General features: G+C 51.7%; 60 protein-coding genes and 3 tRNA genes (2 of these 63 cut by a window edge). 55 read left to right on the forward strand and 8 right to left on the reverse strand.

Annotated elements, in window-relative coordinates; all coding sequences use genetic code 11:
• Nucleotides 1-821: the 5' portion of a magnesium/cobalt transporter CorA gene (gene corA / locus AC6RNO_RS20880; protein ID WP_497106606.1), read on the reverse strand. The gene continues 109 nt to the left of window position 1, outside the view; 821 of the gene's 930 nt are visible here — the first part of the coding sequence; its start codon is at nt 819-821; its stop codon lies beyond the left edge, outside the window.
• A 149-nt stretch (nt 822-970) separates the two neighbouring features.
• Between corA and AC6RNO_RS20885 the strand changes: the two genes are divergently transcribed.
• The 3 genes from AC6RNO_RS20885 to AC6RNO_RS20895 all read left to right on the forward strand — a co-directional run bounded on the left by AC6RNO_RS20885 (nt 971) and on the right by AC6RNO_RS20895 (nt 1256).
• Nucleotides 971-1045 (forward strand) — tRNA-Glu (locus tag AC6RNO_RS20885).
• 20 nt (nt 1046-1065) lie between these two features.
• Nucleotides 1066-1138 (forward strand) — tRNA-Lys (locus AC6RNO_RS20890).
• Nucleotides 1139-1174: 36 nt separating this feature from the next.
• A tRNA-Leu gene (locus AC6RNO_RS20895) sits at nt 1175-1256 on the forward strand.
• A gap of 229 nt (nt 1257-1485) precedes the next feature.
• Here the strand turns inward: AC6RNO_RS20895 and AC6RNO_RS20900 are convergent.
• Nucleotides 1486-1572, reverse strand: a complete 87-nt coding sequence (locus AC6RNO_RS20900; RefSeq protein ID WP_474684110.1) for a putative holin-like toxin — start codon at nt 1570-1572, stop codon at nt 1486-1488.
• Nucleotides 1573-1895: 323 nt separating this feature from the next.
• On the opposite strand from AC6RNO_RS20900, the gene AC6RNO_RS20905 reads away from it, so the two are divergent.
• Complete coding sequence (locus AC6RNO_RS20905) at nt 1896-2096, forward strand: hypothetical protein (protein ID WP_497106607.1); 201 nt, start codon at nt 1896-1898, stop codon at nt 2094-2096.
• Between the two features lie 34 nt (nt 2097-2130).
• Nucleotides 2131-2829 (forward strand): winged helix-turn-helix domain-containing protein, encoded by a 699-nt coding sequence (locus tag AC6RNO_RS20910; protein ID WP_497106608.1) that lies wholly within the window; start codon nt 2131-2133, stop codon nt 2827-2829.
• A 44-nt stretch (nt 2830-2873) separates the two neighbouring features.
• On the opposite strand, the gene AC6RNO_RS20915 is transcribed toward AC6RNO_RS20910, so the two are convergent.
• Nucleotides 2874-5138, reverse strand: coding sequence for a clostripain-related cysteine peptidase (locus tag AC6RNO_RS20915; protein WP_497106609.1), 2265 nt, complete (start codon nt 5136-5138; stop codon nt 2874-2876).
• Between the two features lie 271 nt (nt 5139-5409).
• On the opposite strand from AC6RNO_RS20915, the gene AC6RNO_RS20920 reads away from it, so the two are divergent.
• From AC6RNO_RS20920 to AC6RNO_RS20965, 10 genes are all read left to right on the forward strand, one after another.
• Nucleotides 5410-6426, forward strand: coding sequence for an ABC transporter substrate-binding protein (locus tag AC6RNO_RS20920; protein ID WP_497106611.1), 1017 nt, complete (start codon nt 5410-5412; stop codon nt 6424-6426).
• Nucleotides 6427-7190: 764 nt separating this feature from the next.
• The gene (locus AC6RNO_RS20925; RefSeq protein ID WP_497106612.1) at nt 7191-8213 is read left to right on the forward strand and encodes an HD domain-containing phosphohydrolase; all 1023 of its coding nucleotides are present in this window, start codon (nt 7191-7193) and stop codon (nt 8211-8213) included.
• Nucleotides 8214-8380: 167 nt separating this feature from the next.
• The gene (locus tag AC6RNO_RS20930; RefSeq protein ID WP_497106613.1) at nt 8381-9625 is read left to right on the forward strand and encodes a sulfotransferase; all 1245 of its coding nucleotides are present in this window, start codon (nt 8381-8383) and stop codon (nt 9623-9625) included.
• Entirely contained in the window at nt 9622-11646 is a 2025-nt protein-coding gene (locus tag AC6RNO_RS20935) for an asparagine synthase-related protein (RefSeq protein WP_497106614.1), read from the forward strand. Before AC6RNO_RS20930 ends, AC6RNO_RS20935 begins: the two co-directional genes overlap by 4 nt.
• A complete protein-coding gene (locus AC6RNO_RS20940; RefSeq protein WP_474683962.1) occupies nt 11603-11731 on the forward strand; it encodes a paeninodin family lasso peptide in 129 nt (42 codons plus the stop codon). Before AC6RNO_RS20935 ends, AC6RNO_RS20940 begins: the two co-directional genes overlap by 44 nt.
• Nucleotides 11732-11978: 247 nt before the next feature.
• Nucleotides 11979-12956 carry an aldolase gene (locus AC6RNO_RS20945; protein WP_497106615.1) on the forward strand — a complete coding sequence of 326 codons (978 nt, stop codon included), beginning with the start codon at nt 11979-11981 and terminating at the stop codon, nt 12954-12956.
• Entirely contained in the window at nt 12953-13246 is a 294-nt protein-coding gene (locus AC6RNO_RS20950) for a lasso peptide biosynthesis PqqD family chaperone (protein WP_497106616.1), read from the forward strand. Before AC6RNO_RS20945 ends, AC6RNO_RS20950 begins: the two co-directional genes overlap by 4 nt.
• 48 nt (nt 13247-13294) lie before the next feature.
• Nucleotides 13295-13699: a lasso peptide biosynthesis B2 protein gene (locus tag AC6RNO_RS20955; RefSeq protein WP_497106668.1), complete on the forward strand. Its 405-nt coding sequence runs from the start codon at nt 13295-13297 to the stop codon at nt 13697-13699.
• 24 nt (nt 13700-13723) lie between these two features.
• Nucleotides 13724-14905 (forward strand): nucleotidyltransferase family protein, encoded by a 1182-nt coding sequence (locus tag AC6RNO_RS20960; RefSeq protein ID WP_497106617.1) that lies wholly within the window; start codon nt 13724-13726, stop codon nt 14903-14905.
• Nucleotides 14906-14917: 12 nt separating this feature from the next.
• Nucleotides 14918-16720 (forward strand): ATP-binding cassette domain-containing protein, encoded by a 1803-nt coding sequence (locus tag AC6RNO_RS20965; protein ID WP_497106618.1) that lies wholly within the window; start codon nt 14918-14920, stop codon nt 16718-16720.
• Between the two features lie 29 nt (nt 16721-16749).
• Here AC6RNO_RS20965 and cysC read toward each other — a convergent pair whose 3' ends face one another.
• The 4 genes from cysC to AC6RNO_RS20985 form a co-directional block, all read right to left on the reverse strand.
• A complete protein-coding gene (gene cysC / locus AC6RNO_RS20970) occupies nt 16750-17376 on the reverse strand; it encodes an adenylyl-sulfate kinase (RefSeq protein ID WP_497106619.1) in 627 nt (208 codons plus the stop codon).
• A gap of 35 nt (nt 17377-17411) precedes the next feature.
• A complete protein-coding gene (locus AC6RNO_RS20975; RefSeq protein WP_497106620.1) occupies nt 17412-17825 on the reverse strand; it encodes a hypothetical protein in 414 nt (137 codons plus the stop codon).
• Nucleotides 17800-18435: an ImmA/IrrE family metallo-endopeptidase gene (locus tag AC6RNO_RS20980; protein WP_474683968.1), complete on the reverse strand. Its 636-nt coding sequence runs from the start codon at nt 18433-18435 to the stop codon at nt 17800-17802. Before AC6RNO_RS20980 ends, AC6RNO_RS20975 begins: the two co-directional genes overlap by 26 nt.
• 68 nt (nt 18436-18503) lie before the next feature.
• Nucleotides 18504-18908 (reverse strand): helix-turn-helix domain-containing protein, encoded by a 405-nt coding sequence (locus tag AC6RNO_RS20985; protein ID WP_474683969.1) that lies wholly within the window; start codon nt 18906-18908, stop codon nt 18504-18506.
• A 1003-nt stretch (nt 18909-19911) separates the two neighbouring features.
• Here AC6RNO_RS20985 and AC6RNO_RS20990 point away from each other — a divergent pair.
• From AC6RNO_RS20990 to AC6RNO_RS21045, 12 genes are all read left to right on the forward strand, one after another.
• Nucleotides 19912-20358: a TerB family tellurite resistance protein gene (locus AC6RNO_RS20990; RefSeq protein ID WP_497106669.1), complete on the forward strand. Its 447-nt coding sequence runs from the start codon at nt 19912-19914 to the stop codon at nt 20356-20358.
• Nucleotides 20359-20478: 120 nt separating this feature from the next.
• Nucleotides 20479-21069 carry a TerD family protein gene (locus AC6RNO_RS20995; RefSeq protein ID WP_497106621.1) on the forward strand — a complete coding sequence of 197 codons (591 nt, stop codon included), beginning with the start codon at nt 20479-20481 and terminating at the stop codon, nt 21067-21069.
• A gap of 36 nt (nt 21070-21105) precedes the next feature.
• Nucleotides 21106-21687 carry a TerD family protein gene (locus AC6RNO_RS21000; protein ID WP_497106622.1) on the forward strand — a complete coding sequence of 194 codons (582 nt, stop codon included), beginning with the start codon at nt 21106-21108 and terminating at the stop codon, nt 21685-21687.
• A 23-nt stretch (nt 21688-21710) separates the two neighbouring features.
• Nucleotides 21711-22295 (forward strand): TerD family protein, encoded by a 585-nt coding sequence (locus tag AC6RNO_RS21005; protein ID WP_497106623.1) that lies wholly within the window; start codon nt 21711-21713, stop codon nt 22293-22295.
• Between the two features lie 81 nt (nt 22296-22376).
• Nucleotides 22377-23636 (forward strand): TerD family protein, encoded by a 1260-nt coding sequence (locus tag AC6RNO_RS21010; RefSeq protein ID WP_497106624.1) that lies wholly within the window; start codon nt 22377-22379, stop codon nt 23634-23636.
• A gap of 30 nt (nt 23637-23666) precedes the next feature.
• Nucleotides 23667-24404 carry a TerC family protein gene (locus AC6RNO_RS21015; protein WP_497106625.1) on the forward strand — a complete coding sequence of 246 codons (738 nt, stop codon included), beginning with the start codon at nt 23667-23669 and terminating at the stop codon, nt 24402-24404.
• A gap of 96 nt (nt 24405-24500) precedes the next feature.
• The gene (locus tag AC6RNO_RS21020; RefSeq protein ID WP_474683975.1) at nt 24501-25706 is read left to right on the forward strand and encodes an HpcH/HpaI aldolase/citrate lyase family protein; all 1206 of its coding nucleotides are present in this window, start codon (nt 24501-24503) and stop codon (nt 25704-25706) included.
• Entirely contained in the window at nt 25651-27075 is a 1425-nt protein-coding gene (locus AC6RNO_RS21025) for a phosphoribosyltransferase family protein (RefSeq protein WP_488434333.1), read from the forward strand. Before AC6RNO_RS21020 ends, AC6RNO_RS21025 begins: the two co-directional genes overlap by 56 nt.
• Nucleotides 27072-28211, forward strand: a complete 1140-nt coding sequence (locus AC6RNO_RS21030; protein ID WP_497106626.1) for a cysteine protease StiP domain-containing protein — start codon at nt 27072-27074, stop codon at nt 28209-28211. Before AC6RNO_RS21025 ends, AC6RNO_RS21030 begins: the two co-directional genes overlap by 4 nt.
• Nucleotides 28208-29035 carry an HAD family hydrolase gene (locus AC6RNO_RS21035; RefSeq protein WP_497106627.1) on the forward strand — a complete coding sequence of 276 codons (828 nt, stop codon included), beginning with the start codon at nt 28208-28210 and terminating at the stop codon, nt 29033-29035. Before AC6RNO_RS21030 ends, AC6RNO_RS21035 begins: the two co-directional genes overlap by 4 nt.
• Before the next feature lie 19 nt (nt 29036-29054).
• Nucleotides 29055-30080 carry an ATP-grasp domain-containing protein gene (locus AC6RNO_RS21040; RefSeq protein WP_488434336.1) on the forward strand — a complete coding sequence of 342 codons (1026 nt, stop codon included), beginning with the start codon at nt 29055-29057 and terminating at the stop codon, nt 30078-30080.
• 209 nt (nt 30081-30289) lie between these two features.
• Nucleotides 30290-30841 carry a hypothetical protein gene (locus AC6RNO_RS21045; RefSeq protein WP_474683980.1) on the forward strand — a complete coding sequence of 184 codons (552 nt, stop codon included), beginning with the start codon at nt 30290-30292 and terminating at the stop codon, nt 30839-30841.
• 83 nt (nt 30842-30924) lie between these two features.
• On the opposite strand, the gene AC6RNO_RS21050 is transcribed toward AC6RNO_RS21045, so the two are convergent.
• The gene (locus tag AC6RNO_RS21050; RefSeq protein ID WP_497106628.1) at nt 30925-32079 is read right to left on the reverse strand and encodes a polysaccharide deacetylase family protein; all 1155 of its coding nucleotides are present in this window, start codon (nt 32077-32079) and stop codon (nt 30925-30927) included.
• Between the two features lie 185 nt (nt 32080-32264).
• Between AC6RNO_RS21050 and AC6RNO_RS21055 the strand changes: the two genes are divergently transcribed.
• The 28 genes from AC6RNO_RS21055 to cydD form a co-directional block, all read left to right on the forward strand.
• Nucleotides 32265-32819, forward strand: a complete 555-nt coding sequence (locus tag AC6RNO_RS21055; RefSeq protein ID WP_497106629.1) for a redoxin domain-containing protein — start codon at nt 32265-32267, stop codon at nt 32817-32819.
• 236 nt (nt 32820-33055) lie between these two features.
• A complete protein-coding gene (locus tag AC6RNO_RS21060) occupies nt 33056-33502 on the forward strand; it encodes an ArpU family phage packaging/lysis transcriptional regulator (protein ID WP_497106630.1) in 447 nt (148 codons plus the stop codon).
• Nucleotides 33503-33614: 112 nt separating this feature from the next.
• Nucleotides 33615-33737, forward strand: coding sequence for a hypothetical protein (locus AC6RNO_RS21065; RefSeq protein WP_497106631.1), 123 nt, complete (start codon nt 33615-33617; stop codon nt 33735-33737).
• Between the two features lie 72 nt (nt 33738-33809).
• Nucleotides 33810-34637, forward strand: a complete 828-nt coding sequence (locus AC6RNO_RS21070; protein WP_474683985.1) for a minor capsid protein — start codon at nt 33810-33812, stop codon at nt 34635-34637.
• On the forward strand, nt 34612-34842 hold the full coding sequence (locus tag AC6RNO_RS21075; protein WP_474683986.1) for a YqzN/YkzM domain-containing protein: 231 nt from the start codon (nt 34612-34614) through the stop codon (nt 34840-34842). The genes AC6RNO_RS21070 and AC6RNO_RS21075 overlap by 26 nt, the downstream gene beginning before the upstream one ends.
• On the forward strand, nt 34843-36306 hold the full coding sequence (locus tag AC6RNO_RS21080) for a phage tail sheath subtilisin-like domain-containing protein (protein ID WP_497106632.1): 1464 nt from the start codon (nt 34843-34845) through the stop codon (nt 36304-36306).
• A 13-nt stretch (nt 36307-36319) separates the two neighbouring features.
• Nucleotides 36320-36733, forward strand: a complete 414-nt coding sequence (locus AC6RNO_RS21085; RefSeq protein ID WP_474683988.1) for a phage tail tube protein — start codon at nt 36320-36322, stop codon at nt 36731-36733.
• Between the two features lie 14 nt (nt 36734-36747).
• On the forward strand, nt 36748-37137 hold the full coding sequence (locus tag AC6RNO_RS21090) for a phage tail assembly chaperone (protein WP_474683989.1): 390 nt from the start codon (nt 36748-36750) through the stop codon (nt 37135-37137).
• Between the two features lie 23 nt (nt 37138-37160).
• Nucleotides 37161-37313 (forward strand): hypothetical protein, encoded by a 153-nt coding sequence (locus AC6RNO_RS21095; protein WP_474683990.1) that lies wholly within the window; start codon nt 37161-37163, stop codon nt 37311-37313.
• Between the two features lie 5 nt (nt 37314-37318).
• Nucleotides 37319-39811: a hypothetical protein gene (locus tag AC6RNO_RS21100; protein ID WP_497106633.1), complete on the forward strand. Its 2493-nt coding sequence runs from the start codon at nt 37319-37321 to the stop codon at nt 39809-39811.
• A 36-nt stretch (nt 39812-39847) separates the two neighbouring features.
• Entirely contained in the window at nt 39848-40489 is a 642-nt protein-coding gene (locus tag AC6RNO_RS21105; protein WP_474684114.1) for a LysM peptidoglycan-binding domain-containing protein, read from the forward strand.
• On the forward strand, nt 40486-41493 hold the full coding sequence (locus tag AC6RNO_RS21110; protein ID WP_497106634.1) for an XkdQ/YqbQ family protein: 1008 nt from the start codon (nt 40486-40488) through the stop codon (nt 41491-41493). Before AC6RNO_RS21105 ends, AC6RNO_RS21110 begins: the two co-directional genes overlap by 4 nt.
• Nucleotides 41486-41860: a hypothetical protein gene (locus tag AC6RNO_RS21115; RefSeq protein ID WP_497106635.1), complete on the forward strand. Its 375-nt coding sequence runs from the start codon at nt 41486-41488 to the stop codon at nt 41858-41860. Before AC6RNO_RS21110 ends, AC6RNO_RS21115 begins: the two co-directional genes overlap by 8 nt.
• A gap of 1 nt (nt 41861) precedes the next feature.
• The gene (locus AC6RNO_RS21120) at nt 41862-42320 is read left to right on the forward strand and encodes a contractile injection system sheath initiator (RefSeq protein ID WP_497106637.1); all 459 of its coding nucleotides are present in this window, start codon (nt 41862-41864) and stop codon (nt 42318-42320) included.
• Between the two features lies 1 nt (nt 42321).
• Nucleotides 42322-43431 carry a baseplate J/gp47 family protein gene (locus AC6RNO_RS21125; RefSeq protein WP_497106638.1) on the forward strand — a complete coding sequence of 370 codons (1110 nt, stop codon included), beginning with the start codon at nt 42322-42324 and terminating at the stop codon, nt 43429-43431.
• Entirely contained in the window at nt 43428-43994 is a 567-nt protein-coding gene (locus tag AC6RNO_RS21130; RefSeq protein ID WP_497106639.1) for a putative phage tail protein, read from the forward strand. The genes AC6RNO_RS21125 and AC6RNO_RS21130 overlap by 4 nt, the downstream gene beginning before the upstream one ends.
• 17 nt (nt 43995-44011) lie before the next feature.
• The gene (locus tag AC6RNO_RS21135) at nt 44012-47356 is read left to right on the forward strand and encodes a DUF1565 domain-containing protein (RefSeq protein ID WP_497106640.1); all 3345 of its coding nucleotides are present in this window, start codon (nt 44012-44014) and stop codon (nt 47354-47356) included.
• Nucleotides 47357-47369: 13 nt separating this feature from the next.
• Complete coding sequence (locus AC6RNO_RS21140) at nt 47370-47693, forward strand: XkdW family protein (protein WP_497106641.1); 324 nt, start codon at nt 47370-47372, stop codon at nt 47691-47693.
• Nucleotide 47694: 1 nt separating this feature from the next.
• The gene (locus tag AC6RNO_RS21145; protein ID WP_497106642.1) at nt 47695-47829 is read left to right on the forward strand and encodes a CD1375 family protein; all 135 of its coding nucleotides are present in this window, start codon (nt 47695-47697) and stop codon (nt 47827-47829) included.
• A gap of 106 nt (nt 47830-47935) precedes the next feature.
• A complete protein-coding gene (locus AC6RNO_RS21150) occupies nt 47936-48337 on the forward strand; it encodes a phage holin family protein (RefSeq protein ID WP_474684001.1) in 402 nt (133 codons plus the stop codon).
• Nucleotides 48334-48939 (forward strand): glucosaminidase domain-containing protein, encoded by a 606-nt coding sequence (locus AC6RNO_RS21155; protein ID WP_497106643.1) that lies wholly within the window; start codon nt 48334-48336, stop codon nt 48937-48939. Before AC6RNO_RS21150 ends, AC6RNO_RS21155 begins: the two co-directional genes overlap by 4 nt.
• Before the next feature lie 161 nt (nt 48940-49100).
• Nucleotides 49101-50693, forward strand: a complete 1593-nt coding sequence (locus tag AC6RNO_RS21160; RefSeq protein WP_497106644.1) for a hypothetical protein — start codon at nt 49101-49103, stop codon at nt 50691-50693.
• 169 nt (nt 50694-50862) lie between these two features.
• Nucleotides 50863-51834 (forward strand): LCP family protein, encoded by a 972-nt coding sequence (locus AC6RNO_RS21165; protein ID WP_488434351.1) that lies wholly within the window; start codon nt 50863-50865, stop codon nt 51832-51834.
• 36 nt (nt 51835-51870) lie between these two features.
• Complete coding sequence (locus AC6RNO_RS21170; RefSeq protein WP_474684005.1) at nt 51871-52398, forward strand: tyrosine-type recombinase/integrase; 528 nt, start codon at nt 51871-51873, stop codon at nt 52396-52398.
• A 98-nt stretch (nt 52399-52496) separates the two neighbouring features.
• On the forward strand, nt 52497-53855 hold the full coding sequence (locus AC6RNO_RS21175; protein ID WP_488434352.1) for a hypothetical protein: 1359 nt from the start codon (nt 52497-52499) through the stop codon (nt 53853-53855).
• 151 nt (nt 53856-54006) lie between these two features.
• On the forward strand, nt 54007-55401 hold the full coding sequence (locus tag AC6RNO_RS21180) for a cytochrome ubiquinol oxidase subunit I (RefSeq protein ID WP_497106645.1): 1395 nt from the start codon (nt 54007-54009) through the stop codon (nt 55399-55401).
• A gap of 52 nt (nt 55402-55453) precedes the next feature.
• Nucleotides 55454-56464 (forward strand): cytochrome d ubiquinol oxidase subunit II, encoded by a 1011-nt coding sequence (cydB, locus tag AC6RNO_RS21185; protein ID WP_497106646.1) that lies wholly within the window; start codon nt 55454-55456, stop codon nt 56462-56464.
• A 1-nt stretch (nt 56465) separates the two neighbouring features.
• On the forward strand, nt 56466-57671 hold the beginning of the coding sequence (gene cydD / locus AC6RNO_RS21190) for a thiol reductant ABC exporter subunit CydD (protein ID WP_497106647.1). Its footprint extends 2442 nt past the window's final position; only the first 1206 of its 3648 coding nucleotides appear in the window; its start codon is at nt 56466-56468; its stop codon lies off the right edge, out of view.

Here is a 57671-nt window from a genome sequence, read left to right on the forward strand (position 1 = left end):
TTGAAATTCATCCCATACACACCGACAATAAAGGTAAGAGGGAGGAAAATCGTGCTGAACAGCGTCAGCGTCTTCATAATTTCATTCATCCGGTCGGATTTCATGCTCATTTGAAGCTCCAGCAAGCCGGTCAGCGATTCTCGAAAAATGTCAAGCGAATCCACCACCCGGGAAATATGGTCGACGATATCTACAAAATAAACGTTATCTTCCTGTCTGGTGTAGGGAAAAGAGTGATGGCCGATCGTCATCAGTATCGTCCGCTCTTCGGTAAATACGCGTCTCAACTGATGAATGGTCCGCTTAAGCTGGAAAATTTCCTGCGCAATGCGGATAGCGGGATCGTGGTAAATACCTTGCTCCATCGAATCCAGGCGGTCCTCGATCTGATCGACAAGAACGGAGTAATCGTCCACGCAGAGGTCCATAATGGAGTGAAGTATGGCTCCGGGATGGCTCATCCTGTTCTCAACTTCCTGGAAGGTTTGATAGAGCTGATCCAAAAACGGAATATCTTCTTTGTAGACCGTAATGACATAGTTTTCTCCAATGACGATGCCGAATTCCTGCGGCTCCAGGCGATCGGAGATCGCAAAAAAAGTAACAAAATTGTGATCGGCGTACGTATCCAGCTTCGGCCGCTGATTGAGCTTGATGGCGTCCTCTACGAGCAGGGGATGGCACTTGAATAAGGTGCCCAGTACGTACCTGACTTCGTCCGGCGACGGGTTTTTCATGCGGATCCAGGCCACTTCGTCCGCCTGCGGAACGCGAATCGGCTCTTCATGAGCGGTTCCCTGATTAGTTCTGTATACCAGCATGGATGACGTGCACCTCGCGTCCTAAGTGTTTTTTTCAGAATACCATATGTATTTGATCAAATTCCAGAAATTATGCTTGTCAACGTCTGCAGAATCCGTTATAATAACACTTGTCGTCAAAACGGGCTGCATAGTTCCAAGGCGTAAATGGCCCGTTGGTCAAGGGGTTAAGACACCTCCCTTTCACGGAGGTAACAGGGGTTCGAATCCCCTACGGGTCACCATTTTTCCCAATTTGGGCTGAGAGCCATTAGCTCAGTTGGTAGAGCACCTGACTTTTAATCAGGGTGTCGAAGGTTCGAGTCCTTCATGGCTCACTTCTTACTATGGAAGAGCATTCTTCCCATATATGCGCGGTCGTGGTGGAACGGCAGACACACCATCTTGAGGGGGTGGCGCTCACAAGGCGTGAGGGTTCAAATCCCTCCGACCGCATCCCGAGTAAAACCCGGAATTCCTTGCAGACAAGGGGTTTCGGGTTTTTTATAATCTTTTTGCTTCATAATGAGTCAGTATGGTATACTGAAATTAAGTAATGCGTACAATGCTAAGAGAGCCGTGCTGCCAACACGACTCTCCCGCGCAATATCCGCTTTTAAGGGCGGTAGGCTTTGAAAAGGATTAGGCTATAGAAATAGACCGCACACTTTTCTGGAGGGGCGGTCTATTTCTTTGAGTTTAGGTAAGTCAGCAAAGCCAAAATGAACATGCCGAACATGAACATTAGGGTTAGTGCATCTTTTACCTCCACAGGCATCACCCCCTTTCGAGGGAGTAGCCGACCGCCCATAAAGCCTATTATATTGCAAAACGATTATAGCATAAGCTTTTAAGTTAAGCGACCAGTATTATACAATATGGGAAAAGAATGCAGTATAAAACCCGAAATTCCTTGTACACAAGGGGCTTCGGTTTTTTTCTTTGTTATATTGACGGATGACGGAGCTCTATTCACGAACGCTTCGGGCAGTAAAAAATACTCCTTTTTAGGTATGGCGGCATGAAGTGCATTGGTTTATTCTGATCCATGTAATTGCGTGCTGAATGCGATAGCGCGGATCAGGGGGGAGCAATTTGGGGGAATTATGGATTGTAGTCGGCGTCTACCTTTTCTGGTCGGGCATTCTCGTTTATTTGCGATGGATACACGGTTGGTTCTATCCCGAAACCGATCTGTTCCATATTTTTAGCAGACGTGTGCAAAATTGGATGTTGTTTATCGGATTGCTGCTGGCGCTGCCTCTCTCTTTTGGGATCGTCTACTGGTGGAGTTAGGCAGGATACGGCGATTGAACGGAAGGGGGCGGACATGGAGCATGCAAAAGTTTTAATCGTCGGCAGCGAAACAAAAGTTCGAAAGCTGGCGTCGCATTTTGAAAATAAGGCGGGTTTTCTACCGTTGTTCGCATGCAATGGCAGCGAAGCGCTGCAAACGATGAGAACCGCCCGGGCGGATCTTATTATTCTGGATACTGCTTTGCCCGATACCGACGGGATGAGCTTATGCATGGAAATGCGCAAGAATACCGATATTCCGATTCTGTTTTTGTCGGGTAAATGCAAACGGGAAGATATCATTAGCGGCCTGGAGTCCGGTGCGGACGACTATATTACGAAGCCCTGCGATCCGGCCGTGCTTGCAGCGAGAGTGAGAGCCCATTTGCGCCGTTATGTGAATAGGCGGGAGAAGCTTTCGGAGCAGACATATAATGACGGCCGCATCACCATCGACTTTCACAGCTGCGACGTTTGGATCGGCACCGAGAAAGTGATTCTGTCGGCAAAAGAAAGAAAGCTGCTGATTTATTTAGCCAGCCATCCCGACCGGACATTCCATGTCGAGCAGCTCTACGACCGCATATGGGGATGGGATCATGCAGCGGGCGACCATACGGTTAAGGTACATATTTTCAACATTCGGAGAAAAATAGAACTCAATCCTTCCAAACCGGCATATATCCAGACGGTTCGGGGCTTCGGATACAAGTTTAACGCAATAAACTGCTGAGAGGCTGGCCTCCCAGCAGTTTTTTTGCTGAAAAAAGAGCTATTTTAAGGATTCAAATCAATGAGTACAGTCCTCGTCGCCTCATCCCAGCCGACTTTGGCGCCCAACGCTTCGCTGACGAAGCGGACCGGAACCATGGTGCTGCCGCCGACGATTTGTGCCGGCTGCTCCAATTCAACCTGTTTGCCGCTTACTGTGGCAAGCTTGGAATCCGCCTGCAGCACGACGGTTGTGTCTCCTTTTTGTGCCGTGACGGTTCTCGTATCCCCGTCCCAGCTTATTTTTGCCCCCAATGCTTCGAAAATCGCGCGCAGCGGAACCATCGTTTTCTCTCCGACAATGACGGGAGGCTGCTCGAAGGACAGCGGCTTGCCGTTCAATTTCACCTTAATGCCCGTTCCTCCGACCGTGACGGCGGCCAGATCGGAGAATGCTTCGTTCTGGGCATAATCCACTGTATAGAAGCCGTACAAGTAGTCGCCTTCCGGCAGATCTTGCATCGTAAGCTTCAGCTTGTCATCTACCGTAAATTCTTTACCTGCCGTGAAGCCTTCCTTATCAGTGGCGGTATCGTGTGTGTAGAACAAAGGAGTAATTTTATCGCCTTTTTTGATTTTGATGATGTTCTTGTCGGCCATGCCTGTTTTCGGATCGATTCCCTTCCATGCGCCCAAAATTTCCGCTTCCGCAGCCCCTGCTTTAAACTCGGTGAGAATGTTGAGCTCTGTGCCGTTCAGCTTGGCAGGGATCGAATACTGAATGCTGTGTTCGCTCACGTCTGTCTCGAACATGGAGACGAAATGTCCGTTCAGCATGACCCACTGTCCTGTCCAGTTATCCTTCAATTCCCCGGTTTTCTCGTCAATATCGACGCTGCCGTCCATGCCGAGGAACATCACTTTCGTATTCGAGCCTTCTTCATACTTGGCGAGCACGGAATATGCTTCGGCGATGTCTCCGACGTCATTGGGGTTTACTTTGACGGCATAGGACGATTTGCTTCGGGATTGACCCTCCGCGCTTTCTTCTTCAAGCGCAGGAGCGGCGGTGTCAAAATGAACGCCCTTCGAGTCCGACTTGATTTGTTTCACGTAGTCGTGAACGAATTTTTTGTATTCCGGCGAAAAATCGATTTTGTCGTATTTCTCCAGGTTGGCTTCGAAGTTGTCCTTGTCCTTGAAAGGGAAGTAAATGGAAAGTCCCTTCGCATCAGGCTTTGCATCGCTGTTGATGTTGTACAGAACCGCCTGCCCGACCGCTTCCATAAGCTGCTTGGATTCTGCCGGATACTGATTGGCTGCGTTTTTCGCTAGATCGGCGAGGTCCACCATGTCCGTATTGCCGCCGTGCGCCCCGCTGCTGCCGTAATCCTCCGACTTGCTGCGCGCTTTGGCTACGGATTTGATGCGTTCCGGGTCGCTGATGTCTGCGCTCGTTTTGGCGATAAATGCGTTGAGCGCTTTTTCGACGGGTTCGATTTTAGACAAATCGGTGACGGAAAGAGTGATCGTATTCGCCGTATCCTGCTCAGCGGCTTGCTCTTTGTAACCATCCGCGATAGCGGTTCCAAGCTTGTCGCCGGTAATCGCCGGATTGTTCGCAATCGCCTGCAGGATGGGCGTATAGTTCCAACCATGGCCCGGCTCAAGCTCCTCCGAAGCGACCAGATAATGGCCGAAAGGCGAGAGCATTTTGGCGTTTTCCAATGTCGCCATCAGACAGGCGTCGAAGCCGATCAGTTCGAAATTCGTTTTGGTCTGGGCCAGAGCGCCGCTGATTCCGGTCTGAATTTCATCCAGCGTAAGCGAATCGCCGTCATGGAGCTCATCCGAGGCAAAGCCATTGACCGAACCGGCGCCATGATCCCAGAAAACAAGCGCATATTTTTTCGCCGGATATTTCTTTACGCCCCACTCGATAAAATCTTTCAACGTGTTAGAATCGCCCATGTTCCGTGAGCCCAGATCGGGCCCGACATTCTCGATGTCGCCCTGCTTTACGAGCCATCTCTGGTTGACCTCGTTGCTGATCTTCGGGTTCACCCACTGCTTCGTGCCGCCCGTTTCGACGACGACCTTCAGCTTGGAGGACGATCCGACCTTCATCATCTCTTCCAGATCCGCCGATGCCGCGCCGGCGTTATTCGCGCTCTCAAGGTCGGATCCGTTCATGTACACCAGCACGGTGTAATCTGCAGCATCTTCCGCCGCGGCTATTCCTGCTTCGTAGGAAGCAGGCAGAATGGCCAGTGCCGCTGCCAATGAAGTCTTCAAAGCGAGTTTACCGGTTGTCTTTAACATTCGTTTCATACTTTTGTCCCTCTCCTTATGGTTCCAAAGTGCCGAACTCTGACACATTGTAGCACGGCAAGTTCAAAACCAGTTCAAATCCGGAGGACAATTTGACGAATTTTGCTATGTCGAAACCTGTGGGAATTATGCTGGAAAACAGGGAGTTTTACATCAAGGATAGGCCGTGACATCCCATAAAATAATGCTTGAATATAGACAACAAAACAGATGTTTGCTATAGTTCAATTGATAATGATTCGCATTATCATATATTTTAGGGAGGTTTACCATGTTAAAGAAAAAATCACATTTTGTAATGATTGCGCTGATGTTGACTTTCTCGGTACTTCTGAGCGCCTGCGGCGGAGCACAAAACGCGTCGACAACAGGCGCTGAGGCAACAGCGGCGCCGACCAAGGAAGCGGCGGCTGGGGCTGGGGCGGACAAAGCGCCCGAATCGGGAGTCCGCGCCTATAAAACCGTGAAGGGCGACATCAAGATTCCGGCAAAGCCCAAGCGGATCGTTACCGATTATTACGGCGGTGAACTGCTGTCCGTGGGGGCCAATGTCGTTGGCGCCGAGCCGACCATTTTTGACAATCCTTTTTTGAAAGGTCTGCTTACAAATACGAAGGACGTAGGCGCCCCGATCAACACCGAAAAAGCGCTGGAACTGGCTCCGGATTTGATCGTAATCATGTACGACAAAAACTACGATGCGCTGTCCAAAATCGCTCCGACGCTGTACATTCCATACGGCACTGCAACTAACATTTACGAAACATTGCGGCTGTTCGGCGATATTGTCGGGGAGCCCGAGAAGGCGGAGCAGTTTATTGCCGATTTTGATAAAAAGGCGGCGGCCGGCCGCGAAAGATTGAAAGGAGTCGTCGAAGAGAACGCGACTTTCGGCATTTACGAGCTGACGGACAAAGGCGATCTTTGGGTATTCGGCGACAACGGCGGCCGGGGCGGACAAGCGGTATATAACGCGCTGAAGCTGAAAATGCCGGACAATATCCGGGCCAAGGCGCAAAAAGAGGCCATGCAGCTTTCCATGGAGGTGCTGCCGGAGTACGCAACCGACTATATGTTCCTGACGACCTATGACCCGGACAAAAAGGGCGAAGCGCAGAAACAGTTGAGGAATTCCAACGTGTGGAAAGGGTTGAAAGCTTCGAAGAACAACAACGTTTTCTATAACGACTACGAAACGTTCTATCGTTACGATCCTATCGCCATCACCGCACAAATCGACATCGTTGTCGATATGCTGATCGCCAGAAAAGCCGAGAATAAGAAATGACGGAGAGGGGCCTCGGCCCCTCTTTTGTTTTTTTCGAGCGGGCAGCCGGTTATGTGGGAATGGCAGTGAGCAGAAGCAGTGCAAAACAGACTGTTGAGAAAGTGGCGGGTTAGAGGAAACGGAGGGGGCGCAGCCGCTATTCCTCAAGTCACGCCTCTCCTACGCGGGGCTCAGAGTTGAAGTAGGGGCAATGGGACTTGGCAGGGAGAGCGTCTGCGAAAGTGGAGGTTTTTTCCTGCACAGGTTACGGGCTGAAGTAGCGGGCAAGGCGGCTTAGAAAGGAAAAAGCCTGCAAAAGTGCAGGTTTATTCTCTAAAAATGGCTCGTTTGGCGAAAAGCCTGCGATTGTGCAGGAATTTTCGCTGAAATTGAACCTGAGCCCATATTCGCGGCGAAAAGCCTGCACAATTGCAGGAATATGTCACGGGCAGCGTATCCGTCGAGCAAAAACTGCACTTTTGCAGGTTTTTTCGCGCAACCGGGCGGATTTTGCGACCGGCTCTGACGTGCGGGTTTCTGGGCAGCCTGAAAAGCGCATCTTTTTGCCTTGCCTGCCGACACGCTTGCTTTCCGCAAAACGCAGGGCTGAGCCCGAACTCAGCCGACTCCCCCCCTTTAGCAGCATTCCCTTGTTCCTATAAGGACCATGCGAATGGTAATGGTTCCCCATATAAAATAGGAAAGTCATCCCATAGTAGCTGAAAATTTTGTCATATATAATGAAATGGAAATATGTTGTAATGCTGGGGCGAGGGGCGCTTTTTGTGGAACAGCTACTGGGCAAAAAAATAAAATACGATGTGACGACCGGCTACGGGCTTGTCCTGGTGCCGAGCGAGTCCATCCTGGATCAGGAGCATTTGAATCTGATTCGGCAGCACCGGATCGATTTGGCGGATATCATTCTGGCGTCCGAGCAAGAGATGATGCAAGTCTCCGAAGACTCAAACACGTCCCAAATGCTTGTTCAAAAAGCTACTCAGTATGCCAAGGATTTATTCGAACGCATACAGATGCAAAAGAAAGTACCTTTGCTCGAGGTCAAAAACGAGCTGATTCCGATTGTCCAGGAAGCTGCGGAGCATCCTGATTTGTTTCAATTGTTCGAAGCGGTGAAAGCGAAGGATGAGTATACGCATCGGCACAATATCGGTGTAGGCGTATTATCGACGCTGATCGGCAAGTGGTTGAACCTCGGCGATGCGGATGTCGCGCTGCTTTCGCTTGCGGCAACCATGCATGACGTCGGAAAAGTGCAGATTGCCAAGGAAATATTAATGAAGCCCGGCAAACTGACGGATGCCGAATTCGATGAAATGAAGCGCCATACGATCTATGGCTACAATATGCTGCGGGACACGGTGGGGGTGAGCTATCGCGTTTCGCTGGTTGCTTTGCAGCATCACGAACGTTCGGACGGAAGCGGATATCCGTTGAGATTGAAGCGGGATCATATCGATCCGATGAGCCGAATCGTAGCGGTAGCCGATATTTTTCACGCGATGTCCTCGACTCGTCCGTATCACGAAGCGATGCCGTTCTATGAGGTCGTGAGCCGAATGAGACAAGGCTTTTTCGGTGAGCTTGACCCTTACATCGTTGCGATTTTCCTCAATAATATGATTAACAGTCTGATCGGGCGCAAAGTGCTGCTGACCGACGGACAGTGGGGAGAGGTCGTTTATATCAACCCAAGCGACGATACGCACCCGCTTGTCAAAGTGGGCGAATCTTTTATCGATCTGAGCAAAGAACGCAACATCCATATCAAACAGGTGATTACTTGATTCAGAGCCCTCCGTAAAAGGAGGGCTTTTGTGTGTCATCGGCGTGGGCCCAACGATTGCGACAGACAGCGACAAAAATTTTTTTAGAAATTATGATACAAAACGGATAGTTATATGCTATAATAGATACATAACGTATCAAAGGCTAAGTTTTAGGGGGATTCGGCTTGATTGATGCCCAAGGCAATAATCTCATTTTTTTACTATGTGTACCCCGAAGCGGAAGCTCCCTTGTGACAGCCATGCTGCAAAACCACAGCCAAGTGTTCGCAACGCAGGAAATGTGGTTTTTGATGAGCTTGCTGGATCTGCGGGAAGGCAAAGCTCGCCCGTACGGGGGAGCGGGGATTATCAATCAGTTTTATAACGCCGTCGTCCCGCCGGACGTATATGAGCAGGCTTGCCGCTCCTTTGCGGTAAACATTTATAACGGCCTGATACGGAGCAGCGGAGCAACTTTTGCGGTCGACAAATCTCCCCGCTATTACGGCATCCTGGAGTTTTTGGACCGGCTGTTTCCGCAATCCAAAAGAATTTGGCTCATTCGGAATCCGTGGAGCATTCTTGCTTCTTATAAGAAAGTGAATGCCCATACGAATGTCAGCTTTGACCTTGTGCAAGACATGTACAATCCTCGTTTTGACGTCAAGATGACGGATCTTACGGCAGGAATGCTCCGATATACCGATTACTTCGCATCCCGGCATCCACAAGCTTACCGGCTCTCGTACGAGCGGCTGGTATCCAATCCACAGGAAGAAATGATACGGCTGTGCGCATTTTTAGGGATTACCTACGAAGAAGGACAAGAGAAGTATGGCGATCATATGAACACTTCCAAGTCCGAAATGTTTTACAGCATGGGAGTAGGGGACCCTTTCTTGTCGCACCATAAGGAAGCCCACCGAAACTCTCTTGACCATTGGAAACAAATTTTGAATAAAAAAGAAGTCGAAATTTACGGCCGGGTGCTTGGAGCGCGTATTTTTCACGAGCTTGGCTACAGCAGCCAATTGGAGGAAGCGCAGCGATGGACCGGCGTTCGGTTCGACCCTGAGCCGGATATGGAGCTTATTGGGCTGCGGGCCAGACAGTTCGCCGAGGCGACGGGCTGGATATGGCAGGACCGGTACGCCCTGTCCTCGCATTCGGCAGCGGCTGCCACAGCCGAAATTACCCCCGTTAGCGCGCCTGCACCTGCACCGGCGGACTCTCAAGTGCTGCAATGGCAGGCAGCCATACGCTCGCTTGAACGGAGGCTGGAAAAAAACGCAGCGGACAACAAACGTCTCCGCGAGCAGCTGCAGGCGATCAGGAGCAAGGTGAACCGGGTCAAATCGTTCATTCCGTTCGGGAATCGCCTGAGCCTTTGGGCTTCCCATTATTTGGCCCAACGAGGGAGGAAATCATGAGCGTTATAGTCGGTTTCTATAACCTGAATGGAGAGCAGGCTTCGCCGGAGCAATGCGGTGCATGGATGGCGGCGCTCGAGCGGTATCCCTCCGATAGTTCGCATGCCTGGTCGGACGGCCCTGTGTTTTTCGGCTGCCATGCCGTTTGGATTACGCCCGAATCCGTGCGCGAAAAGCTGCCTTATTACGATGGCATGCGCCGGGTGGCGATAACGGCGGACGCGATTCTGGATAATCGCGACGATTTGTTCGCCAAGCTCGATGTCGCGCCGGAAAAGCGCAAAGCGATGACGGACAGCGAGCTCATTGTTCTGGCCTACGGCAAATGGGACATCGATGCGCCCAAGCATTTGATCGGCGACTTCGCCTTCATGATTTGGGACGAGGCGAAGCGCAGGTTGTTCGGGGCCAGGGATGAATCGGGCAACAGGACGTTGTATTATCGCGATCACAGCGACAAGTTTGCGTTTTGCACGGCGATCGCTCCGCTGCTGGCGCTGCCGGGGATGAAAAAAGAGCTTCACGAACAATGGCTCTCCGAATTTTTGGCCATACCGGGCATGTATGAGACGGTGAATGTATATGCCACGCCTTACCGCAACGTCAAGCAGCTGCCTCCCGCGCATGCGATGACGATTGCGAACGGCAGTGTCGCTACCTTCCGCTATTCCTCGATCACTTCCGTGGAACCGCTCCGGCTTGGAAGCGGAGAGGAATATGTGGAAGCTTTCTGCGACGTCTTTCAAACCGCTGTGAAAGCGAGATTGCGCACATACCGGCAGGTCGGCGTCGCGCTCAGCGGAGGACTGGACTCCGGAGCGGTGGCCAGCTTTGCCGCCAAAGAGCTGCTGCCGGAGGGGAAGCTCCTGCACGCTTACAGCTACGTGCCGGTGGCGGACTTCGTGGATTGGACGTCTTCGCGGCTCATGCCTGACGAACGGCCTTTTATCCGCTCGGTCGTTCAGCATGTCGGCAACGTGAAAGAAAATTATTTGGATTTCCCGGGCAAAAGCCCGCTGTCGGACATGGACGAATGGCTGCAGCTCTTGGAAATGCCTTTTAAATATTTTCACAATATTTTTTGGATCAAAGGGCTTTACGAACACGCGCGGGAAGATGGCGCCGGGGTGCTGCTTACAGGGGCAAAAGGCAACTTCACGATCTCATGGGGGCCTGCGCTCGAGTATTACACCCGGCTTCTGCGCAGGCTGAAGCTGCTGCAATTGTCCCGCGAGCTCTTGCAGTATTCCCGGCTGACGGGGCTGAGCAAATCCCGCCTCATGCGGATCATCGGCAAGAGGGCGTTTCCCCTGCCGGGTTCCCGCAGCGCCGAAAGCTTGCAAGCTTACGCTTCCGATTTAATTAACCCGGACTTCGCCCTGAAGACCGGAGTGTTCGAACAAATCCCGGAGAGCGCGTTCGAATTGCACGGCTCCTCGGCTGACGCCCTGGAGGTCAGACTGGATAAGTTCAACAACTTAGCCATTGCCAACAAGAACGGCACCGTTTCGACGAAGCTGTCGATGCGTTTCGGTCTGATGGAACGGGATCCGACCAATGATCCGAGAGTCGCCCGTTTTTGCCTGTCGGTTCCATACGAACAGTACGTGCAAAACGGGCAGGACCGCTCGCTCGTCCGCCGGGCGACCCGCGGTTATTTGCCCGACAACGTCCGCTTGAATCAAAGAGTCCGCGGCGTTCAGCCGGCGGATTGGGTTCACCGGATGATGCCGTCCTGGCCGTCGTTCCTGAGTGAGGCGCACGACATGTGCAGCGACGGGATTGCCGCGGACTATTTGAACATCGACAGGATGAGAGCGGCCGCGTCCGAAGTGAAAGAACCTGTTCCCGCATACGCCAACAACGAAAATGTCAAAATTTTGATGCAGGGGCTGATCGTCTACCGTTTTCTTAAACATTTTCATAAACAGCCGGCGGCGGATCATTCGCCCGTTCGCTTGAAGGGAGGTGAATACGATGCAAAAGAAAGAGTGGAATCAACCGTCTTTGGAAGTTCTTGAAGTTGGCATGACAATGGGAGGCAAAGGATCTAAAGAGATCGACTGGGTAAGTGTGCACGATGCTGACCTTTACGACCCGAGCTAATGCTTTTCGTACTTATGCAATTGTTGTCTGATGCCGGTGTCCGGAGAGGATAAGCGCGGGCGTTATCCTCTCCGGAAACACGCAAGCAAAAGTTGGCGCTGTCCTGTCGAAAGACGGCGACGGCCATTTTGCTTTTGTTGCCACATAAGAATGATTAAGTTCTTTACAGCGCTAAAGCGCGTAGAACAGCATTCTTATTGACGAATAAACCTACCTCTGAACGCGGTCGCTCATCTTCGAAAAGACCTTGATAGAGGTTTATCTCACAAGACAGGGGGAATATTCCATTAAAGCATATAAACGGTCTGTCTACCAGGCGTTCGGGCTGCGCATCGCCAGCGATATCCCGCTTCCGGAGCTGACACTTGCGGAAGAGCAGGCCGAAACGGCGGACGTTGAGATCGAAACCGCCGATTTGACCTTGTTTTGGCAGGAGCGGGTGGCGGCATCCGAAAACTTTGTCGTCATAGACGGCGGCTTTCTGTTTCAAATTCCGGGCACGGCCATCTACAGGCTGCAGGAAGGGTCCAGAATTGCGGTTTCGCCGCTGCCGGGTTCCGATCCCGAAAAGGTCCGGGTGTATTTGCTCGGAACGTGTATGGGCGCCTTGCTGATGCAAAGGCGGATTCTCCCGCTGCACGGCAGCGCCGTCGTCGTAGACGGCAAAGCGTACGCTTTCGTCGGCGAGTCCGGCGCAGGCAAATCGACGCTTGCGGCCGCTTTTTTGAGCAGAGGCTGCCTGCTGCTGAGCGATGACGTCATCGCCGTCTCGCTCGCTGCGGATTCAGGCATGCCTGTCGTTCAACCGGCATATCCTCAACAGAAGCTGTGGCAGGAAAGCATGGACCGGCTGGGATTCGCGGCCAATCAATACCGGCCGGTGTACCAGGAGGTCAACAAGTATGCGGTTCCCGTTCACAGCGGCTATCATCGCGATCCGGCTCCGCTTGCCGGCGTGTTCGAGCTTGTGCCGACGGACGGCAGGGAGATCGAAATCCGCCCTTTCGGGAAGCTGGAGAAGCTGCACAAGCTGGTGCAGCATACTTACCGCAAGGCGCTCATCCGGCGGATGAATGCGGAGCAGTGGCACTTTGCGGTATCGGCGCAAGTAAGCGGACGCACGGAGATATACCGGCTTCATCGGCCGCTGGCCGGATTCTCGGCGCATGAGCTGACCGAGCAAATTTTACATACAATCGGCAAAGGGGTGTATTTAACGCGATGATCAGCCAGCAGCTTACATTAAGCGACCGCGTTGTGCAAAAAGCGGGCAGCCTCGTCAGCGACATGGACGGAGACAAGGTCATGCTTTGCGTGGAAACCGGCAAATATTACAATCTTGGTACCACCGGCGGCCGGATCTGGGAGCTGATCGCCGCCGAAACGTCTATCGGGGAAGTTGTCGGTTCGCTGGAAGCGGAATATGACATCGAGCCCTCCGCGTGCGAGGAGCAGGTGATCGCTTTTTTAAACCATTTGACCAGGGAAGGATTAATCCAAATCAGAAAGGGCTAATGGACCGTGTATAAAAAAGCAAAGGCGTTCCTTACTTTACGTCCTTTCATGAAGCTGCTTCTGCTTGAAGCGCTTGTGTATTTGGCGTGGGCGCGCATGTTGAAAGCGGCTCCCTTCGCCAAAGTCGCCCCCACGCTCGGCAGCCGGAGCGAAGAGACGCCGCATGCGCATCGGGACCGGGATGAGGCTGTCATCCGCAATATTTCCCGCGCAATCCGCATGATGAGCCGCCATACGCTGTGGGAAAGCAAATGCCTGGTCATGGCCATAGCGGGGATGAAGATGCTGGAGCGGCGCAAAATCGAAAGCACGCTCTATTTGGGAACCGCCAAAGACAAATCGGGCAAAATGATCGCCCACGCCTGGCTGCGCAGCGGTCCGTTCTATATTTCCGGAGCCGAGGGCATGGAGTCGTTCACGGTCGTCGAGAAATTCGGCAAAAGGTTTCAGTGATGAGAAAGTCGGGGGAGAACAAGGATGGGGAACGAATACGAGCTTGATCACCGTAATTGTCCAAAAGAGCTGGAACAAATTTTCGCGATCCTGCGGTTGAGCGATGATGAGCCGTGGGAAGCCCCGGCGGAAACTCCGGACATCGATTGGCGGTTGTTTCTGCAATATGCCAAGCATCACCGCATTTATCCGGCGCTGTATGCGAAGCTGAAGTGCGTCGACCGGAACGGGCGGATTCCTGCCCAGGTCATGCAGGCCCTTCGCTTCGAATCCGGCCGCAATGCGCTAAAGATGCTTCATCTGGGCGCGGAGATGGAACGGGTTTGCGCCTGGCTGGAAACGCACCAGCTCCGCACGCTCACGCTAAAGGGCCCGGTGCTGGCGAGGGAGCTATACGGCGACCTGTCGCTCAGAACTTCCAAAGATCTGGATATTCTCGTCCAGATTCAGGATGTGGAACTGGCGGAGCAGCTTTTGCAGCAGCTCGGCTACGTGATCCGCGACAATCCCGTCCGCGTGCTGGACTGGAAGTGGAAGCTCTATCACTGTTCTTATGTGCATCCGCAAAAAAAGGTGGAAATCGAGCTGCATTGGCGGCTTAATCCCGATATGGGCAAAGAAGAGCCGCAGTTCGGCGAGCTGTGGGAACGGAGAAGAACCTGTTCGATCGGCAGCAGCCCCGTCTATTATTTGGGCAACGAAGATTTATTTTTGTACCTCGTCTCGCACGGCTCCCGCCACGGCTGGTTCCGCCTCCGCTGGCTTGCGGATATCGACAGACTCGTCAGACTCGGGGTGCGCCCGGGAGAACTGCATGCGCTGCTTCGAAAATACGGCTGCGTGCATATCGGAGGGCAGGCGCTGATGCTCGCTTCCGGGCTGCTGCATACGCCGGTCAGCGATGAGATGAAGAGCTTGTTTTACGGACGGCGGCAGCGCCAGCTTGCCCAGAGCGCGCTTGCGTTCATTCACGCCTTGGCGAACCTGTGTCCGGACCCGCCGCCTGAGCTGGCGAAGCCTTTTCGCACCTACCTGTTTTCTCTGAAGAGCGGCAGGCAAAAGTGGACGTACATCTTGAACCGGCTTTATCCGAGCGCAAAAGATGCCGTCGTGCTGCCGCTGCCGAAAGCGCTGCATTTTTTATACTTCCCCTTGCGCCCGTTCCTGTGGTGTTGGCGGCAAATCAAGCAGCAATCATCGTTATAGGAGGGAATGCCCATGGGGGATATGCTGTTTTTTCTGAAAAAAATGGTTGCCGTGACTGGGAAAAGAATATTTCTCAATATGGCCGGCATGGTTACGGTCAGCTTATTGGACGGGATCGGCATTTATTTGCTGCTGCCCATGCTCGGAATGATCGGATTTTTTCATATCGATGCGGCCAGAAGCGTACCGCTGCCCTGGATGTCTACTGCGATAGAGCGCATACAGAGCGTGCTTAATTTGCCCGTTATTCTTGCCGTGTACGTAGCGATTATCGCGTTCCAGGCGTTACTGCAGCGCAATCAGACGATCCGCAGTTCGAAAATTCAGCAGCATTTTATCAAGCATCTGCGCTTTGAAACTTACCGGGCCATTTTGCAGGCCAAATGGGATTTTTTTCTGGCCAGGCGCAGGTCTGATTTCAGCCACATTTTGTCGACGGAACTGGCAAGGGTCAGCCAAGGAGCTAACATGTTCATGCAGTTGATCGCTTCTGTCATTTTTACCGTTATCCAGGTTGCTCTGGCCTTCTGGTTGTCTCCTCTTCTGACCGTCGTTATTCTGGTGAGCGGCGCCGCGATTTTCGTGCTGTTCCGCAAATTTGTCAGAAAAGCCAAATCGCTCGGCGATCGCACCTCCGAGCTGTCGCAGAGCTATTATGCAGGCATTACCGAGCATTTTAACGGCATCAAAGATATTAAAAGCAACCGTCTCGAGCACATTCACTTAACGTGGTTCCTTTCGCTATGCCAGCGCATCGAACAAAATGTAACCCAATTCGTCAGCCTGAATGCGACGACGCAGTCTCTTCATAAAATTGCGGCTTCCGTACTTGTCGCGCTGTTTATTTATACTTCGTTCGAATGGCTTCATATACCGCCCGAGAAGCTGATGCTGATCGTGATCATTTTCGCCCGTTTGTGGCCGCGGTTTACGCTTATTCAATCGAATCTGGAAAATATGGTGTCCATGTTCCCTGCGTTCAAGGCAGTTTTGGAACTTCAGCGCGAATGCAAAGCGGCACAGGAATGGAAAGTTCAAAAGGACGGCGGCTTGTCGCCCGCTATCCCGATTGAGCGCGGAATCGAATGCCGCGGTATCCGGTTCCGGTATGAGCAGGATTCCAAGTCCTATGCGCTTCATCATATAAATTTGTACATACCGGCCAAGGGGCTCACCGCGATTGTCGGCAAATCCGGCGCAGGCAAAAGCACCCTGATCGATATTTTGATGGGACTGATACAGCCGGAAAGCGGACAAATCCTCATAGACGGAGTTCCGCTTGACGGCAATACGCTGCTGCCTTTGCGAAGCTCGATCAGCTACGTGTCGCAGGACCCGTTCTTGTTCCATATGAGCATCCGCGACAATCTTTTGCTTGTGAACCCTCATGCGAGCGAAGAGGAGCTGTGGGAGGCGTTGAATTTTTCCGCTTCGGCCGAGTTCGTCGGCAAGCTTCCGCAGGGCATCGATACGGTTATCGGTGACCGGGGAGTGAGGCTGTCGGGCGGAGAACGGCAGCGCATCGTGCTGGCCCGAGCGATTCTCCGCAAGCCTTCGATTCTTATACTGGACGAAGCGACAAGCGCGCTGGACAGTGAAAACGAACTGAAAGTTCAGCAGGCGATCGAGCGGTTAAAAGGGAGCTTGACGATTATCGTCATCGCGCACCGGTTATCGACGATTCGCGGAGCCGATCAGGTCATCGTATTGGATCAGGGGAAATTGGTTCAGCAGGGGGGCTACCAGCAGCTGTCGCAGGAAACGAAGGGGATGTTCAGCAAACTGTTGGGCTATCAAACCGAGGCGCATGCTTGATTTGCGCTGCTATGCTATGCGCCTCGTTGCTAGGGAGAGAGAAGCTTCTCATCGACGGTGAGGAAGTTTCTCTTTTCCAATTGTTCGATAAGCAAACGAACCGATTGCTCGACGGTCAGATTTTCCGTATCAATCGTAATATCGGGGCTGCGGGGAACGTCGTATCCGGCTGAAACGCCCGTGAAATGAGGGATTTCGCCTCTCCGCGCTTTCCGGTACAGACCTTTGGGATCTCTCCGTTCGCATTCCTCCAGCGAGCATTTGACGTATACCTCCAAAAAATCCCCCTCATCGAACAAGCTTCGCACCATCGCCCGGTCGTTCTCATTCGGGGAAATAAACGCGGAAAGCACGATCAGTCCGGCATCCGCGAACAGCTTCGACACTTCGCCGATGCGGCGGACGTTCTCTTTCCGGTCTTGGCCTGTGAAGCCCAGGTCTGCATTCAATCCATGCCGGATGTTGTCCCCATCGAGCACATAAGAGCGAATGTCTCTGAGATAAAGCTCCTTCTCCAGCGCGAACACCAGCGTCGACTTGCCTGCGCCGGACAAGCCTGTAAACCATAAGACGCAGCTTTTGTGCCCATTTTTCAAAAAGCGCTCTTGCCTGGTCACAACGGAGTGATGCCAGGTTACGGATGGAGATTGTTCCACGGCGCGTTCACCTCTGTATATACAAAATGTATCTTCTATGTATCATTATGTATCATAGTAACACAACTTTGCAGGAATGGACAGTCTTCGCGGGTATACGGACTCTCGCTTTTTTCGATTTGCAGCACTTCCTCGATGTCGCCGATGCGAATCCACATATGCAGCGCGTCATCGGTGTCGACCAAGCCGTGACGCGTCTGTATCGATTGCAGATGAATGCCGACGCAATGAGGATAACGCTCATTCACCGTAAGATCCTCAAGCAGGACGGATACTCCCGGCTCCGTATCGGCTATGTCCTCGATATGAAGCTGCCGAAATGGCGCGGCGAGCGGCACATAGAACATTTGTTTGCGTAAGTCCAGTTCCCCGGGCCTAAAGCGTATCGTCATCAGAAACGGTTTTAAATGCGTATCGTGGAATTCATACAAAACCGTCAGCTTCGCCATGCTTGTCCGCTCCTTTCCGCTTCAGCTGCTTCTCCAGCTTGTCCATGATTTGCATCGTCGCATCCGACCAGTTGGCCGGGTTGTATTTGCGGGCCAGGCTTCGCGTGTAAGCCAGGTACTCGCTGTCCCAGATACCCTGCAGGGTACGCCGCTGAATTTGCAGCAGTCTGGCTGCGGCCAGCTTGTAGGTCACGCCGAACTCGTCCGCGATCAGATCGATGCATTCGCTTTGGCGTTCCGGCAGAGCAAGCTTCGCCAGCATCGGAAAAGGGATGGCCGCGTACATTTGAAAATTCGCCGCATCGTGCTCCTGCCAGTCGACGTAATCCATCGGCATCATCATCTGATTGCCCGAATGGCGCAACACATGGCACAGCTCGTGCAGGAAATCCTCCCACTGCTCCTTCGCGCTCAGGCGGGAGTCGATATTCATGCTGAAAAGCCCGTTATTTTCCACAGCCATGCTGTTCATATCCATATAATACACCCAGATATCCAGCTTCGCCGCCAGATTGGCGATACGCAGCTGATCGGGCGCAGTGATCTCCAGCTTTTCGTACAAGGCTTCAATGGACTGTTCCAGAGGGGTTTTCTGATAATGGGAAAACATAAAAACACCTCTCCGATAAGAATATATGTTCGGTGAAAAGCGAGAAAGAATGGCCCCATTAGGGCCAGTCAGCTTTGTTCTGTATCCGGTCTGCGGTTCTGCTGCTGCTCTTTGATGAAGTTCCAGAAGCGCAGCATCTCATCGCGCCGTTCTTTGGGCGCGCTTTTGAAATCTTTGAAAAATAGGCTGACTTCAACATCGTCCGCATCCATCGGGTCCGCTGGGTGCGCGGATTCGAGCGCTTCTTCGTCCGTAGGCGCGAAGCCGGCCAGCAGGAGCAGTTCGTCCTTATCGCCGCCAAGCGCATCCGCAAGCGCAATAACCGTCTCTCTCGACGGGTGGAAGCGGTTGTTCTCTATGGAGTTGATAAACGAGTAGCTGACTCCGGACCGTTCGCCAAGCTCGCGCAGCGTAAAGCCCCGCTGCTTTCTCAAGCGCTTGATCGTAACTCCGAATTGCACCATGTCTTTCATTGCTTCATCACCTGTTTCTATTGTAAATGTTTTGTCATACAAAACACAAGTTAAAAAAACTTTACTTTTTCAAAAAGTTTAGAACGTCTCGCCGTTCGGCCAGGGCAACCGGAAGGGCCGGCATGTGAACGACGGCGCAGCCGTTCGTTAGGCGGTGCCCGGCAGCCGGCCGGCAAAACCTGCGAAAGCCAGACTGCTGCAAAACTCCCGCACTAGGAGTCTATCCGATGAACTCAGTAGAAGGTATGCATAGGCTCGGGCTCATTTTCATCGAAAATTGCTGCACAATCCAGATTGTTGAGGAAGTTACAGCATTTGTTAGAGTTAGGGGGACGAGAGGGGGCGGTAGCCGCTTTTTCTCAACGCGCGCCTCTCCCGGCGTAGGTTGCTGACTGCACAACTTGGCAGGAGGCAGCTAGGCAGGGAGAAAACCTGCGAAAGTGCAGTTTTTTTCTGTGAAATTGGTTTGTTTTGGCGAAAAACCTGCGAAAGTGCAGGAATTTTCGCTGAAAGTGAATCTCTGTCCATGTGTTCGGTGAAAAGCCTGCACAATTGCAGGAATTCTTCGTGGCCAGCGTACCTAGGGCGCAAATTCATGTACTTTTGCAGGAATTTTTCGCGCAGCAAGGTAGATTTGGCTATCGCCTCTGGCATTGGGGGCAACGGCCCGACAGTCGCAGGCTTTGCGGTTTGCCCCGCCAGGCAGCTTCCCGCGTCCCCGCCCCAGGCATTGGGGGCAACAGCCTGACAGTCGCAGGCCTTCCGCCTATGGCCAGCGATGTGCAGCTTTGGCCGGCGTGTTTAACGGTTTCGCCTGTTTTCTTCACGTATATGTTGTTACCGTAAAGCGGTTGGCGCACGAATTGTCAAATCGTGTCTAACTAAGGTAGAATTAATGGATAGGAAGATTTGGAAGGAGTGGCAGGTCTAGAGAACAGCTGGGCGACGCCAATCCCCATCCCCTATATCATAATTTCATTGGCCGAGGAGAGAGATGAACATGCTGAATAATTTTAAATCATGGGTCAACAATGCGAAAAACGGTCTGACTGACCAAGTGAAAAAATACAAAAATAAAGATTTCCTGGAAGCGGTTGTCGCCGGCTGCGCGCTTGTCGCTGCTGCGGACGGTTCCATTAGCGCCGCCGAGAAGCAAAAAATGGCCGGTTACATCGGGCGCAGCGAAGAATTGAAGGTATTCGAGATGAGCCAAGTTATCGAGAGATTCAATCATTATGTGAGCAATTTCGAGTTCGACGCGATTATCGGCAAACAGGAAGCGCTGAAAGCAATCGGCAAGCTTAGAGACAAGCCCGAAGTTGCAAGGGTAGTCATAAGCGTATGCTGCGCCGTAGGTTCGGCGGACGGTGATTTTGACGCGAAAGAGCAAGAAGTCGTCAAAGAAATTTGCAGCGCGCTCGCAATCAGCGCCTCCGAATTCGGTTTGTAAAAATTTGTTGAGTTCTGAAACCATTCACCGGTTACTTCGTATTGCATGTTTGTGATTCAACAATTCTCGAACCGGCTTGCATGCAGCGGTACAGGGAACGTGCGAGGGGAGGTGAACGAATTGTCTATCAGTCTGGTAAAAGGACAAAAGATTGATCTGACCAAAGGAAAAGCCGGGCTTTCGAAAATCACCGTCGGTCTGGGCTGGGATCCGGCCGTGCAAAAAGGATTTTTCGGCATGAAAAAGACCGTCAACATCGACTGCGACGCCTCTGCGATCATGCTCGACGCGAACGGCAAGCTGACCAAGGAAGGAAATCTTGTATGTTTTTACAACAAGAACAGTGGATGCAATTCCGTCATTCATTCCGGGGACAACTTGACCGGCGATGGCGACGGCGACGATGAGCAAATTTTTGTCGATCTGCACAAAGTGCCTTCCGATGTTCACAAGATCTTGATGGTCGTTAACATCTATGATTGCGAAAACCGGAAGCAGGACTTTGGCATGATACAATCGGCCTACATCCGCATCGTCGACAGCAACAACAACCAGGAATTGGTCAAGTTTAATCTTACGGATAACTACTCCGGCAAAACGGCGCTTATCGTCGGCGAATTGTACCGTCATCAGGAAGAATGGAAGTTTGCGGCTATCGGCGAAGCTACCCACGCTCCGCATATCGATGTGCTTGCAAGAAATTATGTTTAATATACCAAATCTTAAATATAGAAAGAGGTCATAACAATGGCAATTAGTCTTTCCAAAGGGCAAAAAGTCGATCTTACCAAAACGAATCCGGGGCTTGCAAAAGTAATTGTCGGTCTGGGCTGGGACACTAAAAAATATGACGGCGGTTCCGATTTCGACCTGGACGCGTCCGTATTTTTGGCTAACGGAAGCGGAAAAGTCAGCTCCGATAAAAATTTCGTTTTTTACGGCAACAAGCAAAACGAAAACGGTTCTGTCGTGCACGGCGGAGATAACCGGACCGGAGCGGGCGACGGCGACGACGAGCAAGTACATATCGATCTTGCCTCCATTCCTGCGGATGTCGAGAAAGTCGCTTTTTGCATTACGATCCACGAAGCGGACGTGCGCAGCCAAAATTTCGGACAAGTTTCCAACGCTTATGCGCGCATCGTAAACGAAGCGAACGGCGAAGAACTGGTCCGTTTCGATTTGGGCGAAGATTTCTCCATCGAAACGGCTGTCGTTGTCGGCGAGCTGTACCGTAACAGCGGCGAATGGAAATTCAATGCGATCGGCAGCGGGTACAAAAACGGGCTTGCAGGCTTGTGCGCCGATTACGGCCTTCAAGTTGGCTAAACAGAAACAGGAGGTAACAAAACATGTCGATTAATTTATCGAAAGGCCAGCGTATCGATCTTACGAAAACAAACCCGGGTCTGACGAAAGTCATCATCGGTCTGGGCTGGGATACGAACAAATATAACGGCGGACATGATTTTGACCTCGACGCCTCTGCATTTTTGATTCACCAGGACGGAAAAGCCAAAGGGGAAGACGATTTCGTGTTTTACAATCGTCTGATCGGCGGCAGCGGTTCCGTTGAGCATACCGGCGATAACCGTACCGGTGAAGGCGACGGCGACGACGAGCAGATCAAAATCGATTTCAGCAAAGTTCCTGCGCATATTTCCCGCATCGGCATCACCGTTACGATTCACGATGCGGAGAGCCGTAGCCAGAACTTCGGTCAAGTATCCAACGCCTTTGTTCGCGTAGTGGATGAAGTGTCCAATCGCGAAGTGCTCCGCTTTGACTTGGGCGAAGATTTCTCGGTTGAAACTGCGGTCGTTATTTGCGAGTTATATCGCGATGCGTCCGGAACGGAATGGAAATTCCAGGCTGTGGGCAGCGGATTCTCAGGTGGATTGGCCGCTTTATGCCGCAATTACGGACTTCCTGTATAACGTAATACACAATTGCAAAGGGTGAGCGATACCTGAGTCTGTTCACCCTGTTTATTTATTCAGGGAAGGTGTATGCAAACGATGACGATACAGGTTATTAAAGGGCAAAAGGCCGATATCACCAAAAACAATCCAGGACTTTCGCGGATTGCGGTCAGTCTCGGCTGGAAGGCGCCGGCCCATATAGAACTGGATACATCCGCATTTTTGCTCGCCGCCGGCGGCAAGGTTCCAAACGACGACCATCTGATCTTCTATAACAATCCTGAGGCAGGCCAATACATAAAGTATACCGAAGCGCCCGCTTCATCGCCGGCCAACAAATTGTTCCGCATCGACTTGAGTGCTGTTCCTGCGCACATAGAGAAAATGGCTGTATCGCTTACCATTCATGAAGGCGAGAAGCGCGGACAGCGTTTTAATGAGGTTAGCCAGTTGTATCTTAGCGTCGCAGACGAAAGCAGCGGTGCGGAGATATTGAAATATGACCTTGGCAATCAGTTTTCCGTAGAAACGGCAATCGTTGTCGGAGAGTTCTACAGGTACAACAGCGATTGGAAGTTTAATGCAATAGGAGCGGGCTTTTCGGGCGGGCTTCAGGCACTTTGTGCGAGTTTTGGCATTGAAGTGACGGAAGAGCAGAATTCCCCGCCGAGCAATCCGGTACCCCAGCCCGTTAATCGAGTTACGCAAGCGACACCGCCTCAACCGCCCCCAGCTCCGCCCAGTCCGAATCCGGTCAATCTTTCGAAAATTGAGCTCAAGAAAAAGGGAGACAAGATTAATCTTCAAAAGAAAGCTTCCGGTGCATTGGGAGAAATTCTTGTCAACCTGAACTGGAATCAAACGAAATCAGGCGGCTTTTTCAAACGAAAAACCGGGGTGGATCTTGATCTTGCTTGTTTGTATGAATTGAAATCGGGTGAAAAGGGCGTCATCCAAGCGCTCGGCGGCTCGTTCGGCTCGTTAAAACGGGAGCCTTTCATATCGCTCGATGGCGATGATCGTACAGGGTCCGTGTCAACCGGCGAGAACATTCGGATTAACGGCAACAAGCTGTCCGAGATTAAGCGTATTTTAATTTTTGCTTTTATTTACGAAGGCGTTGCGAACTGGGCTGAAGCCGACGGGGTCGTGACGATCAAGCAGCAGGATGGCCCGGATATCGTGGTCAAGATGGACGAGCACAACAATAGATTGCCGATGTGCGCCATCGCCATGATCCAAAACAGCGACAACGAAACGCTGAGCATCGAAAGGCTGGTACAGTATTATTCCGGGCATCGGGATTTGGATAACGCCTACAATTGGGGATTGCGCTGGGTAGCCGGAAGCAAATAGCATTTTTAAATGAGCCGGGAGGGTTCGACTTTGGCAGACTTTTTTACCAGTTTTATTAACAATTTTTCATCGTTTTTCAGCTGGGACGTCATTGTGGCGACAGTCAGCGATCCTGTAAACTGGGGGATCATCGGAACTTTGATTCTGCTTGAGGGACTGCTTTCCGCAGACAACGCTCTGGTTCTGGCCGTAATGGTCAGGCATCTCCCTAAAGAGCAGCAGAAGAAGGCGCTTTTTTACGGCCTCATCGGTGCTTATCTTTTTCGCTTCCTGGCCATTGGCGTCGGAACGTTTCTCGTGCAAATCACGTGGGTTAAAGTGGTCGGCGGCTTGTATTTGCTGTGGATTGCCATCAGCAACCTGTTTCTTAAAAAAGAGGAGCCGGAAGGCGAGGAAGTCGCAAATAAAGGCTATTCATTTTGGAGAACGGTGCTTGCCGTCGAATTGATGGATATTGCTTTTAGCGTGGATAGCGTTCTGGCCGCATTCGGAGTCAGCGAGAAGGTATGGGTACTGTTCCTTGGCGGTATTCTGGGCGTCCTTATGATGCGCGGAGTCGCTCAGGTTTTCCTGAGACTGATCGAAAAATTCCCCGAGCTGGAGAAAGCCGCTTTTATCCTGATCATTATTATCGGACTTAAGATGATCGCAGCCGCATTCGGTCTCCATGTCTCGCACGTTGTGTTCTTCTCTGTACTCATTGCCGTTTTCGTAGGGACGATCATCTTCAGCGCTATGCGGAAAAAGGGCGATTCGGCCAAAGCATAGCCGATTGCTGCCCGAACATTTGTAAAAAGCATCGCTCAAAACATAGTCTCTCCAATATAAGGGGAGATTTTTTTACCCGAGTTCAGGAGGGTCGGCATGAAGTATTTCCAGTATTTAAGCTTGGAAGAGGAAAAAGATCTCTTCTTCTCGCCGCCGGAGCAATTCGACAACCGTTCGGATAAAGAATTGCTTGCGTATTCGGTTGGCGCTGCCTTGTATATGCCGGCAACTCGTCAAACGATTGCTGATGATATTGTGTTTGGAAAGCATGAAGGACTCGTATCGATGGTCATCGATCTTGAGGATGCGATCGGTGACCACGAGGTTCGGCAGGCGGAGGATTCTTTGCTCCAGCAGCTATTTCGGATATCTTCCTTTATTACGATCGGAACGCTATGCCGGGATAAACTGCCGCTTATTTTCATACGCGTACGTGATGAAGAGCAGCTTGAACGGATGATTGCCCGGCTTGAGCATCATATTGAACTCATTCTTGGTTTTGTTTTTCCGAAATTTTCGCCGGTCAACGGCGGGAGATTTTTCGAAATTTTGCAGCGGTACAATCGGGCAAGAGGAAGCGGCGTTCCCGTATTGTACGGCATGCCGATCCTGGAAATCGCGGGCATTCTGTATAAGGAAACCCGCATCGATACCCTTTTGGCGATTAAGACTATTTTGGACGGCAACAAAGAGTATGTGCTGAATGTCCGCATCGGCGCTACGGATTTTTCCAGTCTATTCGGTTTGCGCAGAAGTCCCGATATGACCATTTACGACATCGCTACGATTCGGGATTGCATAGCCGATATTATTAACATTTTTGGGCGATGGGACAGCCATTACGTCATTTCCGGTCCGGTATGGGAATATTTTTCGAGCCGGGAACGGGTCATCAAGCCTCAATTGAGACAAACTCCTTTTGAAGAAGTATTTGGCAGGCAAGGGCGCAAGCTTCGGCAGCAGTACATTTCCAAATATGTGGACGGCCTCATTCGGGAGGTTATATTGGATAAAGAAAACGGCATTATCGGAAAGACGATCATCCATCCGACACATATCAAGCCCGTACAGTGCCTGTATACCGTAAGTCATGAGGAATATTTGGACGCGGAGAGCATCATCGGCAATACGCATGGTTATCTGGGCGTTCTGAAGAGCGAATATTCGAATAAGATGAACGAAATCAAACCCCATCTGACATGGGCAAGAAGAATAATGGCACGATCAAAAATTTATGGGGTGCTACATGAAAAACAACATTTTATCTCACTCCTGCAACAATCCCATCAAGCTTACCTATGACGTATTGGGGGATTTGAAGGTTCAAGTGAACGTTACCCATAATCCCTATGATATTCCTCCGGATTGTCTGTTTTCCATGGCTGCGAGGGTCAATAAGAAGCGGTCGTTCCTGTTCGTAAGCAAAATTCTCGGCAAGCATATTCCGGTTCAACCGCATGTCTCCCTGTTAAGCGGAGCGTCGCTCTCTCTACTCATTTATGAGCGGGCAGGGGGACAGCGCAAGGAGTCCCTCATGCGGGATATCGTGCAAGCTTTTCAGCAGCCGGCCAAAGCCAGGGAAGCTTATGAAAAGCTTGGCAGGGAAAATCTTGAGCCGCCTATGGAGCTGAAAATGATCGGGTTCGCGGAAACCGCCACCGCCATCGGCCACAGCGCCTATGAGGCGTTCAGGGCGGGCGTCGGTTATTTCCACACGACTCGCGAACAGGTTTTCTTTAGCGGCAGCAGGATCGATTCTGCGATTCATTTTGAGGAAGAACATTCGCATGCGACCTCGCATTATTGTTATCCGCAGGCGGCGAATTTTTTGCAAGGGACTGATCCGGTCGTTTTAATTGACGACGAAATCACGACGGGCAAAACTTCCTTGAATATCATACGCGAAATTCAGCGGAAATACCCCCGCACTACATATATCGTAGCCGCCCTTTTGGATTGGAGGACGGCGGAAGACGAAGAGGCGTACGCCCGCTTGGAGAAGGAGACGGGGATTACGATTCAGGTCGTATCTCTGTTGAAAGGAACGATTCAAGTAACAGGCGGGCCGATCGAGCAAGCGAAGCCTTTGCAAATGAGCGACTCCGTAGTTCGGCCTCAATATGGCGTTGTCAACGTTGCGGAAGATTTTGCCCACATGCCGTTCTATTCTGCAGACTGCAAGGGGGACGTGAACGCAGCCGTTTATTTGCGGCATACGGGCCGGTTCGGCCTGGAACCGGAACATAACCGGGACTTGAATGACTCCGTCGCCCGCACGGCGGAAAGGCTGAGAGCATTGAGGCTTGGAGGCAAGACGCTCTGCCTCGGCACCGGCGAGTTCATGTTCATTCCGATGCGGATTGCGGGGGAGATGGGGGATCAGGTCTACTATCAATCGACGACCAGAAGCCCCATACATCCTTCGCCCGAACAAGGCTATGCCATACAATCGGCATACGCGTACCCGTCCCCGGACGACGAGCAAATCATCAATTATTTGTACAATGTGAAGGGACACTCTTACACAGATCTGTTCGTTTTTTTGGAAAGAGAGACCGGGCCCGGGCAGCTGCTGCCGTTAAAAAGGGCATTGGATCAACTGGATATCCCGCAAATTACTTTTGTTTTTTTCTCGCCTCCTACTTACGACTTAAAGGAGCTTTTTCTATGACGAATCCTTTTTTGACCAAAATGGTCCATCCTCCTGTGCCTATGGGCAGTTATTCGCCTGATGACGTCACTTTTTTGTTGAAGGATATTAGCGATGCCAGTCTGGAAAAGGGGACGGAAGACCGGGAGGAAGCCATTCAATCCGGGGTTCATTATTCGGAAATGCTTCCTGTGGAGTATCAACCGTCCGAACCGTATGTTGCGTTATTTCACGAGACGCTGCAGCAGAGTGCGAAAAAGGTCGCGCTTGCCGCCGGCACTGTCGCTGAGCTCATCCTACACAAAAAAGGAAAACAAGCCGTACTCGTCTCCCTGGCCAGGGCCGGGACACCGATCGGCATTTTAATAAAAAGATACGTCCTTATGAAGTATGGCATAAACTTGCAGCATTACAGCATTTCCATTATTCGTGGCAAAGGAATTGATGAGAATGCACTGATCTACATGCTGCAGGAGCGCCAAAGCGAGCATATCCAGTTTGTAGACGGCTGGACCGGCAAAGGAGCCATTCGCCGGGTGCTCATCGAGGCTTGCAGCCGGTTCGAGGCCGAATACGGCGTCAAGCTCGATGACGATCTTGCGGTCTTGGCGGACCCGGGACACTGTTCGGATACGTATGGGACGAGGGAAGATTTTTTAATTCCGAGCGCGTGTCTGAATTCAACCGTTTCCGGGCTGATGAGCCGGACGGTGCACAAGGAAGACCTCATCGGGCCGACCGATTTTCATGGGGCGAAATATTACAAGGAATGGCTGGATAACGACGTCTCCGGACTGTTCATCGACACAGTTGCAGCTTATTTTGATAAGATTGGCGCACAGGCCATGGACAATGCACGGAACATACTGAATAGAGATGATGCGCCCACGTGGCAAGGGCTGCGGGACATTGAAGCGATTCAGCGGAATTTTGGCATTGCCGATGTGAATCTTGTTAAGCCGGGTGTTGGCGAAACGACGAGAGTGCTGCTTAGAAGAGTGCCTTGGAAAATTTTGGTTGATCGTTTGGATAATCCCAATCTTCAGCACATCATGCTTCTGGCTGCCGAGCGCAGCGTGCCTGTAGAAGTTTTCCCCGGATTGACGTATTCCTGCTGCGGAATCATTAAGCCGCTTAAAGGAGAGCGGAGCGAATGATCTTTGCCAGTGATTTGGACCAGACTTTGATCTATTCCGAACGGTCGCACGGATTGGAGCTTTCATCGGAGTATCCGATGTCTCCCGCCGAAATCGTTGAAGACCGCGTGCAGTCTTATGTCTCCGATTACGTGCAGCGGCAGCTAAGCGCTCTGGACGCCAGGCTGCGGTTCATTCCCGTAACGACCAGAACGATGGCGCAGTACCGGCGGATTCATTTGTTTGCATTGAACATCAAGCCCCAATATGCGATTACAAGCAATGGCGGCAATATACTGGTGGACGGACAGCCGGATCAGGCATGGAACGGGCAGCTGCAGCGGAAAATGCTTCATTCCAGCACCAATTGGCAGGAAGTCCGGCACATTTTTCAAGAAATTGCGGCTCCTGAATGGGTGCTTGGCGAACGCTTTTGCGACGAGTTGTTTTTTTCGTACGTTATTCAAAGGGAGAAAATGCCGCAGCCGGAAGTGCAGCAAGTCTCGGAATTGCTGCAAAGCAAGGGCTGGAACGTCTCCGTCCAGGGCAGAAAAATATATGTGGTGCCCGGCGCGGTCAATAAACAGGACGCAGTCGCTCACCTCCGGGAGATCGTGCAGTCGGACACCGTCATTGCTTCCGGGGATTCTTTGCTGGATCAGGGCATGTTGAATGAAGCCGATTTCGCAGTAGTCCCCAAGCATGGCGAACTGTACAGGGAGCATTTGAAAAAGGGTTCCCCCGCCAACTACCATTTTACGGAAAGATCGGGAATTCGCGCCTCGGATGAAATTGTCGATTACGTCTCGCTGCGGCTATTGGAACATCAGGGCCAGCAACAATAAAAAGGGAGTGCAACTGAAGATGAAGGAAGTCCGTGTATGGTTCAACCGCTGGTTTTCCGTAGCTTATCACTATATGACCATGATTCGCGATAACGAGGATGGCAACAAGTTCCGCCTTTACGGAACGCACCCGGACCGCAACCACATGTCCCTTCAGGCCTGCGATTACGCCGAAACCGAGCCTGCTCTCAAGGGAGACGAGTATGTGGAGTTTTGTCTGGAATTTTGCCGAGAGCACGAAATTGACGTGTTCATTCCGAGGCTGCATATGCTGGACATCGCGAAAAATATCGATCGTTTCGAAACGCAGGGCACGCAGGTGATGGTTTGCCGGGATACCGAATTGCTTGAGCGGATGATGGTGAAGCAGAAATTCTACGAATCGGTTGCCCTGACGCAGGTTATGGAAATACCGGAATATGAAGTTGTGGACAATGCGGAAGATTTCAGAAAAGCGTATGAAAAACTGGCGGCCAAAGGGCATAGAGTATGTTTCAAACCGACCAGCGCCGAAGGCGGAATGGGGTTCCGCATTATTGACAATGAACGGGACGAATTGAATGATCTTTTTGGAGCGGTTCACCGGTATATGTCGATCGATCAGGTCTGCGGCATACTTGCCAAAGCCGGCACATTTGACGAGCTTATGGTGATGGAGCACCTGGATGGCTATGAGTACAGCATCGATTGCCTTGCAACGAAGCATGGAGAGCTCGTTGCAGCAGTGCCGCGACGCAAAGCAGGGGGAAGACTTCGGCTGCTTGAGGAGAACGAGGAGCTGTTAGCCATAGCGAACCGGGTAGCCGCTGCATACAAAATTCCTTACAACTACAACATTCAAATGAAGTATAAGGATGGGGTTCCGAAATTGCTGGAAATTAATCCGCGGATGTCCGGCGGTCTTCACGTTTCCTGTTTATCCGGAATTAACTTCCCGTACCTTGCGGTGCAATTGCTGCTTGATGAAGCGATACCCGTTTTGAAGCCGAAGTATAATATTTTGGCCAGTCATGTCGAGAAACCGATGCTGATGCAAACCTTTTAACGTATAGAATGAAGCGCTCCGGCATATCCTCTTAAAAAGGCGATTTTTTAATAGAGGGTGTTGGAGTGATAAGCGGTATCGTTATCGGTTCGATCGTCGTTGTTCTCATTGTCGTTGCAAGCTCGGAAAAAGCGGAATCTATCATGAATGCGAAAAAGTAGGGGGAACAATCTCCCCGCTTTTACATGTGTTTGCTAAGGGGGAGCCATATGCTGGACTTCACATTTGAAATAATAGATAGCAATACGATAAATATCCGGACGCTCTACGGCACGGAATGGTTTACTTTTAATCTGTATTACAATAATGGGAATTGGACGCTTCACCCTTTCGAAGGCATACTGCTGCAAAACAAGGAGATGTGCCGGCTGGTCGTAGGAGAGCTTGTGAAAAATAAAAATTTTCACGTCTTGTGCGCAAAAGAGAACATTGTAATGTCTTCGATCAGGACGAGCATTAATCTCGATCCCCATACAGAAGAGCGGGAGTCGGTACAATCGGAGAGATTGTCCGATGCGCCGGATCATTTGGATGATTTTATCGCAAGCCATACCATGGAAGAAGTGCTGGAATTGGAAATGAATTTCGTTCAGGAGCGAATCCAGCTGTATTCGGGCATTTTGCAAAAAATGTTTCTGCAGCATTACGGCCCTGGAGACCCCGACTTTGACAAAGTTCAAATGCTGCAGCGTATTTACAAAGAAGCTCATGGCAAACTGACCGAGCTGTGCAATCCGGGAGACCCTCGGAAAAGATTTTAGAAGCAGAGAAGCCCTTCTTCCTTATTTGGAATGAAGGGCTATTTTCTTTAATCGCGCACCCGCATGTGCGGTGGTTTGAGAGATCAGGGACTAGCCCCTGTTTGTTCGATTGAGGGTGTAGATCTTGACAGAAAACTTTGTTTGTTTGAACTATAAAAGATTTGCATTTCTAAAATATTTTTCAGGTCATTCAAAAGAATGTAGGTTTTTCGATTTTGCGACTTAAGCGGCTTGGATAAGTTCAGGAATGGTTGATTATTTTTTAGCACGGTTAGTTGATCAGGGGTGAATATCCAGTGATTGTCTTTAAAATACACATTTATGTTTCCTTGATTATCCCGAATTACGATTCCGCCGATTTGATTGACGGTCTCTCTAAGCGGGACATAGTCGAATGTTTGATATAAATCGATGGACCGTTTAAGGATAGCATTGTGTAAGTTCCAAGGCGTTATCGCAGGGTTGCCGGCACTTATTCTAGGAATTTGCAGAGGATCATCGTTTCTGGTAGCTATTTCGCTGGCAGTAGTGAATGCGTATTTGATTCCGGCCTTCCGAATGAGATCGATTGAAGCCTTATTATAACTGCCAAAGGGGTAAGCGTAAGAATCAATGTTGGTCGATGTAATTCGATTCAACTTAGCGATGCATGCTTGGGTATCGTTGGTAATTCTGCTAGTGTAAGCTTCTTCGGTTTCTTGATTTCCGTTTTCGTCAATCCTTGCGGTCAACATGGGCTCGGTGTTATTGATTTTACGATGGAGCCGATCGGAATGGCATTGTATGTCCATTTGATTTTCTGACATTTCCTTTACGTCTTGTTCAGTAAGAGAGGGCAGTTTGCCGCTAAACGGCTGAGTCAAATCTTGAGTGATAACGAAATTAACCGCAGGAATGCCAAGTTCCTTCAATATAGGGTGCGCATATTCGTAAATGCTCTTGTAGCTGTCGTCGAAAGTCACTAGCACCGCATTATCGGGCACGGGCTTGCCGGTCATGAAATTTTTGAAATCGTCCATGCTGATAAAGTTATAGCCTTTATTCTTAAGAAATTCCAATTGACTTCGAAACAGCGCAGGGGTAATCGTTACATTGCTTTGATCTGTTGGACTAAGATGATGGTATAATAGGATGGCGACCTGATCCCGATAAAAGTAGCTTGAACCTGATGTGGTGGGGGATAGCAATGTGACGCCAATTAAGAGCAATAAGACGATTCTCTTTACAATAGTAACCACGATTACACCTCATGCATATGTGTTGGACTCGGAATATCCTGCGATATAAAGTCTGTTGAACTTTTTGTCGTATTTACTCGAAAATCTCATCTAACATAATAATATATGATAGAAAGAGGTTTGTGAATCGAAAGTATTTTCAAAAACGTTTATACTATATTTAACTCAAAAAAAGAGGTGACATCATGGCAACTATTTATGATTTTACAGTACGCAAGTCCAACGGCCAGCGAATTCCATTGTATGAATTTGAAGGAAAAACCGTCGTGATCATCAATACGGCCAGCAAATGTACGTATACTCCTCAATTTGCCGATCTGCAGCGCCTTTACGATCAATACCGTGCATCCGGCGTGGAATTTCTAGGATTTCCATGCAATCAATTCGGCGAGCAGGAGCCTGGCAACAATCAGGAAGCGGAAGCATTTTGCCAGATCAATTACGGGGTCAAATTCCCAATCTTATCCAAGATTGAAGTCAACGGTCTGCACGCTCACCCTCTATTCAACTACTTAAAGAATACCGCCCCATTCAAAGGATTCGATGAAACGAATATTAACGTAAAGCTGCTAAAAATGATGATAACCGAGAAAAATCCGGAGTGGCTGCCAGGGGACTCCATCAAATGGAATTTCACCAAATTCCTTATTGATAAGCAAGGGCAAGTTGTCGCAAGGTTCGAACCTACCGACGAAATCGACATGCTCTCGCGAAGTATCGAAGCACAGCTGAACAGCTGATAATTATAAAGCTCTCCCGCCGATGAATTCGTGACTGGGAGTGCTTTTTTCACTTTTGGTTGCCGCGGTAGCCGGGAGGGAGCTGCATGCGGTGGGGACAATCGGAAGAGATTGTATAACGACCGGAGGGTTAGTTGTTTTGGGTGGATGAAAAATTTAACAATTTGTGTTGAAAAAATAAACAAAATCGCGTAAAATTTGTTTAGGATAACAAAACAGAAATAGGAAAGCGTGGGATGAGCTTGAAAACAACTCAACTACTGGATCATTTGGAAATAGACCGGAATGCGACAAGAAAACGGGTGGAGGGGGTGCTGGAGACCGCGAGAATTTACCGGCACATCGGCTTCGTACGGCGGGAGACGAAAGTGATCTCCGGCTACGAACCGAGGTTCCACGGAAGCACGAATAAAATCGGCAAAGTGACCGAGCAGGCTGCGGTTTACAACGCGGATACCGAAGAAAAGCTCAGACAGCTGAGCGAGGAGCTGGAACAAGCCTTGCTGTGCCTGGAAAGCAAGGAGCAGGAAATTATTCGCAAACGCTATTTGCAGCGGGAATGCGAATACGATTTTCTGCTCTGCCACGAGGTTAATCTCAGTGAACGGACGTATCGGCGCGTAAAAGCGAGAGCTATCGAGAAGCTTGCTTATATGCTGCGGCTGGAAGTCAGACGGGCTTAACCGGCTTTGGCGGCGGTGCCAGGGGATGACCGTAAGTTGGCCGCTTGTTGGCAGTCCGTTTGGGTTTTATCATGGTATGATCGTAATGTAGACAAATGAGGGAGGCGATCAAGTGGACAAGCAAAGAGAGGGAATAACTCCGGTTAGCAGACCTGAACTGTGCAAAGGCTGCGTCTGGGGGCGCTGGGAAGGAGTGAAGCAGTTTTGCAGCCGGCCTGTGTGCGCCAAGCGGTAAGGTTTGTTTTGAAAAAAATGTTTTGAATTTCAAAACAAACAGAACAGCTGCCGAAAGGAGGTGATCGACAATATGATTACGGATATTGCAGGCCAAATGGCTCTTTATCTTCAATCTGCGGGACAAGGAACGATCGGCAGCGATCTGGTCATCGATACGGTGCCTGAGGCGCCAGGCGAGCTTATCGTACTCACCCACCATGGCGGCAGCGCGGAGTTCAAGCTTGATGCCCCCGATGTGTGGTGCAAGCTGGCCCTTGTGGCCAGAAGCGCAACTCCTTCCGGGGCGCAGGAGCGCATCTGGAATGTTTTGAGCAAGCTGATCGAGCCCTCCGGCGGTCTCATCGCAGTGAACGGCAGGACGTACACCGCGGAAGTTACGGCGCTGCCTGTAATCCAGGATCGCGACGGAGCCGGCAGATACTTGATGAAAAGCGTCATGATCGTGCGGCAGGTCACGGCGACGCAGGAAGCGTGGATCACGGCGCTGGCCGATTTTAGCGCGGCCGTTCTGGGCACGGGATGGCGGGTGTACCGCGGTTTCGCGGGCACCAGCCGGCCGAGCGTGTCCTGGCAGTGCACAAGCCTGCAGCTGGCCCCGTCCGCGGGGGTTGCGAACAGGCTGAGCAAGCGTTATGCCGGGCGGATTTCAGCCCGCACGACGCAGGAGTACGAGCAAGCCGCACAGGCTTTGCTGGATGCAATGGCCGTCCAAAACAGGCTGCGCCTCGGGCCGGAAAGCGGCAGATGGCTGACGATTTCCCCATCCGGAGCAGAGCTCCAGCCGGCCAATCTGGCAACCGGCATATGCACGGTCACGTTAACGGGTCCGCTTGAACGGCCCGGGGACAACACCCCGCCTATAGCCGGGATGCATGTCGAAACAACAATCCAACAATGAGGTGATGAATGTGGAAGAAACGGTCAATAAGACGGAAGAAAGCTTGTATTCCAAAGAAGAGCTGATGGCAAATTCGCTGGAGCTGTTCGCCTGTACGCCGGAGGTTTTGGCGGGGGCATGGCACGGCAGCGCGGAAAGCAGTTTTACCATTGAAGGCACGAAAGAACTCATTCAAAACTTTTTACAAAGGAAGGTGCAGGTATAAATGGCGGGTGGAACTTGGAATCAGACGGATCGTCCCGTATTGCCGGGATTTTATATGAACTTTGAGGCTGCGGCGTTAAGCGCGATCGAGCCTGGCAGTCAAGGCATTGCAGCTATGCCGGTGAAAGCGAACTGGGGACCGGTTCGTCAGTTTGTGGAAATTGTCAGCGAGCAGGGAATCAATGATACGTATGGCACGGATCTGAGCGGAGGCGCGACGGCTGCGGCTGTATTAAAGCTCTCTTTGCTCGGCGGGCCGAAAAAGGTGCTGGCTTACCGCCTTGCGGATGCGTCCGCGGCCAAAGCTGCCGCGATGCTGAAGGACTCGGCCGGGGCCGACGTGCTGAAGCTGGAAGCGAAGTACGAAGGTACGAGAGGCAACGGCTTCACGGTGATCGTGCAGACGAATCCGGTAGATTCGACGAAAAAAGATTTGAAGCTGCTGGAAGGAACCGCTGTGCTGAAAACTTTCACATTTGCCGGCAACTCCGTTCAGGCTGCGGCTGACAGCGTGAATCAGAATAGCGGCAATGTTTGGATCAACGCCACCGTGCTCGCTCCGGGCAACGGAACGCTGGCTGCAGCTGCCGGAACGGCGCTGACCGGGGGGAACTCCGGCACGAGCGGCATTGCGGCTGCGGATTATCTGAATGCGCTGAGCGTGTTGGAAACGCAAGATTTCCACGTTTTGTCGCTGGACGGCGTATCGGATTCGACCATCCAAGCTTCCGTTGCAGCCTGGACTTCCCGTCTGCGCAGCGAAGGCAAAGGCATCATCTCCGTGCTCGGCGGCTCCGCAGCGGACGATACGGCTGCCGATGCCGTCAGCAAAGCGGCGGCGCGAAGCGCGTCCTTCAATCACGAAGGCATCGTGAATGTCGGCGTAGGCGCCGTGCTTGACGGCACGAGCTACAGCTCGGCGCAGATCGCGGCTTACGTCGCGGGCCTGATCGCCGGCAAGCGGCTGAGCGAATCGACGACGTATGCGGCGGCTCCGTTCAGCGACGTCAATCGCCGCTGGACGCGCAGCGAGCAGGAAACGGCCGTGCGCAGCGGGGTGTTCCTGCTGTACCACGACGGCCAGAAGGTAAAGGTACTTCGCGGCATGAACTCGCTGATCAGCCTGCGCCAAGGCCAGAGCACGGCTTGGAAAAAAATCCGCACGATCCGCGTCATGGACGCCATCAACGGCGATTTGCTGCGCACTGCGGAAGACAACTATATCGGCAAGGTGAACAATACCGAGGAAGGCCGCCTTGCGCTCGTTGAAGCGGGCAAGCAGTACATGCTTACATTGTCCCAGGCAGGCGTAATCGATTCCGGCAATTTCAGCGTATATCTCGATCCGTCCTATTACGGTCAAGGCGCAACGCTTAAGCCGGAGGCGGACCAGGTGTACGTCAAGTGGGAAGCGCGTTTGAGCGATGTCATGGAACAAATTTTCGGAACGTTTATCGTAAATTAAGGAGGCAGAAGCGATGAGTTTAGATGCGAGCAGAGTAATTTTAGGAACGTATGGTCAAGTTTTCATCAATGGGGTCTGGCAAACCAACTTTAATCATATGGAAGCAAATGTGGAAATTCAGAAAAAAGAGCTGAACCTGGCCGGCGATCCGTGGGTGCGCCACAAGCGGGGCCCGCTCAAGGGAACCGGAACGATCAGCGGCTTCAAAGTGACCAGCGATATGATCAGCCGCGGCTTTGAGAAGTTTACGCTGATGTCCAAGCTGGACGATCCGGACGCATACGGCTTTGAGCGCATTACGATCAACAATGTGATGCTGGACAAGCTGCAGCTTGTGAACTGGACGGCCGGGGAAGAAGTCAAGGAAGAAATTTCCTTTACTTTCGAAGGCTACACGTTGAACGATCCCATTAAAGCGGTAAACTAGGAGGCTGACATTTTATGACTGATGAGCAAATTTTGCAAAAGCTGCTGGAAGCGGACCAATTGCCGGAAAAAACGCTGACCCTTCCGCGGATCGGCATTCCCGTAACGCTGCGGGGATTGACAGGCAAGCAGGTGTTCTCATTAAGAGAACGCTGCACCGAGCGATCGGACCGCCGAGGCGCCAAAGCGGACAGACTGGACGAAGAGCAATTCAACGTAGCGCTGATTTCGGCTGCAACGGTGTCCCCCAACTGGGGGGACTCCCGGCTGCTGACCAAATATCAGGCGAGCTCGGGCGAAGAGGTCATCAAGCGGATTTTGCTCGCCGGAGAGCTGTCCGCGTTGGGGGACGAGGTATTGGACCTGAGCGGGTTCAACACTTCGCTCGATGAGGTAAAAAACTAATTTCCTCCGGGGGGCTGCCTGCCATGCTTCATTCCATATGGACGCGGCATCATCTGCGCCCCGGAGTTTTCTGGACATTGCCGCGTGGAGAGCAGCTTTTCCTGCTTGCCAGCCTGGAGCTGGAGATCGAGCAGGAGGCCGCTCTCCGGCGGGAACGTGAACGCGCGAGGAGGTGAAAGCGGTGAGTGAAACAGCCGTTCAAGGCAATTTGGCGAGAGTGACCCAAATGCAGGAACGCCTGCGCAGCGCCGCAGACCGGACGAGCCAGTCGCTGCAGCGGATGGAGCAGTATTTTGGGCGTGCCGCATCGGCGGGTACCAAGCTGAGCCAAATTACGGCAAGACCGGCCATTGTGGTCCGGGATTATTTTTCTTTTGCCATCGATCGGCTGCTTCTGCAGCTTGCGAATCTCAGCCGGATGAAAGTGGAGCTGAAGCTGATCGTCAACAATCAGGTGATCGCCAGCGTCAAGCAGTTGAAGCAGCTGCTGCAAGGGTTGGGCGGCTCGATAAAAGTGACCGTGCAAGGCGCGTCCGGTGGTGCTGCCCGATCTGCCCAAGGCGGTGGGGGCGGTGCAGCCGGCGTTATAGGCGATGGCCTCAAGAGCATAGGCGCCGGAATCAAAAGCATAGGCGAAGGGATCGGCAGCATAGGCGACGGGTTCAAGAACATCGGTGCAGGAATCGGCAGCATCGGAGATGGTCTCAAAGGCGTCGGTGACGGAATCGGCGGCATTGGAGATGGCCTCAAGGGTGTCGGTGACGGAATCGGCGGCATTGGAGATGGCCTCAAGGGTGTCGGTGACGGAATTGGCAGCATAGGAGACGGCCTCAAGGGCGTCGGCGACGGAATCGGCAGCATAGGAACCGGGATCAAGGGCGTTGGTGACGGAATTGGCAGCATAGGAACTGGGATCAAGGGCGTCGGAGACGGAATCGGCAGCATAGGAACCGGGATCAAGGGCGTCGGTGACGGAATCGGCAGCATAGGAACTGGCATCAAAGGCATCGGCGACGGAATTGGAAACATTGGAGCGGGAATCGGCAGCATCGGAGACGGCTTCAAAAGCATCGCCGATGGAATTAGCGCTGTAGGAGCGAGCATAGGCAGCATAGGCGACGGCATCAAGAGCATCGGCGACGGAATCGGTAATGTTGGAGCCGGAATCGGCAGCATAGGTGACGGTTTCAAGAGTGTCGGAGACGGAATCGGAAATATTGGAGCCGGAATCGGCAGCATAGGCGATGGTTTCAAGAGCATCGGTGACGGGATCGGAAATATTGGAGCTGGAATCGGCAGCATAGGTGACGGTTTCAAGAGTGTCGGTGACGGTATCACAAATATTGGAGCCGGAATCGGCAGTATCGGTGATGGCTTCAAGAGTATCGGCGATGGAATCAAAAATATTGGGGCCGGAATCGGCAGTATCGGTGATGGCTTCAAAAACATTGGAGCCGGAATCGGTAGTATAGGGGACGGTTTCAAAGGTATTGGTACCGGAATTGGCAGTATCGGCGAAGGAATCGGCACCGTCGGCACAGGCTTTAAAACCTTAGGTGACGGAATCGGCAGCATCGGTACAGCGCTTAAAGGCTTCGGAGCCGCTTTGAAGGAAATTATACAAGCGTTGAGAGGTTTGAAAGACGTATTTAAGGGCTGCGGAAACATATGCGGTTCCGGGTCTAATGCAACCAATCCTACTGCCGGTAGTAAGACAACGTGCGAATGTGGCAAAAATACCACCTCCAAGGCGACAGAAGGAACGGATTCAAATCTTCCACAAAGAACGGAATCGAATCTCGGGACCAGAACAACTCCCACGCCGAATATAAACAATACAGATTCGAAGCCTAATGCTGCACAAACGACTACGCCTACATCTGTCCCGAATTCTTCTCCGAATGTGAACGGGGCACCGCCTCCAGCCCCAAAAACTCCGAAAGTAGGAAAGTGGAAAAAACTGCTAAATTTTGGTGGTAAGACTTTTAAACGGCTCTTTAACGTCGCATCGGAGTTTATTGATCCCGTTGATATTGCTACATCATTTATGGGGAAAAATGGACCTGAATCTATCGTAAGTCCGTCTTCTGGTGCAGATACGGTGCCCCACACCCCAGAAATGCCGAAATCAGGCGGATGGAAGAACTTACTGAAGGGCGGCGGAAAGGCACTTAAATGGTTAGGTAAGGATACGCCTATCGGTCTCGCAACTTCAGTAATGGATATTGTTAATTCCGATAACAAACCAAAAGCAATCGTACAAGCCACCGCAAGTACAGCTTTGGCTTCTCTTGGAGCTAGAGCTGGTACCTCAGTTGTCCCCGTCCTAGGAACAATTATCGGTGCGATATTCGGCGGAATGGCAGGGGATGCTTTGGGTGAATGGGCCGGAGAAAAATGGTTTGGAGACAAAAAGCCCGCAGCCGATAAGGCGGACCAGATCGATTTGGTACCGCAAGATCGTCCGTCCGTCGCTGCGTCTGCCGTTAACGCAATCCCTCCGGCAAATCAAGCCTCCGACCAGCCGATAGATGCAAGCAGCAATTATGACATTAAGGTGGATGGAGTCGCGGTTAATTTCCCGAAAGAAGAAGTGAACAAGGACGAATTAGCCCTAACGATTGGCCGGCAGATCGTGCAGCAAATGAACACGGTTATGCCCAATCTCGCATAAAGTCGTGGTGAACAAACAATGAATAAATATGAAAACATAGATATAACGCTGGAAGATCCGTCTGGAACGAAGCTTCATTTTCCCGTTAATCCGACGGAAATCAATATTCGCAGGGACAAAAGCTTTGAAACGCTCACAATTGTTCACGGCGGGGAGCTGGATGTGCCGCAGGGCGTGAAGGTGAAGGAAATCACCTTCTCTTCCTTTTTCCCCAACCCTGATCAATATGATTCCAGCTATTGCAGGTACAAGCCGCTGCCCGACCCGCAGATTACTATGAATCAATTGAATACATGGATGGAGAACAAGCAGCCGCTGCGGTTAATTATAACAGGCACGGCTGTGAATGTGCTCGTCATGCTATCCGCCCATAACAGCAGCTTCAAGGGCGGCGAGGTGGGCGACGTCTACTTCGATCTTACGTTCCGCACATGGCAGGACTATAAAATCCGCACGCTTGCCGAACGCGAGGGCGGCGATTCGTCCGGCGCACCCCGCGCCGACATCAAGCCCGTTCCTGTCCTGTATACCGTCAAGTCCGGGGACACGCTGTGGGGCATTGCCAAATTAATGCTCGGTTCCGGCGGCCGCTGGCGGGAAATTTACGATGCGAATCAGGAGACGATCGGGCCTAATCCTGATCTTATTTTTCCCGGGCAGGAGTTGGTCATGCCGTGAAATCGCCCGAAAACGGATACGCATACGATGTAATCCTGGACAACAAATATTCGCTGCTTGACGTTATTCACGAGCTGACACTTGAAGAGTCATTGGATGAGATTTCGTACAGAGCGCTTGCAACGGTTGCGGTTACCGACGATTTTCCAGGCGCATCTCCCGGACAGGACATTCGTGTGACAGGGATTCCTTTTGGCGGCAGCGTGGTGCAAAATCTTTTGTCCCCTGCGGTTATTTGGCAGTGCGAGAACAGCTACGGCCAAAGCGACCGCTTGGCCATTACGATATACGATCGAACGATTTATTTGGCCAAATCGGAGGATGAGTATTTGTTTCCGAACGGGACCACAGCGAGCGAACGGATTCGCAAGTATGCGGAGGATTGGAACATTAAGATCGCTTCGCTGCCGGATACGGGCGTTGCCCTCAGTAAAGCGCTGCACCGCGCGGAGTCGATCTACTCCATGATGATGAAGGATTTGAAGGAGACGGCCAAAAAAGGCGGACCGATGTACAGGCCGCGGATGACGGCGAACGGGCTTGAGCTGGCGCAGATCGGCGGAAACGAAACGCTATGGTCGCTGGAGCCTTCCGTGAATGTACAGAGCATCACACAGAATCGAACGCTGGAAGGGACGATTACCAAGGTGAAAGTGCTCGGCACCAAAAACGGCAGCGACGATTCCGCTTCCCAGGTGCTGGCGGTCGAAACCGGGGATACGGAAGCTTTCGGCACTTTGCAAAAAATCGTGCAGGACAGCAGCTACCAATCGGTGGAAGAGGCGAAGGAGGCGGCGCACGCTCTTTTATCCGGCATTCAGGAGACACTTAGCGTAACATCGATCGATGTCAATACGATTCGCGCCGGCGATAAAGTTGACCTGGCCGGAAGCGGGATGGAGCTTATCGCCATGTCGGTGCGCCACGAATTGGGCGATCCCGGCAAAATGGTGCTCGAACTGGGCAGCCCCGCGCTGGTGAGAAGGAGGTATTACATTGAATAATCCGTATAAAAAACTGGCGTCTATACTGGACGCGCGCATGTCCGGCCACGCAGCCGCAGCGGTTACGGGCTTGCCCGCAGAGCTGGGTACGATCACGGCGAACGGGCTCAAGCTGGACAGCTTGAAAACCGAGATCGCGGACTATTACGTCGCAGATTGGGTTGCTAAGCTTCATTTGCCCGCGTTCACGCTGACAGGCACTGTGACCGGCAGCATTTCGGGCCAGGGCACGTTTGCTTTTGATGCGGCGGAAGTGGAGGAGGTTCGGCTGGAGTTTCAGCAGGGCCTAAAGGCGGGCGACCGCGTGCTGGCTATTCCGGTGGAGAGCGGGAACGATGCGGTAATTATTTGCAAGGTGGTGAAATAATGTGCCGAACTTATTTCCTGCTTCGTTAACCTGGGCCGCAAACGCCGGGAATTCAGGCTCGCAAACAGGGACGGTCAAATTCGGGCGCAGTCCCAAATTCGATCATGCCAAGGGCGATTTTGCAACGACCTCTACGGGTAAAATCGCGGAATGCACCGATTCGGAAGCATGGCTGGAATGGTGTCAAAAGGCGCTGCGCACCCAGCGGTATATGTTTTTGGTTTACTCCCGGAATTATGGCCAGGAGTATGAAGATTTGATCGCCCGCGGACTGACCCGCGAAGCCAATGAGCTGGAAATTGCGCGAATCACGACGGAGACGCTGAAAGTCGATCCCCGGACGGCTGACGTCCGCAATTTTTCTTTTCAATGGGCGGACGGGGCTTGTTATTTTCAATGTGAAATTACGAATGTGCGCGGGAAAAAAGCAACGATGACAGAAAGTGTGGTGACAAGTTAATATGGCAGTTTTGCCTGACTATTTAACCGATCAAACCGAAGAGGCGATCCGGCGCCGCATGCTGGACAGCTTGCCTTCGGATTTGGATCAATCGGAAGGTTCGTTTATTTGGGATGCCGTTTCGCCCGCTGCGATTGAGCTGGCGCTTGCGGCGATCCAGGCGCAGGAGGTGCTGCGGCGCGGTTTCGCCGGGACTACCTTCGGCGCATACCTGGATTTGCGCTGCGCCGAGCACGGCGTGACGCGCAGGCCTGCGGTCAAAGCGGGCGGCAAAGTGAAATTTGCCGGAACCGCAGGAACGGTTGTCCCCGCCGGGACGCGCGTGGGAACGGCTGCGGATGCCGTGCATGGGACGGCTTCCGTTATTTTTGAGACGTTGGAGTCTGTTACTCTCGACGGTTCAGGAACGGGTGTCGCGCCGGTCGCAGCCGTCGAGGGGGGCGTTAAAGGCAACGTGCCGAGCGGAGGGATCAGTCTTTTGATCACCTATGTTGCGGGCGTAACCGGTGTAGTCAACGCGGATGCGACAACCGGGGGGATGGATGTGGAGAGCGATGCGACGCTGCTCAATCGGTATTATGCCAAAGTCCGCTCCCCCGGCACTAGCGGCAACAAGGCGGATTATTTGAACTGGGCGCTGGAGGTGCCGGGAGTCGGGGGCGCGCAGGTGCTTCCTTTGTGGAACGGCCCGGGCTCCGTCAAAGTGGTGGTCATCGGCACGGATAGCCGGACTGCTTCGCCTGAAATTGTTGCCGCCGTGCAGCAGTACATTTATCCCAATCCTCCGCTGACAGGCAAAGCCCCGATCGGGGCGATTGTTTCGGTCGTGAAAGCTGTGGAAGTGAGCGTCAACATCAGCGCCCAGCTCACCTTGACGGGAACTCGCACGCTGGCGCAGGTGAAGAGCGATTTTACGGAGGCCGTTCGCAAATATTTGGCTGAGCTGGCTTTTGCCGCCGATCCGACGGTGCGCTATGTGCGCGTCGGCTCTCTGCTTTTGGACATCGACGGCGTGCAGGATTATGCCGGCTTGCAGATCAACGGCGGAACGTCGAACGTCGCAATCGGCGCGGAAAAAATCGCCGTCACAGGGACGGTGACGTTCACATGACAGCTTGGACATCGGCCGGCGGTCCGCGCATGTTGGGCTATCTCCCGGCTTATTATGAAACCTCCCGGGTGATGGGGGCGATTTTGGACGCTCACGGCGGTGAGCTGGACAGGCTTCAATCGGCGCTGCGGGAGACGCTCGATCAGTTTTTCGTCAGCTCGGCGACGTGGGGGCTCGACGCCTGGGAAGCGGAGCTGGGCATCAGCTCCGATCCGGGCAAACCCGATGACCAGCGGAGAGCGGTCATCAATTCGAAGCTGCGGGGCGTCGGCACCGTGACCGTCGACCTGATCCGGAACGTAGCGGAAGCCTACGACCGCGGGGAAGTGGACGTCACCCAGCAGGCGTCCGCTTACCAGTTCACGGTAAGATTCGTGGACACGCTGGGTGCGCCGCCGAATCTTACCGACTTGAAGGCGGCGATTGAGGAGATCAAGCCTGCACATTTGCAGGTGGTGTATCAGTACAAATATTTATTGCTAAACCAAGTTCATCAAACGATGACGATCAACCAAATTCAAACGAGGAAATTGACGGATTTCGCTCCGTTCATGCCTCTCTAAGATGGAGGGAACAATAAATGCCAAGCACGACAACGAATTTGGGCCTCTACAAAAAAAATCCGGCAACAGATGGAAATGATACCTTCGACATCAATACGATGCTCAACGACAACTGGGACAAAATTGATGCGCAGCTAGGCGCTCAGGTTGCAGCAAATCCTGGGGCGACGCCGGTGAACTTGTCGAACGGGCTACAAGTAGTGAACGTCGCGAGAACTTCGCCGTTTAACGTTCTCAACTTAACAGGTCGAACATTGATCAACTTGATTGGTAGAGATGGGAATTTCGAGACACTGACGCCATGGGGCGCCTACCAGGGAATAGTAGCATTAGATACATCAAATTATGTGTATGGCTCCAGCAGTTTGAAACTCACTATAGGATCTGGGTATACTAATGCCGCAGCTGTAGGTAGACTCTTTTCACTTACAGCGGGTAGTTACTACATCCTTGCAGGGCATTTGAAAAACGGAAACTCGTCAACTGGTATGCTTCTCAATATTCCGACCGTTTCTGGTTCTACGACAACTACAGTTTCGGATACGACCAAATTCAATTTCGTTTATTCCGTGTTCAGTCCGACGACCAATTATTCTGGTGTATATGCAAACGTAGCTATCTCTGGCGCCGCATCTCAATACGGATATGCGGACGGCATTAGGGTTTACCAGATCACGGCCGCAGAATATAATGCGATTTCCAGCATGTCAGCAGCACAAATTGCCGCCAAGTACCCATACGTAGACGATGTGAAACACGTTACAGCGCCTTTTATCTATAAGTATGGCGAAAACTTACTCCCGTCGTTTAATGAGTGGTCATTACACTCTAAAGCAACGATTATTGATCCTTACACAGCACAACATATTACAACAGCAACGACAGATGAATCGAGTTTTTCCACTTTACCCGTTATTTCATCTCAATCTTACACACTGAGCAAATCCGGGAATGCCGGAATTGTTATTGCTTGTTTCGATGCAAATAACGTATTCTTTGGAAATCGTTTCATCCTTAAAGCAAATGATGCAACAAATTCTATAACATTTACGCCATATGCTGGAACAAAAACTATCCAAGTATATATGAGTAATATTACGAATTATACGGATATTACTAATACTGGAACATATACGTATTCTTCTGGAACATTCACATTGAGTAATGTTATGGTCAACCTTGGCACAACAGCCAAACCATTCAAACCGCGTAATGACGATTATCTGTTCTTCCCTAATACACAACTAGCATCAAGTTTGGACGGCACAATCTATGACACGTTATTCAAACGCGATGGGAAGTATTGGCGCGAGAATCGTTTTGCGAAAGATGTTGTGTTAGATGGAAATCTTCCTTGGGCGTTAGTATCTAGTCAAACTGGATACAAGACAGTATACCTTCCAGCATACTACACAAATGCCAAAGGTTCAGCAACCCACACAGTTATTAAGTTTGATGGTAAAATTCTCGTTACAACGACGACTTCGACAGACGGTAGCGCAGTTAACCCAGACGGCAGTACCTTCATAACTATTTCGTCCGCTGACTCAGGCTGGGGAGACAATTACACTACCATTTCAACAGCAGAGATACAGGCATATTTTTATGGGTGGAAAATGTTTGATGCGTCAACGTATAACGGCTCAGAACCTAACGCTGTTTACAATGGAACAGGTACAAAAAGATGGGTTAGAATTACGGATAAAGTTACAGCCTCAACAACAGTTCCAACAGCATCATATGCAGGGTATAACCCTTACAAACTCACTTACCAACTTGCCACACCAACATTCGAAGAAGTCGCTGTAGATGGCAACATGTCGTTTCATGAGGGAATGAATCAAATTGATGTTGGAACAGGTATGATCGTACGGGAGAAGGCGAATCCTGTTGATAACGCATCTGGGGCATATACAATTAATAACTGGAATCCTTCATCAGCTACAAAGCGCAGAGTTTCAAGGTTTCTTAATGTATACAAGAATGGAAAGGTAGATTCTAATTGGTTGTACAATTCTTTTGGAACTATACCGAACCCTACCTACGGAGCTTATTTGGCTTATGAATCTTACTCCAACTACGACCTGACCGCCACATACGAAGTGACTTATCTCGCTCTCGACCAGTACGCTATATCCGCACCTGTAACGCAGATCAACGGCGAGTACGCAAGTAACATTAAAACCGTTATCGATGCACTAGCTGCAAATCAGGCAGATGCAGAGGCTCGGTTAAGTACAGCAGAGAACTTGGCGAGACAAGTCTATCAAATGCCAAGACAATCTACGCAAGCCATTACACTATACGTCGATGCGACAAATGGAGCAGATAGCAATGACGGAAGTGCAGGAAAGCCTTTCAAAACGATCATGAAAGCAATTAACAGCGTTCCACAAGTTCTAAATCATGTATACAATATCAACGTGGCAGCAGGTACTTACAATGAATCCGTGAATATTATTGGGTTTATTGGCGGTACTGCAAGTGGGGTACTTTATCTAAATGGGGATACAGCAATTAGCACAAATTTCACAGTTAATAACATACTTGTAAAAGAGTGCACTATACCTATTATTGTAAGAGGTTTTAATGCGTCTACAACTACAGCAATTCCGTTTGATGCATTGTATAGTAGTCTTGTATCGTATCAATATTGTAATACTTCCGCACCGAATACTGGACTAGACGGATTTCATGCGTGGGTTTCTAATGTTGTGGTTGATACATGTCAAGCCTCAAGCAAATACTCTGCTGTATGCGCTGATCAATTATCACATGTGGTTACAAACAACATTATGGGTACAGGAAATATTTTTTCAAGTAGAGCAAATAGTGGTGGTATTATACAAAGAAATGGTACTGAAGCTAGTGGTTCTAATCCTGCCATTGCCACGTATGGAGGGTTGTCGCTACCAACTTCCGGTGTTCTTAACCCTTGGGGAGATAACACAGCAGGAAGTCATTCTACAGCATCTTCCTACCAAAGTTCAGGACAAAGTCTCTCGGCTGGAACTACAACAAAGTTAATTTTTCAAACTAAGAATTGGGATAGCCTTACGGAATATGACAATACAACAAATTATCGTTTTACGGCGAAACATAGTGGAGTGTATCTCGTCTCCGCCAGTATGTTTTTAAGCAATCCCTCATCGAATAATCCGCATTCTGTGGCTGCCTATAAAAATGGTGGACAATACTCAATTATGGATAGTGGAGTGTCAATAACCGGGGCAAATCGGTATGCTAGTGGATCTGTTCAAGTTCAATTAAATGCAGGTGATTATATAGAAATTTACGGGTATTCAACATTGGCGAATACTTTAGTAACTGGAAGCGTATTTAACGTAACTCAAATCGCATAAAGGAGGAAACCGCATGAACGTAGCACAAGCAATCATGCATTTATTCCCACAAGCCAACCCCTTGCAAGATTTCCTCGTCCAAGACGACAGCGACGGTAAAGGTCCATACATCGCGCAATGGAACCTGGACGCGACGCATCCGACGGAGGAAGAGCTCCAGGCGGCATGGGAAGCGTATCAAGCAGTGGAAGCTTCCAAGCCTGCTGTATTAACCGCAGAGCAGCAATTATCGGCGCTGCAGGCTGAAAATGCCAAGCTGAAAAACGATAATGGCGCAACCATGGAAGCTGTGGCAGAGGTTTACGAGATGCTGCTTAAGCTGCAAGGAGGGGAATAGTTTGGTTCAGTTATACTACATGCTCGTCAAAGAAGGCCGGCGTACGATGGATCAGGTGCCGGAACGGCACAGAGCGGATGTGCAGGCTCTTCTCGACGCAGACCAAGATTCGGCGGCTGCGCAAAAGGGTGACTAACCTTGAAGCTTGCTCGCCATACACCCCAAACAGGCTCCCAACCGGAGCCTGTTTCCCATTCAACGGCATGGCCCTACCATGCCGCAGCAGAAAGGAGAAAAAAACGATGAACCAAGCCGTGTTTAACTTCGTTTCGGCGGTGGTCGGGACGCTCATTACGTATGCTTTTGGCGGTTGGAATGAGCTTCTCGGCTTGTTTGTTACCGCGATTGTGATCGATTATGCGACGGGGATTGTCGCGTCGATGAAAGAGCACAAGGGCCTCAATAGCCAGGTTGGCTTTTGGGGCCTTACCCGCAAAGGGCTTATGCTGCTTGTCATCATGCTGGCGCACCGTCTGGATTTGATCATTGGCGGCGATTTGCTGATGACGGGGGCGATTTATTTTTATTTGGCCAATGAATTCATTTCGATTACTGAAAATTACGGACGAATGGGGCTGCCGCTGCCTGATCAAGTGAAGCAAATTATTCAAGTGCTCAGAAACAAGGGGGAAGGTCGTGAATGAGTAATAAGGAAGCGTTTATTTCGCAAATTGTCGGGGCGGCACAGGCGGATATGCGGGAGTACGGCATTCTTGCAAGTGTGACGATTGCGCAGGCGATTTTGGAAAGCGGCTGGGGGCAGTCGGCTCCCGGCAACAATTTGTTCGGCATTAAGGGAAGCGGGCAGCAGCTGACGACCCAGGAATACATCAACGGCAAGTGGGTGCAGATCGTGGACGGGTTTCGCGTGTATGCGAGCTGGGCCGACAGCATTCGCGATCATTCTTTGCTTTTGGCCGGCAATGCCAGGTACCGCGCTGTTCTCCAGGAGCGGGATTATAAGGCGGCTTGCCAGGCGATGCAGAGCGCGGGGTATGCGACGGACCCGCAGTATGCCGCCAAGCTGATTGCGATTATCGATACGAACGGGCTTACCGGCTACGACTCTTGTCCGGAGGACGATACGAAGGGGGAAACAGAGATTATGATGAGCGCTGAGGACGCTAACAAAGTGATCGGCTTTTTATCCGCCGCGTGGCAGAGCACGGACAATCAGGAAGCCAGGGACGAGTTCCACCGGCTTGCCAACGAGCTGCGCAAGGTGTCCGGGCAACCGGCTGAATAAGCTTTTGTTGTGTCCGATTGTACAACTCCAACATAAACTATCTTAAGAGAAAAAGTAGGAGAGGTCAGATAGGAGTCTGCCGCTGAATCTAGCGGGAGGTTGCTTATGCCAGGCGGACTCATACGTTTAGCTCATCAGATTGAGAAAGGAGTTGGAGTTGTATGGCGGACAACAGTTCGAACAGTTCAAGCGGTTCAAGCAGTTCAGGCAATTCAAATAGTTCAAACAGTTCATCATTGGCGCAAACGGCGACAAATTATTTTGTGCAGGAAGGCATCGCGGACGGCAGCCGCCCTCAAGATTACGTCACACGGGAGGAAATGTGGACGCTGCTGTACAGTCAAATGCAAGCCGACATGGCAAAAGGCAAGGTAAGTCTGGCCAATTTTCCAAGGCTGGCCGGGGAGACGACGGATGACGCAAGATTCCAGAGGGCGCTCAATTTTCTCGGTACGGAAGGCACCCTCTATGTGCCGAGCGGCATTTATACGGTGCAGTCAACGATTGCGCCGAAGGTACAAACGATCCCCAATGTTGCGCGCTTAGGCGGGTTCACCATTATGGGCGACAATATGTACACTTCGGTCATCAAATACACGGGTACGGATTACTGTTTCGATTTTACGGTGAATCAAAATCTGGTAGACGCCTTGTCGGTCGTCAATATCCAGATCGATACGACTACGGGCGGGGGTATCCGGCTTCCGCAGGGGGGGCAGCTTTATTTTGACGGATTTTTCCAAAATGGTTGCGCTTCCGGAAAATGGGGCATTTACATGGACGGACAGTTTCAATCCGGATACGGCGTGTATATGATTGAAATTTCACGTTCCCGATTTTGGCGGGATGCTTCGTTGGGTGGTTACCAGGGCCAAGCCATCTATGTGCTGGATTACCATACGCTGAACGTGAAGCAGACATTCATTTCCCAGATGCGATACGACGGGTCGGTCATTGTCATCAAAGACGGCAAGAACTGCTCGTTCCGCGATGTCGCCATCGAGGGCTCGAATACGACTTCCGTCAAGCAGATGATGCTTGAGTTCCAGGGCTTCAACTCCAATATAACGCTGGAAAATTTGTATCTGGAAGGAAACTGGAATACGGGTATTTATTTCGATCCGGCGGGGGCTGCCAAAAACGTCAATGTATACGGCCTGTATGCGTGGTGCTACAACCGAAAGGAGTCTGTCGCGATGGTGACCGGGCCGAACGACAATGTGAACATCGAAGGACTCGTGTACAAGTGCGATTCGAGCGACGGCAGCGTGAATCCGATTATTAACGATGCGCAGAACCGTGTCCGCATTCTCGATTTTATGAACGATTCCCCGCAACCGAACCAGAAAAATCGCTCGATCAAGCAGAGAAGTTTTCAGATGATTACGGACAATTTCCTGGACAATATCATTACCAAAAGAGACAAGTTCGAGCTCCCGTTTTCGCAGACGATCAATACGTTCATCACCCTCCCGACGCCAGGCACGTATTTGCTGTCGGTCACGGTGATGAGAAATGATTTGAACCACGGCAGCACGGCTTACTATATCGTTAGCTATGACGATAAAACGTACGATTTTGCCGATGTGCAGAAGCTCGGAAACACGATCAAAAAAGGGGACGCCCCGTTCATCCCGAGCTTTACCGCGACGGTCAACAGCCAGGGACTGGTGTTCATCAACGGTTCGGGGCCTTCGGCGCAAATCTGGTACTTGTTTTACGGATTTGTGTTACTCGCGCAAACGACCTATTAATGCTCATACCGAGATTCGCAGGGCTGCCGCAGAGGGCAGTCTTTTGTTGTTAAACTAAGGCATTTAGTTAAAAATGTGAGTTTTCGCACAATTTCGTAGCCCGGGAACTTGTAATTGCGCAAATCAAATGATACAATTTGTATCAAAACCTAACAAGGATGTGCAGCATGTGAAACGCTGGAAGATTATCGCGTTAAGTTCTGCTATTGCCAGTACCTTGTTGTTGGGCAGCTGCGCATACTGGGAGCTTGAGCCCGGTCGCCATTTTCAGAAAAGTGAAGTGCCGGTTCTTTCGACACCCGTGGGAACAGCGGGAGACGCTGCGGAAGCGGTCCCTACGGATAATCGCCAGAACCCCGCATCCCCGCAAGCTTCGGCATTCAATGTCCTGCTGCTTGGCATCGATGCCAGGGGCAGCGAGATTTCGCGGACGGATGTCATTATGGTTATACATGTCGTGCCTTCCGAGAAGAAAGCGAACGTCCTGTCGCTTCCTAGAGACACGCGGGTCTATTTGCGCGATGTGGGGTATACCAAAATCAATCATGCCCACGCTGTCGGCGAAGCGAAAGGGGGGAATCATCAAGGAACGGAAGAGGCGATGCAGGCCGTTAGCGATTTTTTGAAAATACCGATTAATTACTATGTGAAAACGAATTTTCAGGGATTCGAGCATTTTATCGATGCGGTCGGCGGCGTTGATGTGGATTTGCCAAAGCAGCTGCATTTGCGCAGTACCCAAAAGGATTTGCCGGCAGGCAAACAAAGATTGGACGGCGCTATGGCGCTCAGCCTGGTCAGAGAGCGTTGGGCTTTCCCCGACGGAGACTTCGGACGACAAAACGAACAGTATCAAGTGCTGCGCAATATCGCAGCCGAAGCGCTTGCCCCCCAAAATATGAAAAAGACAGTCGAACTTGTCACGTCCATGAAAAAAGATATCATTGACACCAATTTTCATGACAGCGATATCATAAGCTTGGCATGGATGCTGGAAGGCATGAAAGAGTCCGACTTTCAATACGCGCAAATTCCCGGCCAAAGCGGATACAATGAAGACCCGTTGGTCCATGCCCAATTGTATTACTGGCTGCCCGACATGGCAAAGGTCAAGGAAATCGTTGAAAAGCTGTTTTCCTGAGACCGCGGTTAACTAAAGCAAAGGAGTGAAGCTGATATGCAAATCGTTCAACCTATACGAGATCACGAGAAGATTGAAGAGATTCAAGAAATTTTGAAAAGACAGTCGATGCGCGATTGGTTGTTGTTCACTATAGGCATTAATTCGGGCCTGCATCTGAACGACCTGCTGACTTTGAAGGTCAAGGACTTGAAGGGCAAGAGCAGAGTAACGATCAGGGAAGAGAAAACCCGCAAGGAAAAAACGTTCGTCATCCAGCAGCAGCTTTCCGAGAAGATCAACGAGTACATCGCTTATATGAGCGACGAGGATTTTCTCTTTCCGTCCCAGCGAACGGGAAGGCCGATTAAACGCATTCGCGTATACCGAATTTTGAACGAAGCGGCGAAGCAGGCGGGGCTGGACGATATCGGCACACACACTTTGCGCAAAACGTTCGGCTATCACTACTATCAAAAGACGAAGAACATATCCGTTCTCCGCGATCTGTTCAATCACTCTGCGCCTTCGGTCACGTTGAAATATATCGGAATCGGGAACGAGCAGCAAACGGCGAGAGGCTGATTAGCCAAATGATGCCGCTTACATTCGCGTGACTTCACACATCATGTATGATATGATACAAAATGTATCATATTCGATAGGCAGGTGTCCAACCGCTGATGAAAAAGCGAAGGATTACGGTACTATGGAGTTTGGCATGGCTGATGCTGTTTCCTTTAACCACGTTCTCCGCGGATGTTCCCCGGACGGACGTCTATTTGGAGCCTGCGGACCAATCGGTCATCACCGCCGATTTGCTGCATGCCGCTGCAGCGGCGCCTCCCGGCGAGGCCGGCGCGCAAGTGAAGCTGATGCTGCTGGATGAGAACAATCATCTTTTTGCGGAAGCGGAGGGGCAGGGGCGTGTAGAACGCGATTTCGATATCTCCGCTTATCGGAACCGGATCGTTTATTTGCAAGCCGAGGTATCGGATGCGGCGGGCGGCGGAGTTAGAACCCTTTATCATACTTTGTATGCGGACAATGGCCTGCGGCTGGTCAAGCTGCGGCAAGTTCCGGGCGTCATCGACGATTTCGACGAAAACCGGATCCTGTATACAGCTTATGATAAAAGGCTCCATTTGCTGGATGGCGAGGGCGGTCCCGATACGGTTGTATACGCGAAGCCCGATAAAATAGGCGCAAAGCTTACTCCGTCAGGCGCCGTGTTCACCGCGGGACTGTACGGGGACGGCTACGCTCATACGCTGCTCTGGAAAGACGGCTCGGCGGCGGACACGGGGCTGAACTATTTTGAAACGTGCTGCGACGGCGGCGACAGGCTCCAGGTCGCGGGCAGCTATGTGCTGCGGCCGGGTACGCACCGGGTTGACTGGATCGATTCAGCGACCGGCGAAGCGTGGAAATATCCCCTTCAAGGCACGTCCGCCTACGGCGCCAGCTTGAACATAAACGGCGAGTTCGTTTACTCGGGAACGGCCCGGGGAGACGAACTGACGCAGATTTACCGCCATGCGCAGGGGCAAAGCAGCCTCATCATTCCGCACCGGGAGCGTGCCAGCTATAATCCGGTATGGGACGGGCGCACGATCGTCTTCATCGGGGAAGGCGGCAAGCTGCTGAAGAAGCGGGACGGCGTCATCACCGAGCTTGGGCCGGCTGCGCCGCAAGGCACGTACGTCTATCCCCGCGCCGATTACGAAATCGCGCAGGGCTGGATCGCTTTTACGAAGCAGTCGGGGGATGGGACCCGGCAAATTTATGTGCAGTCGCCTTCAGGCTCAGTGACGCAGGCAACTTACCTGCCAGTGGACGTGGACCGACCGAAGATCGACAAGCTGGCTCCTGACGGCACGCTAACCTACACGTTCGACAAGCAATTGTTTCTGATTGCGCCAGGTCAAGCGGCATCGATCGATTTGGGCTACGGCGGCGGAATGACCAAATGGCTGCACGGCTCGTGGTACAAAGCAGTGGGCGGTACGCTGTTCAAAATGAATACGGACGCAGCAGAATGACTCCATGGATCTAGGTCCATGGGGTCTTTTTTGTTTTTGTGCTAGGGATGTGCCTTTTTTGCCATAAATCGGCTTTATATTGTGATTTTCGTCACATGAATGCGTCCGAATCCTCCCTATAATCATGATCATAAGAAAGGGGGGCGTTATTTTGGACGCTTTGGATTGGAGCAGATGGCAGTTTGCAATAACGACGGTTTATCACTTTTTTTTCGTCCCGCTATCGATCGGGCTCGCGTTTTTGATCGCTTTTATGCAGACGCTGTACGTAGTGAAACATGATGACAAATACAAAATGATGGCCAAATTTTGGGGCAAATTGTTTCTCCTCAATTTCGCGGTCGGCGTCGTGACGGGGATTATGCAGGAATTTCAGTTCGGCATGAACTGGGCGGATTATTCCCGGTTTGTCGGGGCCGTTTTTGGCGGGCCGCTCGCAGTGGAGGCTCTCGTATCGTTTTTCCTCGAATCGACATTTCTCGGCATCTGGATTTTCGGCTGGGACCGGCTGCCCAAAAAAGTGCACCTGGCTTCCATTTGGCTTGTCGCCATCGGCACGACGCTGTCCGCGCTTTGGATTCTAAGCGCCAACTCGTTCATGCAGGAGCCGGTCGGCTATGCGATTCGGAACGGGCGCGCGGAGATGACGGATTTCTTTGCGCTGTTGGGCAATCCGCAGTTGTGGGTCGAGTTCCCGCACGTTGTTTACGGGGCGCTTGCGACCGGGGCATTGTTCGTGACCGGCATCAGCGCATACAAAATACTGCGCAAGCATCAGACGGAGCTGTTTCAATCTTCTTTTACGATCGGAATCGTGGTTGCGCTGATAGCCAGCTTTTTGACGGCTGTAGCGGGGCACGAGCAGGCGCAGCATCTGATGAAATCCCAGCCGATGAAGATGGCCGCTTCGGAAGCATTGTGGGAAACGACGGGAGACAGCGCTCCGTGGACGGTTTTTGCCTTCATCGACCCTGCCAAAAAGGAAAACAAGTATCAGCTTGAAATTCCTTATGCGCTGAGCATTCTTTCCTATAATAAACTGCACGGAAGCGTGCCCGGCATGAATGAGCTGCAAAAAAAATATGAAACCCAGTACGGCCCGGGCAACTACATCCCGCCGGTCAGAACGACCTTTTGGAGCTTCCGCATCATGGTTGCGGCCGGGGTGCTGATGATTTTGCTCAGCATGTTCGGCACTTATGCGGCGCTGCGCAATCGGTTGGCCGGAAGCGCCCTCTACCTGAAATGGATGATACCCGCCATTTCGCTGCCCTATATCGCCAATTCGGCAGGCTGGATCATGACCGAGGTGGGGCGCCAGCCGTGGCTCGTCTTCGGCTTGCAAAAAACGGAGGACGGCGTATCGCCGCTCGTTTCCACGGGCATGGTAGCGACCTCGCTGATCGGTTTTACGCTCGTGTACGGACTTTTGGCTGCGGCGTTCGTGTATCTTGTCGTTCACTTCGTGCGCAAGGGCGCCGACGACGAGTCGCAGCTTAAGCATAAGCAGGTCAGCCCAAATAAAGGAGCCGTCTCTTATCTCTAAAATTGGCGGAGGCGCTTTAGTGAAAAAAGGAAAGTGAGGCGAACGTCAACATATGCTGGAAATTTTATGGTTTGTTTTAATCGCTGTGCTGTTTGTCGGGTTTTTCTTCTTGGAAGGTTTTGATTTCGGCGTCGGCATGCTGACGCCTTTCCTCGGCAAGTCCGATGTGGAGCGGCGCGTTCTGATCAATACGATCGGTCCGGTCTGGGACGGCAACGAGGTGTGGCTGATCACGGCCGGCGGCGCGATGTTCGCGGCGTTTCCGGGCTGGTACGCGAGCTTGTTCAGCGGATTTTATATGGCTTTGTTTTTGATGCTGCTGGCGCTGATCGGAAGAGGAGTGGCGTTCGAGTTTCGCAGCAAACTGGAAAATCCGAAGTGGAGAACGATGTGGGACTGGATCCTTTTCGGCGGCAGTTTGCTGCCTCCGCTGCTGTGGGGCGTCGCGCTGGCCAATTTGATGAAAGGCGTGCCGATCGATGCCAATACGAATTTCGTAGGTTCGTTCTGGGATTTGATTTCGCTGTATTCGGTAATGGCCGGCGTCAGCATCGTGCTGTTGTTTCTGCTGCACGGAGCGCTGTTTCTGTCGCTCAAAACGGAAGGGGAGCTGCGCGATCGCGCCCGCCGTTTGGCGAACCGGGTCGGCGCCTGGACGAGCGCGGCGCTTCTGCTGTTCGTTGTGCTCAGCTACGTGGAGACGGATATGTTCACGCGCGACGGAATCATCCCGGGCATGGTGCCGCTGACGGCCGGCATGGCGCTGCTGTCCGTTCATTTCTTCCTGAAGGCGGGCCGCGACGGCTGGGCGTTCATTATGACCGGCCTCACGATCGCGCTGTCCACCGTGACGGTGTTCATGTCGCTGTTCCCAAGGGTGATGATTTCCTCGCTCAACCCGGAGTGGACGCTGACGATTTACAATACGGCTTCCAACGAGTACACGCTAAAAGTAATGACGATTATCGCGCTTACGACGGTTCCGATCGTCATCGCCTATCAGGCGTGGACGTACTGGGTATTCCGCAAGCGGGTCAGCGTCAAGGACCATTTGGAGTACTGACATGATGAGCCGGTTGTTTGCCAAAGTGCAGGGAACCCGCGCGCTGTTCGCGGTCTGTATCGCGCTCGGCGCGGCGGGCGGGATGCTCATTATTTTGGAGGCGGCGGGTATCGCCCGGATTGCGGACAGAGCTTTTCTCGGCGGGCTCGGCCTTCAGGGGCTGCTTCCCGCATTCGGCATTCTGCTCGGCCTGATCGCGCTCAGAGCGGTCGTCCAGGCGGCGGGCGAGCAAGTATCCGCCCGCATGGCGCTGCGGATCAAAAGCGACCTGCGCGGGCGGCTGCTGCGCAAGCTCTCGGAGCTGGGGCCGAACTACGCCAAAGGCGAGCGCAGCGGCGAGCTGATCGGGACGGCATATGAAGGCGTCGAGCAGCTTGAAGCGTATCTGGCCCGTTATTTGCCGCAGGTCGCCTTGTCCATGCTGATTCCGGTCGCAGTATTTTGCGTCGTGGCGGGGCTGGACTGGATCTCGGCCATCGTGCTGGCTGTTACGCTTCCGCTGCTCGTGCTGTTTATGATTTTGGTCGGCCTGACCGCCAAATCGAAGGCCCGCAAGCAGTTCAAGACGCTTGGCCTGCTCAGCGGGCATTTTCTGGATGTGCTGCGCGGCCTGCCTACGTTAAAAATGTTCAACCGCAGCCGGGCGCAAATCGAAATTATCGCCCGCATCAGCGAAGATTACCGCCAGACGACGATGGGCACGCTGCGGCTGGCCTTTTTGTCGGCATTCGTCATGGAGCTGTTCGCCACGCTCAGTACGGCTGTCGTTGCCGTTTTCCTGGGCTTGCGGCTTATTGCCGGGGAAATCGGCTTTGAGCATGCTTTTCTGGTGCTGCTGTTGACGCCGGAGTTTTATGCGCCGGTTCGGACGCTGGGAACCCAGTTCCATGCCAGCACGAACGGAATGTCCGCTGCGGCGCGCATCATGGACATTTTGGAGACGGAGCCGCCGGGTTTTGTCGAGCGTCCGGGGGCGAAGCGGGGCACCGAGAATCCGCGGGGGCACCGGATCGAGTTTCAAGCGGTCGGTGTGTCGTATCCGGATGCTGCGGGGCCGGCGCTTGCGGATATTACGTTCAAGCTGGAGCCGGGTGAGCGGATTGCGGTTGTCGGGCCGACGGGAGCGGGCAAAAGCACCCTGCTCGATTTGCTGCAGGGCTTCGTCCGGCCGACGTCGGGGCGCATTTTGATCGACGGCATCGACATG

Source organism: Paenibacillus sp. sgz302190 (assembly GCF_059820445.1).

What these genes read in the sequence shown, in the direction of transcription:
- AC6RNO_RS20910 (WP_497106608.1), top strand. Translation starts at nt 2,131, where the DNA reads ATGGAGCATGCAAAAGTTTTAATCGTCGGCAGCGAAACAAAAGTTCGA.
- AC6RNO_RS20915 (WP_497106609.1), bottom strand. Translation starts at nt 5,138, where the DNA reads ATGAAACGAATGTTAAAGACAACCGGTAAACTCGCTTTGAAGACTTCA.
- AC6RNO_RS20920 (WP_497106611.1), top strand. Translation starts at nt 5,410, where the DNA reads ATGTTAAAGAAAAAATCACATTTTGTAATGATTGCGCTGATGTTGACT.
- AC6RNO_RS20935 (WP_497106614.1), top strand. Translation starts at nt 9,622, where the DNA reads ATGAGCGTTATAGTCGGTTTCTATAACCTGAATGGAGAGCAGGCTTCG.
- AC6RNO_RS20940 (WP_474683962.1), top strand. Translation starts at nt 11,603, where the DNA reads ATGCAAAAGAAAGAGTGGAATCAACCGTCTTTGGAAGTTCTTGAAGTT.
- AC6RNO_RS20950 (WP_497106616.1), top strand. Translation starts at nt 12,953, where the DNA reads ATGATCAGCCAGCAGCTTACATTAAGCGACCGCGTTGTGCAAAAAGCG.
- AC6RNO_RS20955 (WP_497106668.1), top strand. Translation starts at nt 13,295, where the DNA reads ATGAAGCTGCTTCTGCTTGAAGCGCTTGTGTATTTGGCGTGGGCGCGC.
- AC6RNO_RS20960 (WP_497106617.1), top strand. Translation starts at nt 13,724, where the DNA reads ATGGGGAACGAATACGAGCTTGATCACCGTAATTGTCCAAAAGAGCTG.
- AC6RNO_RS20965 (WP_497106618.1), top strand. Translation starts at nt 14,918, where the DNA reads ATGGGGGATATGCTGTTTTTTCTGAAAAAAATGGTTGCCGTGACTGGG.
- AC6RNO_RS20975 (WP_497106620.1), bottom strand. Translation starts at nt 17,825, where the DNA reads ATGGCGAAGCTGACGGTTTTGTATGAATTCCACGATACGCATTTAAAA.
- AC6RNO_RS20980 (WP_474683968.1), bottom strand. Translation starts at nt 18,435, where the DNA reads ATGTTTTCCCATTATCAGAAAACCCCTCTGGAACAGTCCATTGAAGCC.
- AC6RNO_RS20985 (WP_474683969.1), bottom strand. Translation starts at nt 18,908, where the DNA reads ATGAAAGACATGGTGCAATTCGGAGTTACGATCAAGCGCTTGAGAAAG.
- AC6RNO_RS21000 (WP_497106622.1), top strand. Translation starts at nt 21,106, where the DNA reads ATGGCAATTAGTCTTTCCAAAGGGCAAAAAGTCGATCTTACCAAAACG.
- AC6RNO_RS21005 (WP_497106623.1), top strand. Translation starts at nt 21,711, where the DNA reads ATGTCGATTAATTTATCGAAAGGCCAGCGTATCGATCTTACGAAAACA.
- AC6RNO_RS21010 (WP_497106624.1), top strand. Translation starts at nt 22,377, where the DNA reads ATGACGATACAGGTTATTAAAGGGCAAAAGGCCGATATCACCAAAAAC.
- AC6RNO_RS21020 (WP_474683975.1), top strand. Translation starts at nt 24,501, where the DNA reads ATGAAGTATTTCCAGTATTTAAGCTTGGAAGAGGAAAAAGATCTCTTC.
- AC6RNO_RS21025 (WP_488434333.1), top strand. Translation starts at nt 25,651, where the DNA reads ATGAAAAACAACATTTTATCTCACTCCTGCAACAATCCCATCAAGCTT.
- AC6RNO_RS21030 (WP_497106626.1), top strand. Translation starts at nt 27,072, where the DNA reads ATGACGAATCCTTTTTTGACCAAAATGGTCCATCCTCCTGTGCCTATG.
- AC6RNO_RS21035 (WP_497106627.1), top strand. Translation starts at nt 28,208, where the DNA reads ATGATCTTTGCCAGTGATTTGGACCAGACTTTGATCTATTCCGAACGG.
- AC6RNO_RS21040 (WP_488434336.1), top strand. Translation starts at nt 29,055, where the DNA reads ATGAAGGAAGTCCGTGTATGGTTCAACCGCTGGTTTTCCGTAGCTTAT.
- AC6RNO_RS21045 (WP_474683980.1), top strand. Translation starts at nt 30,290, where the DNA reads ATGCTGGACTTCACATTTGAAATAATAGATAGCAATACGATAAATATC.
- AC6RNO_RS21055 (WP_497106629.1), top strand. Translation starts at nt 32,265, where the DNA reads ATGGCAACTATTTATGATTTTACAGTACGCAAGTCCAACGGCCAGCGA.
- AC6RNO_RS21060 (WP_497106630.1), top strand. Translation starts at nt 33,056, where the DNA reads ATGAGCTTGAAAACAACTCAACTACTGGATCATTTGGAAATAGACCGG.
- AC6RNO_RS21070 (WP_474683985.1), top strand. Translation starts at nt 33,810, where the DNA reads ATGATTACGGATATTGCAGGCCAAATGGCTCTTTATCTTCAATCTGCG.
- AC6RNO_RS21075 (WP_474683986.1), top strand. Translation starts at nt 34,612, where the DNA reads ATGTCGAAACAACAATCCAACAATGAGGTGATGAATGTGGAAGAAACG.
- AC6RNO_RS21080 (WP_497106632.1), top strand. Translation starts at nt 34,843, where the DNA reads ATGGCGGGTGGAACTTGGAATCAGACGGATCGTCCCGTATTGCCGGGA.
- AC6RNO_RS21085 (WP_474683988.1), top strand. Translation starts at nt 36,320, where the DNA reads ATGAGTTTAGATGCGAGCAGAGTAATTTTAGGAACGTATGGTCAAGTT.
- AC6RNO_RS21090 (WP_474683989.1), top strand. Translation starts at nt 36,748, where the DNA reads ATGACTGATGAGCAAATTTTGCAAAAGCTGCTGGAAGCGGACCAATTG.
- AC6RNO_RS21095 (WP_474683990.1), top strand. Translation starts at nt 37,161, where the DNA reads ATGCTTCATTCCATATGGACGCGGCATCATCTGCGCCCCGGAGTTTTC.
- AC6RNO_RS21125 (WP_497106638.1), top strand. Translation starts at nt 42,322, where the DNA reads ATGGCAGTTTTGCCTGACTATTTAACCGATCAAACCGAAGAGGCGATC.
- AC6RNO_RS21130 (WP_497106639.1), top strand. Translation starts at nt 43,428, where the DNA reads ATGACAGCTTGGACATCGGCCGGCGGTCCGCGCATGTTGGGCTATCTC.
- AC6RNO_RS21135 (WP_497106640.1), top strand. Translation starts at nt 44,012, where the DNA reads ATGCCAAGCACGACAACGAATTTGGGCCTCTACAAAAAAAATCCGGCA.
- AC6RNO_RS21140 (WP_497106641.1), top strand. Translation starts at nt 47,370, where the DNA reads ATGAACGTAGCACAAGCAATCATGCATTTATTCCCACAAGCCAACCCC.
- AC6RNO_RS21150 (WP_474684001.1), top strand. Translation starts at nt 47,936, where the DNA reads ATGAACCAAGCCGTGTTTAACTTCGTTTCGGCGGTGGTCGGGACGCTC.
- AC6RNO_RS21155 (WP_497106643.1), top strand. Translation starts at nt 48,334, where the DNA reads ATGAGTAATAAGGAAGCGTTTATTTCGCAAATTGTCGGGGCGGCACAG.
- AC6RNO_RS21160 (WP_497106644.1), top strand. Translation starts at nt 49,101, where the DNA reads ATGGCGGACAACAGTTCGAACAGTTCAAGCGGTTCAAGCAGTTCAGGC.
- AC6RNO_RS21170 (WP_474684005.1), top strand. Translation starts at nt 51,871, where the DNA reads ATGCAAATCGTTCAACCTATACGAGATCACGAGAAGATTGAAGAGATT.
- AC6RNO_RS21175 (WP_488434352.1), top strand. Translation starts at nt 52,497, where the DNA reads ATGAAAAAGCGAAGGATTACGGTACTATGGAGTTTGGCATGGCTGATG.
- cydB (WP_497106646.1), top strand. Translation starts at nt 55,454, where the DNA reads ATGCTGGAAATTTTATGGTTTGTTTTAATCGCTGTGCTGTTTGTCGGG.